General features: G+C 68.9%; 48 protein-coding genes, 1 tRNA gene and 2 pseudogenes (2 of these 51 cut by a window edge). 29 read left to right on the top strand and 22 right to left on the bottom strand.

What is annotated here, in order from left to right:
• Nucleotides 1-3,845 carry the 5' portion of a LamG-like jellyroll fold domain-containing protein gene (locus tag Pme01_RS10610; protein ID WP_168114534.1) on the bottom strand. The gene continues 271 nt to the left of window position 1, outside the view, so only the first 3,845 of its 4,116 coding nucleotides appear in the window; its start codon is at nt 3,843-3,845; its stop codon lies off the left edge, out of view.
• Between the two features lie 348 nt (nt 3,846-4,193).
• Here Pme01_RS10610 and Pme01_RS31450 point away from each other — a divergent pair, with 348 nt between their 5' ends.
• The 6 genes from Pme01_RS31450 to Pme01_RS10590 all read left to right on the top strand — a co-directional run bounded on the left by Pme01_RS31450 (nt 4,194) and on the right by Pme01_RS10590 (nt 14,293).
• Entirely contained in the window at nt 4,194-10,703 is a 6,510-nt protein-coding gene (locus Pme01_RS31450; protein ID WP_275408516.1) for an RHS repeat domain-containing protein, read from the top strand.
• Nucleotides 10,704-10,839: 136 nt separating this feature from the next.
• Nucleotides 10,840-12,009, top strand: coding sequence for a hypothetical protein (locus tag Pme01_RS10600; protein WP_168114532.1), 1,170 nt, complete (start codon nt 10,840-10,842; stop codon nt 12,007-12,009).
• A gap of 529 nt (nt 12,010-12,538) precedes the next feature.
• On the top strand, nt 12,539-13,009 hold the full coding sequence (locus Pme01_RS30870) for a hypothetical protein (RefSeq protein WP_239088134.1): 471 nt from the start codon (nt 12,539-12,541) through the stop codon (nt 13,007-13,009).
• A 103-nt stretch (nt 13,010-13,112) separates the two neighbouring features.
• Nucleotides 13,113-13,244, top strand: coding sequence for a hypothetical protein (locus Pme01_RS31445; protein ID WP_275408515.1), 132 nt, complete (start codon nt 13,113-13,115; stop codon nt 13,242-13,244).
• Between the two features lie 41 nt (nt 13,245-13,285).
• Nucleotides 13,286-13,594: an integrase core domain-containing protein gene (locus Pme01_RS30865; RefSeq protein WP_239088133.1), complete on the top strand. Its 309-nt coding sequence runs from the start codon at nt 13,286-13,288 to the stop codon at nt 13,592-13,594.
• Nucleotides 13,595-13,759: 165 nt separating this feature from the next.
• Nucleotides 13,760-14,293 carry a GNAT family N-acetyltransferase gene (locus tag Pme01_RS10590; protein WP_239088132.1) on the top strand — a complete coding sequence of 178 codons (534 nt, stop codon included), beginning with the start codon at nt 13,760-13,762 and terminating at the stop codon, nt 14,291-14,293.
• Between the two features lie 91 nt (nt 14,294-14,384).
• Here the strand turns inward: Pme01_RS10590 and Pme01_RS10585 are convergent, their stop codons facing one another.
• Nucleotides 14,385-15,617 carry an IS256 family transposase gene (locus Pme01_RS10585; RefSeq protein ID WP_239088146.1) on the bottom strand — a complete coding sequence of 411 codons (1,233 nt, stop codon included), beginning with the start codon at nt 15,615-15,617 and terminating at the stop codon, nt 14,385-14,387.
• 143 nt (nt 15,618-15,760) lie between these two features.
• Between Pme01_RS10585 and Pme01_RS10580 the strand changes: the two are divergent.
• A pseudogene (locus Pme01_RS10580) lies at nt 15,761-16,432 on the top strand (IS6 family transposase); the annotation flags it as partial.
• Between the two features lie 66 nt (nt 16,433-16,498).
• Here the strand turns inward: Pme01_RS10580 and Pme01_RS10575 are convergent.
• Nucleotides 16,499-16,837 (bottom strand): hypothetical protein, encoded by a 339-nt coding sequence (locus Pme01_RS10575; protein WP_168114529.1) that lies wholly within the window; start codon nt 16,835-16,837, stop codon nt 16,499-16,501.
• A 365-nt stretch (nt 16,838-17,202) separates the two neighbouring features.
• Between Pme01_RS10575 and Pme01_RS10570 the strand changes: the two genes are divergently transcribed.
• Both Pme01_RS10570 and Pme01_RS10565 read left to right on the top strand, forming a co-directional pair.
• Nucleotides 17,203-17,391, top strand: coding sequence for a hypothetical protein (locus Pme01_RS10570; protein ID WP_168114528.1), 189 nt, complete (start codon nt 17,203-17,205; stop codon nt 17,389-17,391).
• A gap of 20 nt (nt 17,392-17,411) precedes the next feature.
• On the top strand, nt 17,412-18,428 hold the full coding sequence (locus tag Pme01_RS10565) for a tyrosine-type recombinase/integrase (protein ID WP_239088131.1): 1,017 nt from the start codon (nt 17,412-17,414) through the stop codon (nt 18,426-18,428).
• A 160-nt stretch (nt 18,429-18,588) separates the two neighbouring features.
• Here the strand turns inward: Pme01_RS10565 and Pme01_RS10560 are convergent, their stop codons facing one another.
• The 4 genes from Pme01_RS10560 to Pme01_RS10545 all read right to left on the bottom strand — a co-directional run bounded on the left by Pme01_RS10560 (nt 18,589) and on the right by Pme01_RS10545 (nt 21,130).
• Nucleotides 18,589-19,617: a tyrosine-type recombinase/integrase gene (locus Pme01_RS10560; protein WP_168114526.1), complete on the bottom strand. Its 1,029-nt coding sequence runs from the start codon at nt 19,615-19,617 to the stop codon at nt 18,589-18,591.
• Nucleotides 19,614-20,090 carry a hypothetical protein gene (locus Pme01_RS30860; protein ID WP_239088130.1) on the bottom strand — a complete coding sequence of 159 codons (477 nt, stop codon included), beginning with the start codon at nt 20,088-20,090 and terminating at the stop codon, nt 19,614-19,616. Before Pme01_RS30860 ends, Pme01_RS10560 begins: the two co-directional genes overlap by 4 nt.
• Before the next feature lie 116 nt (nt 20,091-20,206).
• Nucleotides 20,207-20,294 (bottom strand) — tRNA-Leu (locus Pme01_RS10550).
• A gap of 206 nt (nt 20,295-20,500) precedes the next feature.
• Entirely contained in the window at nt 20,501-21,130 is a 630-nt protein-coding gene (locus tag Pme01_RS10545) for a hemerythrin domain-containing protein (RefSeq protein ID WP_168114525.1), read from the bottom strand.
• Nucleotides 21,131-21,329: 199 nt separating this feature from the next.
• On the opposite strand from Pme01_RS10545, the gene Pme01_RS10540 reads away from it, so the two are divergent.
• The 3 genes from Pme01_RS10540 to Pme01_RS10530 all read left to right on the top strand — a co-directional run bounded on the left by Pme01_RS10540 (nt 21,330) and on the right by Pme01_RS10530 (nt 24,368).
• The gene (locus tag Pme01_RS10540; protein ID WP_168114524.1) at nt 21,330-22,163 is read left to right on the top strand and encodes an SGNH/GDSL hydrolase family protein; all 834 of its coding nucleotides are present in this window, start codon (nt 21,330-21,332) and stop codon (nt 22,161-22,163) included.
• Nucleotides 22,164-22,269: 106 nt separating this feature from the next.
• A complete protein-coding gene (locus tag Pme01_RS10535) occupies nt 22,270-23,610 on the top strand; it encodes a M20/M25/M40 family metallo-hydrolase (RefSeq protein WP_168114523.1) in 1,341 nt (446 codons plus the stop codon).
• Nucleotides 23,611-23,705: 95 nt separating this feature from the next.
• On the top strand, nt 23,706-24,368 hold the full coding sequence (locus tag Pme01_RS10530) for a hypothetical protein (RefSeq protein WP_168114522.1): 663 nt from the start codon (nt 23,706-23,708) through the stop codon (nt 24,366-24,368).
• Between the two features lie 71 nt (nt 24,369-24,439).
• Here Pme01_RS10530 and Pme01_RS10525 read toward each other — a convergent pair whose 3' ends face one another.
• Both Pme01_RS10525 and Pme01_RS10520 read right to left on the bottom strand, forming a co-directional pair.
• A complete protein-coding gene (locus Pme01_RS10525; protein ID WP_168114521.1) occupies nt 24,440-24,631 on the bottom strand; it encodes a DUF5703 family protein in 192 nt (63 codons plus the stop codon).
• A gap of 47 nt (nt 24,632-24,678) precedes the next feature.
• Nucleotides 24,679-25,650 carry an aldo/keto reductase gene (locus Pme01_RS10520; protein WP_168114520.1) on the bottom strand — a complete coding sequence of 324 codons (972 nt, stop codon included), beginning with the start codon at nt 25,648-25,650 and terminating at the stop codon, nt 24,679-24,681.
• Nucleotides 25,651-25,746: 96 nt separating this feature from the next.
• On the opposite strand from Pme01_RS10520, the gene Pme01_RS10515 reads away from it, so the two are divergent.
• From Pme01_RS10515 to mshC, 6 genes are all read left to right on the top strand, one after another.
• On the top strand, nt 25,747-26,799 hold the full coding sequence (locus Pme01_RS10515) for an LLM class F420-dependent oxidoreductase (RefSeq protein WP_168114519.1): 1,053 nt from the start codon (nt 25,747-25,749) through the stop codon (nt 26,797-26,799).
• A 5-nt stretch (nt 26,800-26,804) separates the two neighbouring features.
• Complete coding sequence (locus tag Pme01_RS10510; protein WP_168114518.1) at nt 26,805-27,641, top strand: undecaprenyl-diphosphate phosphatase; 837 nt, start codon at nt 26,805-26,807, stop codon at nt 27,639-27,641.
• A 38-nt stretch (nt 27,642-27,679) separates the two neighbouring features.
• Entirely contained in the window at nt 27,680-28,381 is a 702-nt protein-coding gene (locus Pme01_RS10505; protein WP_168114517.1) for a histidine phosphatase family protein, read from the top strand.
• Nucleotides 28,382-28,439: 58 nt separating this feature from the next.
• Nucleotides 28,440-29,003 (top strand): DUF3090 domain-containing protein, encoded by a 564-nt coding sequence (locus Pme01_RS10500; RefSeq protein WP_168114516.1) that lies wholly within the window; start codon nt 28,440-28,442, stop codon nt 29,001-29,003.
• 95 nt (nt 29,004-29,098) lie between these two features.
• Entirely contained in the window at nt 29,099-29,866 is a 768-nt protein-coding gene (locus tag Pme01_RS10495; RefSeq protein ID WP_203935543.1) for an SCO1664 family protein, read from the top strand.
• A gap of 66 nt (nt 29,867-29,932) precedes the next feature.
• A complete protein-coding gene (gene mshC, locus Pme01_RS10490) occupies nt 29,933-31,180 on the top strand; it encodes a cysteine--1-D-myo-inosityl 2-amino-2-deoxy-alpha-D-glucopyranoside ligase (RefSeq protein WP_168114515.1) in 1,248 nt (415 codons plus the stop codon).
• Nucleotides 31,181-31,257: 77 nt separating this feature from the next.
• On the opposite strand, the gene Pme01_RS10485 is transcribed toward mshC, so the two are convergent.
• Nucleotides 31,258-32,052, bottom strand: a complete 795-nt coding sequence (locus Pme01_RS10485) for a GntR family transcriptional regulator (RefSeq protein WP_168114514.1) — start codon at nt 32,050-32,052, stop codon at nt 31,258-31,260.
• A gap of 167 nt (nt 32,053-32,219) precedes the next feature.
• Between Pme01_RS10485 and Pme01_RS10480 the strand changes: the two genes are divergently transcribed.
• Nucleotides 32,220-33,431 carry a pyridoxal phosphate-dependent aminotransferase gene (locus Pme01_RS10480; protein WP_168114513.1) on the top strand — a complete coding sequence of 404 codons (1,212 nt, stop codon included), beginning with the start codon at nt 32,220-32,222 and terminating at the stop codon, nt 33,429-33,431.
• Nucleotides 33,432-33,513: 82 nt separating this feature from the next.
• Here Pme01_RS10480 and Pme01_RS10475 read toward each other — a convergent pair whose 3' ends face one another.
• A complete protein-coding gene (locus Pme01_RS10475) occupies nt 33,514-34,389 on the bottom strand; it encodes a PAC2 family protein (protein WP_168114512.1) in 876 nt (291 codons plus the stop codon).
• Nucleotides 34,390-34,536: 147 nt separating this feature from the next.
• On the opposite strand from Pme01_RS10475, the gene metH reads away from it, so the two are divergent.
• Nucleotides 34,537-38,049, top strand: coding sequence for a methionine synthase (gene metH / locus Pme01_RS10470; protein WP_203935529.1), 3,513 nt, complete (start codon nt 34,537-34,539; stop codon nt 38,047-38,049).
• Between the two features lie 46 nt (nt 38,050-38,095).
• Here metH and Pme01_RS31970 read toward each other — a convergent pair.
• Nucleotides 38,096-38,285, bottom strand: a pseudogene (locus tag Pme01_RS31970) (site-specific integrase); the annotation flags it as partial.
• 61 nt (nt 38,286-38,346) lie between these two features.
• On the opposite strand from Pme01_RS31970, the gene Pme01_RS10465 reads away from it, so the two are divergent.
• The 3 genes from Pme01_RS10465 (at nt 38,347) to Pme01_RS10455 (ending at nt 39,887) form a co-directional block, all read left to right on the top strand.
• A complete protein-coding gene (locus tag Pme01_RS10465; RefSeq protein ID WP_168114511.1) occupies nt 38,347-38,757 on the top strand; it encodes a phospholipase D-like domain-containing protein in 411 nt (136 codons plus the stop codon).
• Between the two features lie 7 nt (nt 38,758-38,764).
• A complete protein-coding gene (locus Pme01_RS10460; protein ID WP_168114510.1) occupies nt 38,765-38,944 on the top strand; it encodes a hypothetical protein in 180 nt (59 codons plus the stop codon).
• Nucleotides 38,945-39,251: 307 nt separating this feature from the next.
• A complete protein-coding gene (locus Pme01_RS10455) occupies nt 39,252-39,887 on the top strand; it encodes a hypothetical protein (protein ID WP_168114509.1) in 636 nt (211 codons plus the stop codon).
• Between the two features lie 186 nt (nt 39,888-40,073).
• Here the strand turns inward: Pme01_RS10455 and Pme01_RS31440 are convergent, their stop codons facing one another.
• Together Pme01_RS31440 and Pme01_RS30855 are read right to left on the bottom strand one after the other, a co-directional pair.
• Entirely contained in the window at nt 40,074-40,205 is a 132-nt protein-coding gene (locus Pme01_RS31440; RefSeq protein ID WP_275408514.1) for a hypothetical protein, read from the bottom strand.
• Between the two features lie 314 nt (nt 40,206-40,519).
• Entirely contained in the window at nt 40,520-41,053 is a 534-nt protein-coding gene (locus Pme01_RS30855) for a DUF6082 family protein (protein ID WP_239088129.1), read from the bottom strand.
• A gap of 299 nt (nt 41,054-41,352) precedes the next feature.
• On the opposite strand from Pme01_RS30855, the gene Pme01_RS10445 reads away from it, so the two are divergent.
• The 5 genes from Pme01_RS10445 to Pme01_RS10425 all read left to right on the top strand — a co-directional run bounded on the left by Pme01_RS10445 (nt 41,353) and on the right by Pme01_RS10425 (nt 47,351).
• Nucleotides 41,353-41,937 (top strand): dihydrofolate reductase family protein, encoded by a 585-nt coding sequence (locus Pme01_RS10445; protein ID WP_203935528.1) that lies wholly within the window; start codon nt 41,353-41,355, stop codon nt 41,935-41,937.
• 1,129 nt (nt 41,938-43,066) lie between these two features.
• Nucleotides 43,067-43,477, top strand: a complete 411-nt coding sequence (locus tag Pme01_RS10440) for a VOC family protein (RefSeq protein ID WP_168114505.1) — start codon at nt 43,067-43,069, stop codon at nt 43,475-43,477.
• 353 nt (nt 43,478-43,830) lie between these two features.
• On the top strand, nt 43,831-46,221 hold the full coding sequence (locus Pme01_RS10435; RefSeq protein ID WP_168114504.1) for an ATP-binding cassette domain-containing protein: 2,391 nt from the start codon (nt 43,831-43,833) through the stop codon (nt 46,219-46,221).
• A gap of 200 nt (nt 46,222-46,421) precedes the next feature.
• Nucleotides 46,422-46,871, top strand: a complete 450-nt coding sequence (locus tag Pme01_RS10430; RefSeq protein WP_168114503.1) for a helix-turn-helix transcriptional regulator — start codon at nt 46,422-46,424, stop codon at nt 46,869-46,871.
• A 225-nt stretch (nt 46,872-47,096) separates the two neighbouring features.
• Nucleotides 47,097-47,351, top strand: coding sequence for a hypothetical protein (locus Pme01_RS10425; RefSeq protein ID WP_168114502.1), 255 nt, complete (start codon nt 47,097-47,099; stop codon nt 47,349-47,351).
• Nucleotides 47,352-47,456: 105 nt separating this feature from the next.
• On the opposite strand, the gene Pme01_RS10420 is transcribed toward Pme01_RS10425, so the two are convergent.
• Nucleotides 47,457-47,618, bottom strand: a complete 162-nt coding sequence (locus Pme01_RS10420) for a hypothetical protein (RefSeq protein WP_168114501.1) — start codon at nt 47,616-47,618, stop codon at nt 47,457-47,459.
• Between the two features lie 153 nt (nt 47,619-47,771).
• Between Pme01_RS10420 and Pme01_RS10415 the strand changes: the two genes are divergently transcribed.
• Nucleotides 47,772-48,422 carry an HAD family hydrolase gene (locus Pme01_RS10415; protein ID WP_168114636.1) on the top strand — a complete coding sequence of 217 codons (651 nt, stop codon included), beginning with the start codon at nt 47,772-47,774 and terminating at the stop codon, nt 48,420-48,422.
• A 131-nt stretch (nt 48,423-48,553) separates the two neighbouring features.
• Here Pme01_RS10415 and Pme01_RS10410 read toward each other — a convergent pair whose 3' ends face one another.
• From Pme01_RS10410 to Pme01_RS10380, 7 genes are all read right to left on the bottom strand, one after another.
• Nucleotides 48,554-51,100: an ABC transporter permease gene (locus tag Pme01_RS10410; protein ID WP_168114500.1), complete on the bottom strand. Its 2,547-nt coding sequence runs from the start codon at nt 51,098-51,100 to the stop codon at nt 48,554-48,556.
• 1 nt (nt 51,101) lies between these two features.
• Nucleotides 51,102-51,896 (bottom strand): ABC transporter ATP-binding protein, encoded by a 795-nt coding sequence (locus Pme01_RS10405; RefSeq protein WP_168114635.1) that lies wholly within the window; start codon nt 51,894-51,896, stop codon nt 51,102-51,104.
• 247 nt (nt 51,897-52,143) lie between these two features.
• Nucleotides 52,144-54,696, bottom strand: coding sequence for an ABC transporter permease (locus Pme01_RS10400; protein WP_168114499.1), 2,553 nt, complete (start codon nt 54,694-54,696; stop codon nt 52,144-52,146).
• Nucleotides 54,696-55,475, bottom strand: coding sequence for an ABC transporter ATP-binding protein (locus tag Pme01_RS10395; protein ID WP_203935527.1), 780 nt, complete (start codon nt 55,473-55,475; stop codon nt 54,696-54,698). The genes Pme01_RS10400 and Pme01_RS10395 overlap by 1 nt, the downstream gene beginning before the upstream one ends.
• Before the next feature lie 130 nt (nt 55,476-55,605).
• Nucleotides 55,606-56,280: a response regulator gene (locus Pme01_RS10390; RefSeq protein ID WP_168114497.1), complete on the bottom strand. Its 675-nt coding sequence runs from the start codon at nt 56,278-56,280 to the stop codon at nt 55,606-55,608.
• The gene (locus Pme01_RS10385; RefSeq protein ID WP_168114496.1) at nt 56,277-57,482 is read right to left on the bottom strand and encodes a sensor histidine kinase; all 1,206 of its coding nucleotides are present in this window, start codon (nt 57,480-57,482) and stop codon (nt 56,277-56,279) included. The genes Pme01_RS10390 and Pme01_RS10385 overlap by 4 nt, the downstream gene beginning before the upstream one ends.
• 83 nt (nt 57,483-57,565) lie before the next feature.
• Nucleotides 57,566-57,671, bottom strand: partial view of a RecB family exonuclease gene (locus tag Pme01_RS10380; RefSeq protein WP_168114495.1) — the final stretch only. 917 nt of this gene lie beyond the right edge of the window; the window shows 106 of its 1,023 coding nt (coding positions 918-1,023); the start codon falls outside the window, past its right edge; its stop codon occupies nt 57,566-57,568.

Below are 57,671 nucleotides of genomic sequence, written 5' to 3'. Positions count from 1 at the left end.
TCGTCGAACTGTTCCCAGGGGCCGCTGGTGGTGCGGTTGGCGATGAGTGGGTAGTCGCCGGCGCCGTCGGCGGTGACGTACTTGCTGTTGGCGTTGGCGAGCAGGCTGACCGTGGTGAGTACGTCGGGTTTGAGAGCGCTGTTCCAGGTTTGGACGTTGCTGATCTGGCCGGCGTAGTACTGCTGGTGGGTGTCGTTGTAGAGGTAGCTGCCGAGGACGATGTTGCCGGTGGCAGGCCAGGTGACGGTGGTGGTGTGTTTGCCGGTGGCCGCCAGGGTGTCGTTGACGTACAGGTACATGACGCCAGCGGGGGCGTCGTAGACAGCCTGCAGGTGGGTCCACACACCGAGTTGGATGCTTCCGGCCGAGGCGGCGATCCCGTTGTAGGCCCAGCTGGTGGTGTCGGAGGTGGCCAGGGCAAAGCGCCAGGTCTTGTCGGGGTTGTTACCCCAGAGGATGAAGCGGGCGGAGTGGGCGCCGTCTTCGGAGGCGATGACGCCGGCCTCGTTGATGGGTTTGACCCATGCCGAGACGGTAAACGAGTTGTTGGTGTCGATGATTGCTTTCCCGTTGGGGCCGGATCCGACGAGCATGCCGGTGGGGGCGGCGTCGATAGCGCCGGTGGAGTCGATGTTGAGCTGGGCGTCGGGGCTGTAGAGGTCGCCGGTGTGCCAGTTGGCGTTGCCGGAGTTGCTCGGGCGGGCGAGGTTGCTGCCGCCGGTGGTGTCGGTGGCGGTGGTGATGGGGCCGGAGGTGATGACCTTGTTGGTGGTGCTGTCGTAGGCGCCGGACAGCGGCCAGGTGTGGTCGGAGGTGATGAGTGTCTGCGGGGTATGGGCGGTGATGGTGGCGGTGGTGCCGGTCAGGCCGCTGACCAGGTGGGCGGTGGTGGCGCCGTTGGCGCCGACGGTCCACAGGTCGGGAGTGCCGTCACCGTTGATGTCGGCGGCCTGCAGGGCGAGGTTGGCACCCTGGTTCCAGGTGCTGGACAGGCTGTACTGGGTGTAGGTCAGGGCCCAGGTGTTGAGGTTGAAGGCGAGTTTGTTCCACAGGAACAGGGCCCCGGTGGTCTTGTTCCACAGGAACATGGCGGTGCTGCCGTCGGTGTGCTGGCAGGTGGTGATGGTCCAGGTGTTCCAGTCGGTGCCGCCGGTGGGTGTGGGGTAGGTCGTTGGGTCGAGGGCGACGGGGAACTGGTAGTTGTTGGTGCCGTTTTGGTTGGGGTAGTAGGCGAGGTAGTAGCCGTTGGTGGGGTCGCCGTTGACGGTGATGAGGTCGGGGTAGGCGAGGTTCTGGCCGGCGGCGTTGCCGGCGTTGGCGACCTGTAGCGGGTTGGCGTTGTTGATGTCGAGTAGGGCTCCGGCGCTGAGGGTGTGTTCGTTGCCGCTGAGCTGGGCCTGGATCACGGAGCCGTCGCCGTTGCCGTTGAGGACCATGCCACCGCCGGCGTTGGTGCCGGTGGGGTAGTAGACGAGGACGTCCTGCAGGCCGCTGCCGGTGAAGTGGCCGGTGATGGCCTGGGCGCCGGTGAAGTCTGCGGGGGAGTTGTCCCCGGCGACACCGTTGCCGTTGGCGCCGATGTTGACGCCGGTAGTGCCGACGCCAGGAGTGTTCTTGGCGCCGAGCCACAGGCCGGCGGGCAGGCCGTTCTGGGCGCCGACGGTGAGCAGGTCGGCGTGGCCGTCGCCGGTCATGTCCTGATCGGCGGCGGTCGCTGCCGGGTTGGAGTTGAAGATGACAGTGGCGGTGTCGCCAAGGTTCTTACCGACCGAACGGCTGGTGACGGCCAGCGTGTTGGTGAACCGGGTCGGGGTGATGGTGACATCGACGCTGCCGTCGGCCTTGGCGTTGACGGTTTGCGGTGGCGCGGCGTTGAGCTGGTAGATGTAGCTGTCGGGGAGGGTGCCGGTGGCCGGCGGCTTGATGGTGTAGAGGAACGCTGTGCCGATCGTGGTGCTGCCGGGCGGCGTAACGGTGGGTGCGCCGGTGCGGGTGGGGTCGAAGTTGAAGGTGCAGGTGGCCGACCACGCCTGAGGGGCGATGCCATCGTTGACGCCAGCCTGCCAGGAGAACGCGGTGATGACGGCTTTGCCGTTGGCGTCCTTGTCGGCGTTGGTCATCAGCGTCGCCTCAGGCACGTTGCGCACGGCGGTGGTGCCGGAGGAGGAGGTGAGCGGGCCGGCCGGGATCAGGTTGGCCTTGGTGGTGTCGGAGGTCTTCCACAGCTGGTAGGTGACGTCGAGGCTGCCGCCGTCGGGGTCGGAGACGGGGGTGTAGAGGGAGACCTGGCCGTCGCCGACAGGGGAGGGTGGATTGGCGCCGCATTCGGTGGCCGGGGAGGTGGTCATCCCGGTTGGCGTGTTGGGGGCGTGGTTGTAAGTGATGGACAGGGTGGGGCTGGTGGCCAGGAATTTCTTCCAGCCGTTGCTGTCGGACTCGTTGCCGGCGGCCAGGGCGAACGTCTGGGTGGATTTCCAGATGTTCACCGCGTTCCTGATGGTGCCGGTGACGTCGAAACCGATGCCGTGGGCGGGGCAGGACGTGCTGTAGCCGTAGGCGAGGTCGCCCCAGCTGATGACGCCGCCGAGGCTGTTGGCCCAGTAGTTCCAGGTGGCGTTGCCGGGGGTCAGGACGTCGGCGGGGGCGTACAGGTTGAGCCTGCTGGCGGTGCACGACCAGGAGTGGGTCTCGGTGATGTTGAAGACCGCCGAGTTGATGGTCGCCCCGTACAGGGTGTTCAGCGGGATCGGGAAGTTGACCAGCGTGCGGGCCGTGATGTTGTCGTCGGTTTCGTAGCCGACCTGCATGCGGCCGTCCGGGGCGGGGGTGAGGCCCCAGTATTTGGTGGCGGCGTAGCTGGGGTAGCCGTCTCTGCGTGCCACGCTGGCCCAGCCGTTGTTGGTCGCGCCGACCGGGGTCCAGGACGGGTCGATGTAGACCGGGTAGACGGTGTTGGGTGCGGTCAGGAAGGCCTGGTCGGGGGTGAGGTTGATCGCGCCGCTGGTGGTGGCGACGCCGATCGGGGCGGTGTGGGCGGTCCCGCCGGGACCGGCGGCACTGGACGTCGCTGCCTGCTGGGTGGTGGTGGGTGATGTGGTCGTGGCGGAGTCCCACATCCTCGGCGTCGGGGCGGTGAAGATTGCGCGGCCGTGGTCGTCGGCGGTGATGTTGCCGGCCGTGTCGGCGGACACGCTGACGCCGGTGGCCTTGGTGGCCAGCGACAGGGTCTTGAGCGCCGGGTTGGTGGCGGCGGTGGCGTCGTGCACGGCGAGGACTTCGGAGAACCCGCCCTGGGTGTCGGCGGTGACCTGCAGATCCACCCCGGGCAGTACCTGGGCGTAGGTGGCGGTCGCGCCGGCCAGTGTCGGGGTGGGCAAGGTCATCGGCAGCGAGATGGCCAGGGACTTGCCCCTGTTTTGCATCGTGGCCAGCGGGCCGGCGCCGCCGCCGGACAGCGTCAGCGCACTGGTCGTGACCGCAGGCGTGATGGAGCCATCACTGTTGCGGTTGAGCGTCGCGTCCAAAGTGGCCCATGCTCCGCTGGCGGTCCGCTTGCGCGTCGGCAACACCGATCGGGTCAGTGTCAGGGTGCCGTTGGGGTTGGCCGTGAGCGTGTCGGTGGGGGTGGTCGCCCCGTCCACCGCGACCGCCTTGCCAGTCGATCTCGCCTGCGCGAGGGCCTGCCCGGCGGTCAGCGTCACCGCTGCACTCGGCGGCGTGGGTGTTGGCGAGGCTGGTGTGGCGGGGGTGGCGTAGGCGGGGGCGGCGACGGCCAGCACAACCGCGGCTGCGGTCGCCGCGCTGACCGTGCGGAGTGCCGGTCGGCGGCGGGGAACGGAACGCATGTAACGGCCTCTTTCGCGTCAGGGGCGTGACACACCCGTCGTGGTGATCAGATAACCAGCCGTGAGCGGATGTCACGAGACCGCCGGTCGACAAAGGCTGTCCGGTTCGCCCCTGAGTCATGGGATTAATTAATTTACATAGCTAAATTTGTTATCGCTCTGTGATCAAGTGGCTACGCGGATCATGGGAGAGTCGCGACTGCGGGATCACGCCCGGTCGGCCTGCCCGCCCATCGATCCGTGCAGCGCGCGAATGCGGGGTCCCGAATGGCATATCGGGTAGGTCAGCGTCGGACAGGGTGGACGCCGATCACGGCGGCCATTGCGGCGGTATCGGTGGTCGGGGCGATGCTGGGCCCGGTCCCCGCCGCCGCCGCGCCGCGCAAGCCCGCGCCGCCACCCCCGGTGTCAAAGGGACGAGCGGTCACCGGTGTCACGCCGCTGCCGTTGCACTTCGCCAAGCCCGGCAACGATCCCGCCAAGCGGAAGTTCACCCCGACCGCGACGACGTGGCCGGCCGCCGGGGCGGCGTCCATCACGGTCACCGCGCCGGCGGCCGGGGTGAAGGAGGGGGCGAAAGCCCGCGGCGCGAAGACCCCGGCATGGGTGCAGGCCGTCGCCGACGCTACAGGTCGTTACACCGGACCGGCCAAGGTCGACGTGCGGGTGCTCGACCACGCCGCGGCGACCGCGGCCGGCATCGACGGGGTACTGCTGACCGTCAAACCCTCCGGTCCGGGGGCCGGCGACGTGCGGGTCGGTATCGACTACGCCGCGTTCGCGCAGGCCTACGGCGGCAACTACGGTCAGCGGCTGCGCCTGGTGGCGCTGCCGGCGTGTGTACTGACCGCCCCGAAAACCGTCGACTGCCGCCGGGTAACACCGCTCGACAGCGTCAACGACCGTGCCGCCAAGAGCGTGTCGGCGAAGGTTCCGGTGGGCGGCTCGTCGGCGACCGCGGCGTCGAGTTCGACGCCGATGGTTATGGCCGCCACCACCAGCACCGACCCGGGTGCCGAGGGCGGTGCGGCCGGTACGTACGCCGCGACCACCCTGGCTCCCTCCGGATCGTGGACGGGTGGGGGAAGTACCGGGTCGTTCACCTACACCTACCCGATCACGACGCCACCGGCCGCCTCGCCGCTGATACCGAAGGTCGGCTTGGGATACGACTCGGGCGATGTGGACGGGAAGACCGCCTCCACCCAGGTCCAAGCATCGTGGGTTGGGGATGGCTGGACAACCCCGCACTCGTTCATCGAGCAGTCGTTCATGTCGTGTGCGGACAATCCGGAAGGCATCGCCTCCCCGGTGTCGACGTCGGACCTGTGCTACAACGGCCCGGTCCTGACCATGTCGCTCAATGGCTCGTCGACGTCGCTGGTGTGGGACGCGGGTAAGCAGGTTTGGAAGGCCGACAACGACACCGGCATGGTCATCACCCACGTGACCAACTCGGGTAACGGCACCGGCACCGACAACACCGACTACTGGAAGGTCACCGCCCGCGACGGCATGGTGTTCTCGTTCGGCCGCAACCAGCTGCCGGGCTGGGCGTCGGGTAAGCCGACCACCAATTCGGTGGACTCGGTGCCGGTGTACTCGGCCCACCAGGGCGATCCGTGCTACAGCTCGGCCGGGTTCGCCCCGTCGGTGTGCACCATGGCCTACCGGTGGAATCTCGACTACGTCACCGACGTCCACGGCAACGCGATGTCCTACTACTACCAGCAGGACACCAACTTCTACGGGCAGAACAAGGGCGCCAAGAACACCCAGTACATCCGTGACAGTCGCCTCGACCACATCGACTACGGCTTCACCGACGGCAACGCCTACGGCACCGTCCCGGACAAGGTCGTGTTCACCACGGGCGACCGGTGCCTGTCTGGCACCTGCCAGCCGCTCAACGCCACGAACAAGGCCAACTGGCCCGACGTCCCCTTCGATCTGGTCTGCGCCTCCGGTGCCACCTGCACCGCCTACGGACCGTCGTTCTTCTCGACCGTGCGGCTGACCTCGATCGTGATGCAGCAGTACTCGACCGCCAGTTCCAGCTACGTCACCGTCGACTCGTACGCCCTGACGCAGACCATGCCAGAGACTGGCGACGGCACCTCGCCGACGCTGTGGCTGGCCTCGATCACCCACACCGGCTCGGCCACCACTGGCGGCGGGTCGACCACGCCGATCACGCTGCCGCCGGTGTCGTTCACCAGCGTCAAGCTGCAGAACCGGGTCGACACCGTCACCGACGGCCTGCCCGCGTTCTACCGCCACCGCATCGCCACCATCACCACCGAGTCCGGCTCGGTGATCAGCGCCACCTACCAGTTGATCGATTCCTGCGCCGGGCCGGTCACCCTGACCCCGGCGTCGAATACCTCCTCGTGCTACCCGGTCTATTGGACCCCGGCCGGCTACACCAAGCCGTTCCTGGACTGGTTCAACAAGTACGTCGTCACCAAGGTCACCCAGACCGACCCGACCGGCGGAGCCGCGGCCACGGCGACCAGCTACAGCTACCTGGGCGGGGCTGCCTGGCACTTCGACGACAACGAGGTGGTGCAGGCCAAGTACCGCACCTACGGCCAGTTCCGCGGCTACGGCCGGGTGCAGACCCGCGGCGGCGACGGGGTCAACGACAAGCAGACATTGTCGGAGACCACCTATTACCGCGGAATGTCGAATAACAACAACTCGACCGCGGTCACGGTGACGGACTCAGCCGGTGGTAATCACGACGACACCAACCAACTGGCCGGAAAGCCCCTGGAAACCACCGCCTACCTCGGTGACGGCGGCCCGATCGACCACTCGATCATCACCTCGTACTGGGTATCGGCGGCCACCGCGACCCGCAACCGCTCGGGTCTGCCGGCACTGACGGCGAATTGGGTGGCGCCCATCGAGACCTACACCCGACAGGCAGTCACCAGCGGCGGGTCGACCACGTGGCGCTACACCGAGACCGATAACAGCTACGACGCCGACACCGCCAGCGCCACGTTCGGCCTGCTACGGCGCAGCTACTCCCACACGGTTCCGGCCGATCCGACCTACGACCGGTGCGCCACCACTGGCTACGCGGCGGCCAACACTGCCGCCAACCTGGTCGGCCTGGTCGCCGAGACGGAGACCGACTCGGTGGCCTGCGGCGGGTTCACCCAGGGCTCTCCGGCCTCGGTACCCGCCGCGCTCAACACCCTCACCGCCCCGACGACTGTCGACCGGCCGGCGCAGGTCGTGTCGGCCATGCGCACCTTCTACGAAGACCCCACGTTCTCCACCGCGTTCCCGCAGAGTGCGGCGCCGTCCAAGGGCGACGCCACGATGGTCCAGTCGGCGTCGACCTACACCTCCGGGGCGTTCGTCTACCAGACCACCAAGCAGACCAGCTACGACTCCTACGGCCGCGTCACCGCGACGTGGGACGGCAACGGCAACAAGACCAGCAGGTCCTACACGACGGACGCGGTCGGGCTGATCATCGGCTCGACCGTGACCAACCCGCTGGGTCAGGCCACCTCAACCACTGTCGACGCGCAGCGGGGCGTGCCGCTGACCACCACCGATACCAACGGTGTGGTTACCACCCAGCAGTACGACCCCCTAGGGCGGATCACGTCGGTGTGGTTAGCTTCCCGGGCTACCACCACGCCGGCCAACTACACCTACGCCTACCAGGTGTCCAACACCGGCATCACCGCCGTCACCACCCGGAAGCTCAACGACTCCTCCGGCTACCAGACGTCGACGCTCATATATGACGCGCTCCTACGTGAGCGTCAAGCGCAGACGATGACGCCCCAGGCCGGGCGGATGGTCACCGACACGTTCTACGACACCCGCGGTTGGGTGGCCACCAAGTACAGCGGCTGGTGGGACTCGTCGACCACCCCAAACACCACCCTGGTGTCGGCGGCCAACCTCAAGGCCCAGGTGCCCAACGCCGACGTCTACACCTACAACGGCCTCGGTCGCGTGGTACAGGACGCCAAGACCAAAAACGGCCAGATCGTCTCCACCACCACCACCGTCTATGGCGGCGACCGCACCACCGTCACCCCGCCGACCGGCGGCGTCACCAAGACTACCGTCGTCGACCCGCTCGGGCGCACCACCGAGCTCGACGAGTACACCAGCGCGCCCACCGTGGCAGCCCCGGCGGACACGTTCAGCGGCGTTTGGTCGGTGACCGGCGGTACCACCGTCGCCAGCCGGTACGGCTACGACGGCCAGGGTAACCAGAGCACCCTCACCGACGGGAAAAACAACACCTGGACGTCGACGTTCAACCTGCTCGGACGCGTTACGGCCAAAACCGACCCGGACGTCGGCGCCTCCAGCATGAACTACGACGGCAATGGCAACCTCACCGAGACCACCGACGCGCGCGGCAAGACCGTTTCCTACACCTACGACGCGCTCAACCGCAAAACCGGCAAGTACGCCGCCCCCGTATCGGGGCAGACGGCCGCCAACCGGCTTGCCTCGTGGGTGTACGACAACACCAACAACGCCGTCACCGGCATGAAATACCCCTTGGGGCACCTGACCACAGCGACCGCGTACTGGGGCGGCGCTGCCTACACCACCCAGTACAGCAACTTCAACGTCTTCGGTGAGTCGCTGGGGGAGAAGGTCACCATCCCGTCGGCCACCGAAAGCCTCGCCCTGGCCGGCACCTACACCTACCAGCACGCCTACAGCACCACCACCGGCCTCCTACTCAAAGATGTCTACCCCGCAGCCGGCGGCCTACCAGCCGAAACGGTCAATCATGGCTACGCCGGCGTGCTCGACCTGCCCGACACCCTCGGCGGTGCCACCGGCTACGCCCAGGGCGTCACCTACGACGCCTACGGCCGGGTCAACCAGGAAACCATCGGCGCCTCACCGAACCTGGCCTACCTGACCAACACCTACGACGACCACACCAGCCGGCTCACCCGCCAACTGGTCACGCGGGCGGTGGCCACGCCGACCAACGTTGACGACCAGACCTACAGCTACGACCTAGCCGGCAACGTCACCAAACAGGTCTCCACCCGCCTGGGCGCGGCCAGCCCGACCGAGACCCAGTGCTACAGCTACGACGGCCTGGCCCGGCTGACCCAGGCCTGGACCGCCACCGACAACTGCGCCGCCACCCCCACCCCCACCGACCACTCGACCGTCGGTGACAGCCTCGGTGCCGCCAGCGCCTACTGGACCACCTGGAGCTTCGACGCGCTCGGCAACCGCAAGGACCAGACCCAGCACAACCTCACCGGCGGTACGGACACCACCACCAGCTACACCTACAACGGCAACAACACCAACCAGCCCCACACGCTAACCGCTACGAACAGCACCGGCGCCAGCACCGCCTCGACGTCGTACGGCTACGACGTCGCCGGCAACATGACCGCCCGCACCACCCCCAGCCAGGGTAGCCAGACCCTGACCTGGAACGAGGCCAGCAAGCTGACCGCGGTCACCGGCGGCACCGCCGGCAACAGCTCGTTCAAGTACGACCCCGACGGCAACCTGCTCGCCCAGAACGACCCGGGCAAGACGATCCTCTACCTGCCCGGTCAGCAACTCAGTCTCGACACCGCCAGCGGCACCGTCACCGGCACCCGCTACTACGCGCTGCCGGGCGGCGGCACCGTCATCCGCACCGGCTCCGGCAGCAACTACAGGTTCGCGCTCGCCGACCAGCACGGCACTCCCACCGTCTACCTCGACTCCACCGCCCAAACCCCCACCTGGCGGCAGTACACCCCCTACGGCGACACCCGCGGTGCCACCACCACCTGGCCGGACAACCACGGCTTCCTCGACAAACCCGTCGACACCGCGACCGGCCTGACCGTGGTCGGTGCCCGCAACTACGATCCCACCACCGGCCGCTTCATCAGCCCGGACCCAGTTCTGGACTCCAGCAACCCACAAAGCTGGAACGGCTACGCCTACGCCAACAACTCACCCGTCACCACCAGCGATCCCAGCGGGTTGATGTACCCCACCGACGGCGGGTCGTCAGGGACGAGCTTCATGGACTACTACATCAACTCGCTGACTGGGAACGGGTCCAGTGGTGCATGCGCCTGCCCGTCCGGGACGGTAGGAGACGTTCTGAATCAGGGAGTATCCGCCGCATCCGGCGGTGCGAAATCCTCGTCACCGAGCGACGCGACCATGCGGAATTGGGTGCGTGAGCTAAGAGGAAAGGCGACGCTCCATGGTGCGGCTGCAGTATACGACCAAAATGGGAAAAGGGTATTCTATGACGACACATTCTTCAGCGGCTTCAAGCTTCCCGATGAGTCCGGCACAAGGGAAACACACGTTGAAGCTCGGGTTCGCCGGCTACTAGGGATGAATGGGTACCTTCGCGAGGGATACACGATCGTCATCGTTGTTGATGATGATCTTCCTCCATGTGGGAGCAACTGCGATACCAAACTTGCGAAGATAGCCAGGGAAAATGGTGTGCGTGTCATCTATCGTACGCCGAACGGAAAGGATTCAGTAGGTAATCCTACTAATCGTTCCTACGGCGCGGAAAACTCCCACGCGGATCTCGAAGGTGGCGGACTTAGGCCCGAAGAAGTATTTCCGACGCGCCCTACCTTATTTGACATGTTGCCGAAAGCGGCTCCGGAGGTCCCGCGGCCCAGCGGCATCGGCGAGGTCGGCGGGGAAAGGGCCGGTCCAGGAGGGGTGGGCCGCGCTGCCGGCGCGGTTGGTGAGGTTCTGGGGCCGATCGGTTTCATCGCTGACATCATCCACTTCGCGAAATACGGGCCGTGCGGTTTTCCTGGCATGGAGGCTTCCTGTCAGCCGCATAACCCGCTATTGGACGCATAGTCATTGGGGGCGTTGGGGTTTCTGCTCGATGTCGGTGGGATGGTGGCGTCGATCCTGGTTTCAGCGGAGCGGATGCTAGGATGCCGGATCGTGTCAGGTGAAGGCGATTCGTCCAGCAGGTCAGTTAGGGGGACTGGTGAAAGAGCCCGGTAGCGGCCTGTCCGACGAGTCGCGAGCCGCGCTGCGGGCGCTGTACTCGGATAATGGGGAAATCCGTCTCTCGGCTTTCCATCGCCTGCGCGATCATCTATCTGATGAAGGTATGCGCACCGAGGAGAGCGTCAAAGCGGTTCCGTTCATCATCGAGGTGGTTGCCGATCGGAAGGCGCCAGCGCGGCCCATGGCCTGTTTCCTGCTGGCCTCCATCGCGATCGGCGACGAATTCAGCTGGCTGTACGCTTCACAGCCGCTGGATCGGCTGCGGCGTGAGGTGGCCCGTAAAGCGGCCATGACCGATGACGAGCTCGAAAAGGAACTCGCGGAGTGGGTCGCCGCCGGCGCGACCGAGCGCGTCCGGATGGAACGCCAGATCAGTGCGGAGTGGACAACCGCCCTGGAGCGACGCGATTTCCAGCGGTGGGAGTTGGCGGCCTACGACGCCGTTCGTGCTGGACTTGCGGTATATCTCGACGCCTTGGCGTCTCAAGATCCGGTAGTGGCCATGAGCGCGGCGTATCTGCTTGGGTGGTTCCCGGAGGACGCGGCGGTGATCGTGCCGCACCTGGTGCACCTGCTGGACCGGGAGCGTGACGTGACGACGGTGGCGGTCGCCTCGATCGCAGCCGGGCTTCTCGGCGACGGCGGGCACGTCGGGCTGATGGTGGCGCTGACCCAGCGGTTGGGCGGCCCGCACTTTCCGGAACGGTGGGCCGCGGCCATCGCGCTGGCTCACCTGTCCGGCGAGCCTGGCCCGGTCGTGGTGCGGGAACTGTACGACTGCGTCCGCCACGCTGACCGGTGGCCGGACGAGGTGCCCTACCTCGAGGGCAATATGGCGAATCTGGCGGTGCTGAGCCTCCTCCGCCTGTCCGACGCCGCCGCGCCGGAGCGTCTCGACGTGCTGATGGACCGGCTGATGACGCTGCAGCCCGGGCCTTCGGCGCTCCTGGTGGGCAGGTCGATCCTCGACGTCGTGTTCCCGCACGGGCGTCTTCCGGAGGGCACTACCTTCGCAGCGCTGTCCCCGCAGCAACGTAAGGTTGTCGTCGCGCTCACCGCGGGCCGTGCCTCCAGCGGAACCTTCTGGTTGGCGTTCCTGTCGCAGCATTACGGCCTTCCCGCAGACGTCGGGCTGCCGCAAAGCTGAGCCAACTGGCGCCGATGCGGATCACGGCGTGGCCGCAGCCTTCTTCGGCGGCGCCGTTGCATCGAGCCTTTTCCAACTTCATCGGCGGGCGTCTTCGAGGTTGCCCCTGCCGAAAACCCCATCCGCACTGGTGAGGGCCGGCATGCGGGTGTCGGAGATGTTGGTCCGGTTGCTGGGCCTGGGCGTAGCTCGTGATCGATGCGGCATGATGGGCTGCCGTGCTGCTGCGACTGGCGTACCTGGGCGTGACGAACGCGTTCGCCATGCTGCGCCTGCTGCCGATGAGCAATCGAGACAAGGATATGGAAATCCTTGCCCTACGCCTGTAGGTGCCGAAAATGCCGTTCGGGCAGCTCAAGCGGCGTGTCGGTATTCGTGGAGGATGCCGCCGAGTCGATCGCGTCGGCGGATGTCGAGGTGGTCGAGTGTGCCCGGTGCGGTGAAAGGTTCGGGGAGCGGGTGTACCGTGCCAGAACTGCTCGCACACGGTGTGAGCTGGTGTTTGTGACGGTCGCGCAGGATCGGATGCATGGTTGTTCGCCTGCTGTACCTGACCGCGGTTCGGATGTTCGGCTGGTTGCCGCAGGTGAGGCGCGGCGAGTCCGCGATGATCGCCGAGCTGTTGGTGCTGCGCCACGAAGTCGCCGTGCTGCGGCGCCAGGTCGGCAGGCCGCGCCTGTCATGGCCGGACCGAGCCGTGCTCTCCGCCTTGGTCCGCGCTCTTCCGCGCGAGCTATGGAAGCACCGGATCGTCACGCCGGCCACGCTGTTGTCCTGGCACCGTCGCCTGGTCAGCCGGCACTGGACCTACCCGAACCGGCCGGGACGGCCACGGATCAGCGCTGAGCTACGTGGCCTTGTCCTCCGACTGGCCCGCGAGAATCCCGGTTGGGGGCATCGCCGCATCCAAGGCGAACTCGTCGGCCTCGGCCACCGCGTCGGCGCCGGCACCATCCGCCGGATCCTCGCCACCGCCAGGATCGGCCCGGCGCGACGTTGACACCAACTGGCGGACCTTCCTGCGAACGCAGGCGTCCGGGCTGCTGGCGACGGACTTCTTCCACATCGACACCATCACGCTGCGGCGGCTGTACGTGTTGGTCGTGATGGAGATCGCCACCCGACGGGTACACATCATGGGCGTCACCGCCCATCCGACGGCCGAGTGGACCACCCAGCAAGCCCGCAACCTGGTCATCGATCTTGGTGATCGAATCACCAGCTTTCGGTTCTGATCCGGGACCGGGACTCGAAGTTCACCGCACCGTTCGACGCGGTGTTTACCGCCGAAGGCGTCGACGTGGTCAGGACTCCGCCCCGCACACCCCGCGCGAACTGTGATGCAGAGCGGTTCGTTCGAAGCGTCTGCGCCGAGTGCACCGACCGGATGCTGATCTACCACGAGCGCCATGCCCGTGCCGTGATCGGCGCCTACGAGCGCCATTTCAACGACCACCGTCCACACCAGAGCCTCGACCAGCACCCACCAAACCACGACCCAGACGTGGTGGTCGCGATCGACGCACCGGTACGGCGAAGACGAGTCCTCGGCGGCATGGTCAACCAGTACTCACGAGCCGCCTGACCGATCGCCCGAGCCGCAGGTCAGAGGCCATGCGGCGAGCATTGGCACCGTGCACGCCCAGCACCGCTGGCGCGCGGTCAACGCACCCCACCTCGTCGCCCTCGTGCGCGCCGGCGCCCGCTTCGAACGCGGCCTCCTGGTCGAACGCCCCGAGGCGGTCGCGGCGTGAGCACCATCGCGGCCCAGGCCGTCACCACACGGCGGCTGGACCTGCTGCCGCTTCTCGTCGAGCACGCCGCGGCGATGGCCACCGTGCTGTCCGATCCAGCTCTGCACACGTTCACCGGCCGCACTCCGGACACCCCGCAAGCGCTGCGCTCGCGCTACCAGCGCCTGACCTCAGGCTCTCCCGATCCGGCCGTCTCCTGGCTGAACTGGATGATCCGCCTCCGTGACGAGGCCTGCCTGACCGGCACAGTCCAGGCGACGATCAGTCCCTCCGGTCACGGCCCCATCGCCGAGATCGCCTGGGTAGTCGGGACTGCATGGCAGGGACGAGGCATCGCCACCGAAGCAGCTCAAGGACTCGTCGACTGGCTCAGCCAGCAGCCGATGCAAACCGTCATCGCCCACATCCACCCCGCAATCCGCTGCCGTCGCCGTCGCTGCCGGGCTCACACCCACCGACGAATTGCACGAAGGCGAGATCCGATGGCGCCGGAGCCTCCGGCGATAACTTCGCCTATCCACAGGTCTTGACTATTGCTCCCGACGTCATGACCCCGCCGTCGATCAGGCCATGAGTACGGGCGGGAACTGTCCGATCTTCGGTGTAACTAATCCAGCGCTCTCAATTGGTGGTGCTCGGAACGATACGGCCCTCGAAGGTGATCGCGAAGGCGTTGAGGGCGGGCTTCCAGCGGATCGCCCATCGGGCCCGGCCGCGTCCGGTCGGGTCGAGGGCGCGGGTGGCCAGGTAGAGACACTTCAGGGCAGCCTGTTCGGTCGGGAAGTGCCCGCGGGCGCGCACCGCGCGGCGGTAGCGGGCGTTGAGCGACTCGATCGCGTTCGTGCTGCAGATGATGCGGCGGATCTCGACGTCGTAGTCCAGGAACGGCACGAACTCCGTCCAGGTCGCCCGCCACAGCTTGACGATCGCCGGATACTGGCCGCCCCAGGTGTCGGCGAACTCGTCGAACCGGGCCGCGGCGGCGGCCTCGGTCGCGGCGGTGTAGACCGGCCGCAGGTCCTTCGACAGGGCGTCCCAGTCGCGGCGGGAGGCGTAGCGGAAGGTGTTGCGGATCAGGTGGATGATGCACGCCTGCACCGTCGCCAGCGGCCAGGCGGTGGTGATTGACTCGGGTAGACCTTTGAGGCCGTCGCAGACGGCGATGCACACGTCCTGCACGCCCCGGTTTTTGATCTCGGTCAGCACCGACAGCCAGAACTTGGCGCCCTCGCCGCCGTCGCCGGCCCACAGCCCGAGGATGTCGCGTTCGCCGTTGACGGTCACCCCGATGGCCACATAGACGGGCCGGTTGGTCACCTGCCCGTCGCGGACCTTGACCATGATGGCGTCGATGAACAGCACCGGATACACCTTGTCGAGGGGCCGGTTTTGCCACTCGGTCATCTCTTCGAGCACCTTGTCGGTGATCCTCGAGATGGTGTCCTTGCTGACCTTCGCGCCGTAGACCTCGTCGAAGTGGGCGGCGATCTCGCCGGTGGTCAACCCGCGCGCGGTCAGCGACAGCACGATCTGGTCGACGCCATTCAGCCGGCGCTGACGCTTGCGCACGATGACCGGCTCGAAGCTGCCGTCCCGGTCGCGGGGCACATCGAGCTCGACCGGACCGACCTCGGTGAGCACCGTCTTGATCCGGGTGCCGTTGCGGGAGTTGCCGCCGGTGCGCCCGGCCGGGTCGTGCTTGTCATAGCCCAGGTGCTCGGTCATCTCCGCCTCCAGGGCGGTCTCCAGCACCGTCTTGGTCAGCCCGGTCAACAGTCCACGCGGGCCGACCAGGTCGATCCCTTCCGCGCGGGCCTTGTCCACCAGCTCGGCAGCCAACTGCTGCGCATCCATCGGCTTCGGCACGGAATCAATGATGTCGCTCACTGCCTGTCCTTCCCGCCGAGCCCTCGAAGCTCGGCGTGTCAGGCCAGATCAGTTACACCTTTTATCGGACAGTCCCCGTTCCCCCCCCCTGGCCGCCACCGAAGCCGGCGTTCACCGGGTTCCGGTTCCCGGCCGAGGTGATCATCGTCGCGGTCCGCTGGTACCTGCGTTACAGCCTCTCCTACCGAGACGTCGAGGAACTGCTCGTCGAACGCGGCATCGAGGCCGACCACGTCACCGTGTACCGGTGGGTGCAGCGGTTCACCCCACTGCTGGCCGACGCCGCCCGATTCAGCCGCCACTCACCGGGTGACCGGTGGCACGCCGACGAGACCTACGTCAAAGTCAACGGAGTCTGGCGCTACGTCTACCGCGCCATAGACCAGTACGGGCAGGTCAGCGACGTGCTGGTGTCGGCGCGCCGGGACGCTGACGCGGCGCGGAGGTTCTTCCGCCGGGCGCTGTCGATGTTGAAGGGGCCGCCCTGTGAGGTCGTCACCGACGCTGCCGCGGTCTACCCCGCCGTCCTCGACGAACTGATGCCGCAGGCGTGGCACCACGTCGAGCAGTACGCCAACAATGCGATAGAGGGTGACCACGGTCGACTCAAGCATCAGCTGAGAGCGATGCGCGGGCTACGCACGGACAAGACAGCGCGAGTGATCATCGCCGGGCACGCCTTCATGCAGAACCTCCGCCGTGGCCACTACGAACTCGCCGTCAACGCCCCGCCGAGAACGCGGGTCGCCGCCGCGTTCACCGAACTCGCCTACGCGATCTGACCCCAGACCGAGGCGGGTTCAACGCGTCCATCGATCCCACAACGCAACGGCGCCCGTCAACCTCCGTCAACTGTTGGCTGACACCGTGGTCCCGTGATGCTTGGCACGATCGAATTTTGCATTTCGATCGGTCTCGAGCGACCAGTACGAGCGGTGTCGGGGGTGCGTGGTGGACGTGATCAACGTGCTGCAGGGGGTTGCGCCCGAATCGTTGGGGTGCCGGCGGGACGGGAACCGATTGCTGCGGCCGGAAACTGTCCCATGACCATCCGTTACGACGGCCTGCTGGCCGGCGCGCAGCTCGGCCGCGATCTCCACAACGCGGCCGATGTCGCGGATACAGCTGGCGATCCAATCCCGCAGCGCACCCGCCCGGTTCTGGTTGTACACGCCGTTGGCCGCCATGGCTGTCTAGCGCAGACAGTGTTCGAGCCGGTCCGACGTGTGCGGACTCGGCGGCGATGGTGTCCCCGGTAACAGACCGTGCCACCGCCGCGCCAGTCGCGGTGGGTGGCTTCGGAGACAGGCTGTGGTCGGCCCTGGGTCTCGGAACGCACGCGGCGCAGCCGTCCCCTCCTGGACTGCCTCTTGCGCCATTGGCGCCGTCCCCGTCACGCAGTTCGACGTTCTACGTCGTGACTACCATTGACCGGCGCGGGCGCGTTGCGGCCCGGTCGCCGCTGCGGACCTTGGGTTGGCGCGCAGGGTTACGTGTCGCTGTCACCGTCGTGTCCAGCGTCGTCGTTGTCGTTGCACGCGCGGACGGCGCGGTGGCGATCACTGCGCAGGGCCACCTGCGGTTGCCCGTCGCCGTGCGGCGGGTGTGCCGGCTGCACGATGGTGACCGGCTGCTGGTGGCAGCGTGCCCGGACCCTGGCATCCTGGTGGCCTACCCCATGGCAGAGCTGGACGCGATGGTGTTGGCGTACCACGCCACGCGCAGAGGCGAGGCGTGCTGATGGAAACACGCTCCGCTGCAGTGTCCGGTGCCGACATCGAGGCGGCGCGTCTGCTGCTCGACCGTTTGGGGGTGTCGCCGGAACAGGTCATGCGCGGTGCGGGACCCCGCCGCCCCATGCCCACCTTCGACGAGTACATCGGTCGCGTGTCGCACGTGGTTACCGATGCAACCCGTAGCGTGTACGAAACCTACTGGGCGAAGGTGCGACAAGTGTGGGGCGCTCGGCGCCTGGACGAGCCGACGCCGCTGGAAATCCACGAGCTCGCCGAGTGGGCGAAGCGGCAGAGTGTCACCCGACGGAATTCTCGCGGTGGCCGTGCGTCCGCCGAACATGTGATCGCCGCGCTGCGGTGCCTCTATCGGTACGCCGTCATGGATGGCCTGATAGCCGAGGCCGACAGCCCTGCTGCCCGGGTGGCCAAGCCGCGTCGTCTGCCGAGCACGCGCCGCGCGATCTCCGCCACCCACCTGGCTCAGATCAATGCGGTGGCCGCCAGTACCGGCAACGACCCGGAGCTGGACAGGCTGCTGCTTAGGCTGCACACGGAGACCGCTTGTCGCCGAGCGGGCGCGCTCGGCCTGCGCCTCTGTGATATCGACAGCGAGCAGTGCCTGGTCCGGCTGCGGGAGAAGGGTGAGACGGTGCGCTGGCAGCCGATCTCGCCGACCCTGACGCGCTATTTGCTGCTCCATAACGAGGAGCGCGGCACCGGCGACCCAAGTGGCCAGCTGTTGCGCTACGGAAACGGCAAACCGATCACGGCACGCCGGTACGACTACCTCTGGCAGCGGCTGGGCAAGCACCTGCCGTGGGTGGCCATCCAGCAGATCAGCACCCACTGGCTGCGGCACACCACCCTGACCTGGGTGGAACGCAACTTCGGCTACGCGGTCGCCCGGGCCTACGCCGGACACAGCGGAAAGAACGACGCAGGTACGACATCCACCTACGTCCGTGCGGACCTCTACGAGGTCGCGGCCGCTTTGGCGGCGCTGACGGGCGAACCGCACCCCCTTGCTGTCGACTCCCGGTGACGCGCGCTGTGGCTGTGCGCCAGCGCTGGCACACAGCCACAGCGGCCCAGTCGGGAAACGGTTGCAACCCCGGCAGCACCCGAACCGTCATCGGGGTCGTCGAACCCGCACGCATGGATTCCTGGATGCATCGGTAGTCGCACGGACTCGGCGACCGTCGTTACTCGAGGGGATGGGGCTCCCCGGTGAGGGCGGCGAGCGCGGATGCGACCTCCTGGATGCTCGCGCGGATGTAGGTCGTGGTGGTGCCCGCGTCGCTGCCGCTGTCGGTGTGCCCGGCGTAGGCCCGGGCCACCGCGTAGCCGAAGTTGCGTTCCACCCAGGTCAGCGTCGTGTGCCGCAGCCAGTGGGTGCTGATCTGCTGGGTGGCCACCCACGGCAGATAGCCGCCGATGCGCTGCCACAGGTGGTCGTAGCGCCGGTAGGTGATCGGGTCACCGTTGCGGTAACGCAGCAACGACCCTGTCGGGGGAGCGTGCCGGTCGGTGGCGTGCTGCTGCAGGTGGGCCATCAAGGTGGGTGAGACCGGTTGCCAGCGCACCGTGTCGCCCTTCTCCCGCAACAGGATCAGGCACTGGTCGGGGTCGAGGTCGGCCGGTCGCAGGGCCAGGGCGCCGCCGCGGCGGCAGGCGGTCTCGGTGTGCAGCCTAAGCAGCAGGCTGTCCAGCGCGGGGTCGTTGCCGGTGGTGGCCGCGACCTGATTGATCTCGGAGAGGCGGGGGTCGGGCACCGCGCGGCGGGTGCTGGGTAGCCGTCGCGGCTTGGCGACCTTGCGGGCGGGGTTGTCGGCCTCGTCGATCAGGCCGTCGGCGACCGCGTGGTGGTAGAGGCAGCGCAGCGCGGCGATGAGGTGTTCGACCGCGCTACGACCGCCGCGGGCGTTGCGGCGGGCGACCACATGGGTGCGCACGTGCTCAGCGAGCCGCTGGATGTCCGAGGCGGTGACCTGGTCGAGGTGCCGCTGCCCCCAGTGGTCGGCGATGCGGTTCCAGTAGCTGCTGTACACCCGGCGGGTGCCGGCGCCGACCGCGGCGGACACGATGGGGATGTAGGCGGCAAACGTCGGTGCCGGCGGGCGGGGCGCTGCCGCGCCCAGCAGGTCGTTGGGGGACACGCCCAGTTTGGCCAGCAGCAGCCGGGCGGCGTCGAGTTCGGCCGGCCCGGGGCCCGACGTGGGCTGTGCGGTCATCCGGCATCACCACCCAGCACGCGGGCGTGAAACTGGGTGATCATCGAGTCCAGGATGGCCGGCGGGTACACCACGAGCAGGCCGTCGGCGGGGTCGGCCGCCAGTAGCACCCGGTCGCCGGTCGCCAGGCCGCACCAGCGGCGGACGGTGGCCGGCAGTTGCAGGTGTCCCTGAGTGGTCAGGCCGAACACGCCCTGCCGGTCGGCGGTGACGAGTACCAGCCCGCCGCGTTCGCGCACGTTCAGGCGGGTGCCCGCTGCCCAGCCCAGCGCCCGGATGACCGTGAGGTCGGAGGCCCGGCCATGGCAGTCGAGCGTGGCCAACCCGTACACGGTGGCCCGGGTCCGGATCCGGGTGTCGGCGAGGCGAGGCAGCGGCAACGACGGACGAACGTTCCCCGGCGTGGAGGGGTGGTGGGAGCCGGCCGCGGGAGCGATCGGCGGGATCACGGGGGAGACGGCGACGTTAGTCACGTCGATCACCCCGGGCGCGCCGGTGCGGTCGTGTGGAAGGGGTCGAGAATGCGCCGTTGGTGTGTCCGAAGGCGTTCGACCACGCGTACGTCAGATGTCGCAAATATGCTACGAGCTGGTGTCCGAGGGGGGACTTGAACCCCCACGCCCGATAAAGGGCACTAGCACCTCAAGCTAGCGCGTCTGCCATTCCGCCACTCGGACCTGCCATGCGCCGCGTCGGCGACAGGGCGCAGAAGCCCCGCCGACCGCTCAGCGGCACGGACAATGACTGTACACCCCAGCCGTCGATCATGCGAAACGGATCGCCGGTGGGCTCGTGATCTTGTGGGGGCGCGGCCCCGGTGAGCCGGGGGCCGATCGAATCGAGCCGCCCGGCTCCGACGACCAACAGCGGGGAACCACGATATCTACAGGTCCTCGGGCCAGGTGGTACGCCCCGCGATGATGTCCCGGACCTTGTCCACCACGCCGACCGCCGGGTCGAGCACCTTGTTGACCGGGGGAGTGACGGGGGTCGCCGGGTGCGGCCGGGTCGGCGCCGCCTCGTGGGCGATCTCGACCCGGTTGCCCAGCCGGATCAGCTCGTTCTCGCTGCACCGGGCGCGCAGCCGGGGAAAGATCTCCTCCGAGGCCCGCATCGCGTGGCGGCGGTGCTGTCGGCTGACGGTGGCGACCAGGGTGGCGTACGCCGGGTCGTCCGGCGCTGAACCGTGCAACTGCTTGAGGGTGAGCAGCATCTCGGCGTCCTCGGCCAGTTCCTGCGCGGCGAGGTGCTCGCCGTCGCGGAGCACCGACCGCGCGGTCGGGTACAGGTACTGCTCCTCCACCGACAGGTGCCGGGACAGCATCGCCACCAGTACCTCGGCGATGGCCGACGCCGCCGAGGCGTCGGCCAGGGACTCGCGGAGCCGGTCGCACAGGGCCGAGATCTGGTGATGGTCGTCGACCAGGATGTCGACCATGTTGCGACCGCCCGGGATCACGTCGTTGTCGTCCACCGCGGGGGCCGGCGGTAGCGGAGGCAGGGGCGCTGACACGGGCGATCTCCTCGGTGGGTAGTGATGGTGCCCGATCGGTACCCTGCCCCCTCGGGCCGCAAACCGTCGGCGTTTCGATAACGCAGAGTGCTTACGCATTCACTAATCGCTAAATCAGCTATGTCGATGGATCAACGTTTCCGTGCGATAAAGAAAGTTACCTAGCGGTAACCCCCATCGTACGAAGCGAGGTCCATCAATGAGACTCGTGCGTACCGGCCTGGTCGCCCTCACGACGGGTATGGCCACCGCCCTCCTCCTGCCCACCGTGCCAGCCGCCGCCGCCCCCGGCCCCCCGCCCAGCTCGATGGCGAGCATGGGCGACTCGATCACCCGTGGGTTCAACGCCTGCGGCTGGTACGTCGACTGCACCTCCCGGTCGTTCAGTACCGGCGACGACAGTGGCGTCAACAGCCACTACCTCCGCATCCGCGCCAAGAACAGCGCGATCAACGGCCGTAACTACAACGATGCCCGCAGCGGTGCCAAGGCGGCCGACATGCCCGGACAGGCCGACACCGCGGTCTCCCAGGGCGTCCAGTACGTCACGGTCCTCATCGGTGCGAACGACGCGTGCACCAGCTCGGAGTCCACGATGACCCCGGTCGGCGCGTTCCGCGCCTCGATCGACTCCGCCCTGGGCAAGCTCAGGACCGGCCTGCCGAACGCGCGGGTGGCGGTGATCAGCATCCCCGACATCAAGCGCCTGTGGTCGGCCGGCAGGGGCAACGCCGGCGCCCTCAGCGCCTGGTCGCTGTTCGGCATCTGCCAGTCGATGCTGGCCAACCCGACGTCCACCGCCGCCGCCGACAACGCCCGCCGCGACCGGGTACGCCAGCGCGTCGTCGACTTCAACGCGCAGCTCGCGCAGGCCTGCGCCGCCTACGGGCCGAACTGCGACTTCGACGACAACGCGGTCTTCAACTACCCGTTCGCGCTGTCACAGGTGTCCACCTGGGACTACTTCCACCCCAACGCCAGCGGTCAGGCCGTCCTGGCCCAGATCTCCTACGCCGCCGGCTTCAATTGGTAACGACACACTGACACTCGTGACAACACGCTGAAACTGGCGACAACGCGCCGACCCGCCGCCGCCGGTCGCGTCCGAGGTGCCGACCCCGACTGGTAAGAAGAGGGGTATGACCTCACAAGACGCTCCGGCGGCGACCGGCCGCCCTGTCAGCGCCGTTGACGAGGTGGTGGAGATCTGCCGCGACCTGCTGCGCATCGACACCACCAACACCGGCGACACCACCACGAGCGCTGGGGAGCGCGCCGCCGCCGAGTACGTGGCGGCCAAGCTGGCCGAGGTGGGCCTGGAGCCGGAGATCCGGGAGAGCGCCCCGGGGCGGACCAGTGTGGTCGCCCGCTACGAGGGCGCCGACCGCGACCGCGGGGCGTTGCTCGTACACGGCCACCTCGACGTCGTACCGGCCGACGCCAGCGAGTGGTCGGTCGACCCGTTCGGCGGCGAGATCAAGGACGGGTACCTGTGGGGCCGCGGCGCCATCGACATGAAGGACTTCGACGCCATGGCCCTCGCGGTCGTCCGGCAGTGGCGGCGGGAGGGCCGGGTCCCCCCGCGCGACCTGGTGCTGGCGTTCCTGGCCGACGAGGAGGCCGGCGGTCGGTACGGCGCGCACTTCATGGTCGACAACCACCCGGAGCTGTTCGAGGGCTGTACCGAGGCGATCGGCGAGGTCGGCGGCTTCTCCTACACCGTCGACGAGAACCTCCGGCTGTACCTGGTGGAGACGGCCGAGAAGGGCATCGAGTGGCTGCGGCTGATCGCCCGAGGCCGCCCCGGCCACGGCTCGATGGTCAACGACGACAACGCGATCACCGCCCTGAGCGAGGCCGTGGCGCGGCTGGGCCGGCACAAGTTCCCGATCGCGATGACCGACACGGTACGGGCGTTCCTGGCACAGGTATCCGAGGCGCTCGGCATCGAGGTCGACCTCGACGACCCCGAGCTGGCCATCGCCAAGCTGGGTCCGATCGCCACGATCATCGGCGCGACCGTGCGCAACACCGCGAACCCGACCAGGCTGGAGGCCGGGTACAAGGAGAACGTCATCCCCAGCCGGGCGGTAGCGACCGTCGACTGCCGTACCCTGCCCGGCCACGCCGAGGTCTTCGAGAAGCAGTTGCGCGACGTGATCGGCCCGGACATCGACATCGAGTACATCGAGCGCCAGCCGCCCCTGGAGACGGCATTCGACGGCCCGCTCGTCGAGGCGATGAGCGCCGCGCTGCTGGCCGAGGATCCGGCGGCCAGGGCCGTCCCGTACATGCTCTCCGGCGGCACCGACGCGAAGGCGTTCCAGAAGCTGGGCATCCGCTGCTTCGGCTTCGCGCCGCTGCGGCTGCCCGCCGACCTCAACTTCGGCGCGCTGTTCCACGGCATCGACGAGCGGGTACCGGTGGAGGGACTAAAGTTCGGCGTGCGCGTCCTCGACCGGTTCCTCGCCGCCAGCTGAGCCGCCGGTTCCGAGCTGATCCACCTGATCCGACCTACTCGCAAGATCCGAGCTGACGCCCCGAAATCCATCACGCCTGAAGGGGAGCGAAAACCATGACCGACCGGCACGCGGAGCTGGACACCGCACTGGAGCGGGTGATCTCCGCCGCCCGGGCCCATCTGACCGCCGTCAAGGCGGCCGATGGGCGCACCGACGACGATCAGGTGTGGCGCGCCTACGTCGAACTCAACAACGCCTCGTTCGAGTACGACGAGCTGCTGCTCGACGCGTTCGGCGAGGTGACGCCGTGGGATGTCGACGCGATCGACCCGGACGAGGCCGACCGGCAGCTCGCCATGCTGACCGAGGGGGCCGACGACCCGCACCCGCGGGTGGTGTCGGTGCGGCAGCGGCGCGACTACCGGGTACCCAGCGTCAGCGCCCTGCTGCGGATCGCGGAGTCCGCGCGGCAGGCGGCACCCCAGGCCGACGGCGAGTCGGTCGCGCCGGTCGAGTCGGTGGGGGAGGCGCTGCTGGAGCTCATGCAGGCCGGCGACGGCTCGCTAGGAGCCTTGGACATCCCGGAGCTGGAGTCGCTCAACGGGGTGGTGGTGGTCGCCGAGGTCACCGCCGGCCTGGATCCCGAGGAGTTCGACGACACGGACGGCACCGGGCCGTTCCAGCTCGACGCGGATGACCGGGTCGTCGACCGGCTCGACGAGCACACGTACGTCGACCTCGAGGACGAGTCCGGCGACGGCGGTCGCCGGGAGTAGGCGCGTGTGCGTGGCGCCCGGACCCAGCCGGGACCGGGCGCCACCACGCCACGGCCGACCGAACGGCTCGGTCAGTACGACAGGCCGGGCTGGGAGTTCCCGGTCACCCGGCGGCGGAGCATGACCTGCCTGGTGCCGTCGGCGTACAGCCGTACCCGGGCCAGCTCCCAGCCGCCGTACTCGGCCTGGATCGTCAACTGCGCCGTTGCGGTCAACCGGTCGACATTTGCTGGCAACCGCAGCGGCGCGTATTCGTAGTCCATGGTTTCCGATCCTGCCCCCGACCCGGCCGCTTTGACCAGCGCTGAGGTCAGGTTTGGCGCTCCGGGTAGCCACAGGTGACCGCGGACACGTCGTCGAGCGCGGCGCGGATCTCCGGCGGCAGCTCGACCTCCTCCGCCTGCAGCGCGCCGAGCAGCTGCCCGACGGTACGGGCGCCGAGGATCGGGGCGACCACGCCGGGCCGGTCCCGTACCCAGGCGAGGGCCACTTCCAGCGGCGAGGCGCCCAGGCCGTCGGCGGCGGTGACCACCGCCTCGACGATGCCGGCGCAGCGCACGTCGAGGTACGGCGCGACGAACCGTTCGAAGTGCGGGGACGCCGCCCGGGAGTCGGCGGGCACGCCGGTGCGGTACTTGCCGGTCAGCACCCCGCGCCCCAGCGGCGACCACGGCAGCACCCCGAGGCCGAGTGCTTCGCAGGCCGGCAGCAGCTCCCGCTCCACGCCCCGCTCCAGCAGCGAGTACTCCACCTGCGCGCTGACCAGTGGCGCCCGGCCCGGCCAGGCCTGCTGCCAGGTGGCGGCGCGGGCGGTTTGCCAGCCGGAGAAGTTGGAGATCCCGGCGTACCTGGCCCGGCCGGTGGACACCGCCGTGTCCAGCGCGGCGAGCGTCTCCTCGAGGGGCGTGTCCGGGTCGTACCCGTGGACCTGCCACAGGTCGAGATAGTCCGTGCCGAGCCGGCCGAGGGTGGTGTCCAGCGCCCGCAGCAGGTGGGCCCGCGAGCCGTCACGGCGGCGCGTCAGGCCCGGCCGCAGCCCGGCCTTGGACGCGATGACCAACTCCTCGCGGGGGATGAGCGTGTCGAGCAGGCTACCGATGACCGCTTCGGCCTCGCCGTCGCCGTACACGTCGGCGGTGTCCAGCAGGTTGCCGTCGGCGTCCCGGAACGTCTTGAGCTGGGCAGCGGCGTCGTCGACGTCGGTGTCCCGACCCCACGTCATCGTGCCGAGGGCCAGTCGGGAGACCGCCAGCCCGCTACGGCCGAGCGGTCGCTGCTGCATGGTGGGAAACGATACGGCGCGGGCGCGCACGGGTGCGCTCCGACGCCCCGTTACCCTGACGATGCTTCCGCAGCCCGCTTTCGATGGGGAGACCCTATGCGCCTGGCACTCAATCTTGGCTATCAGACCGCCTGGTCCAGCGCGGCCGACCACCTGGTTCTCACCCAGGAGGCAGACCGCTTGGGGTACTCGACGGTCTGGGTCGCCGAGGCGTACGGCTCAGACGCGCCGACGATGCTCGCCTGGTTCGCCGGCCAGACCAGCCGGATCGAGCTGGGCAGCGCGATCCTGCAGATCCCGGCCCGTACCCCCGCCATGACCGCGATGACGGCCGCGACCCTCGACACGATCTCGGGCGGCCGGTTCCGGCTGGGCCTGGGCGTGTCCGGCCCGCAGGTCTCCGAGGGCTGGCACGGGGTGCGCTTCGGCAGGCCCCTGGAGCGCACCCGCGAGTACGTCGACATCGTCAAGCAGGCGTTGAGCCGCAAGAACGTCGAGTACTCCGGCAAGCACTACACGCTGCCGTTGCCCGACGGCCCCGGCAAGGCGCTGCGGCTGACGCTGCACCCGGTGCGCGACCAGATCCCGATCTACCTCGCCGCGGTCGGCCCGAAGAACCTGGAGCTGGCCGGCGAGATCGCCGACGGGTGGCTGGCGATCTTCTACGCCCCGGAGTTCGCCGCCGAGCAGCACGCCCACATCGCCGCCGGCCGGGCGAAGGTCGGCAAGGACCTGACCGGCTTCGACGTCGTGGCCAACGTGCCGGTCGTCATCGGCGACGACGTGGACATGTGCGCCGAGCTGGTGCGCGCCTACGCCGCCCTCTACATCGGCGGCATGGGCAGCCGGGAGAAGAACTTCTACAACCAGCTCGCCACCCGGATGGGGTACGGCGACGCCGCCCGCGAGGTGCAGGACCTGTACCTGGCCAAGCGCCACCGGGACGCGGCGGCCGCGGTACCGATGGAGTTCATCGACCGCACCTCGCTGCTCGGGCCGGTCGACCGCATCGCCGAGCGGATGCGCGCGTACGCCGAAGCCGGCGTGACCACGCTGTCGACGGTACTGTTCGTCGGCGACGCCGAGTCCGGCATCCAGACGCTGCGCCAGCTCAGCGAGGCGTACGCCAAGTCCGGGGTGGGGGAGTAAGGACCGTGGACATCTGGCAGGCGGTTCTCCTCGGCATCGTCGAGGGGCTCACCGAGTTCCTCCCGGTCTCCTCGACCGGCCACCTGACCATCACCGAGAAGCTGCTGGGGCTGCGGATCGACGATCCGGGCGTCACGGCGTACACGGCGGTCATCCAGATCGGCGCGATCGCCGCCGCGATCATCTACTTCCGGCGGGACATCGTCCGCTTCGTCATGGGCTTCGTCCGCGGAGTCGCCAGCGCCGAGGGCCGGCAGTCGGCCGACTGGCGGATGGCGCTGAACGTGATCGTCGGCTCGATCCCGATCGGCGTGGCCGGCCTGGTCGCCAAGCCGCTGATCGAGGGGCCGCTGCGCAGCATGTGGGTGGTGGCCAACATGCTGATCGCCTGGTGTCTGGTCATGGTCTTCGCCGAGTACCGGGCCACCCAGAAGCGTGCCGAGGGCGACGTCACGTTGAAGGACGCGGTGATCATCGGGGCGGCGCAGAGCATCGCGCTGGTCCCGGGCGTGTCCCGGTCGGGGGCGACGATCAGCGCCGGCCTGCTGCTGGGCATCGACCGGGTGACCGCGACCCGGCTGTCGTTCTTCCTCGGCATCCCGGCACTGACCGCGGCCGGTCTGCTCGAGGCGGTCAGCCAGGCCGACCACATCTCGGCCACCATCGGCTGGACCGCCACCGGCGTCGGCATCGCCGTCAGTTTCCTGGTCGGGTACGCGTCGATCGCCTGGCTGCTGAAGTTCGTCGCCAACCACTCCCTGGTGTCGTTCGTCTGGTACCGGGTGCTCGCCGGCCTCGCCGTCATCGGCCTGCTGGCGGCCGGCGTGATCAGCGCGAGCTGAGCTCCCACGAACGGCGTACGGGCACGTAGGCTCCGGTCGTGACCACCGTCATCCTCGTCCGGCACGGCCGGACCACCGCCAACGCCGACGGCTCCCTCGCGGGCCATCAGCCGGTGGGGCTCGACGACACCGGACAGTTGCAGGCCAAGGCCGCCGGGGAGCGCCTGGCCGGGGTACCGATCGCCGCGGTGGTGACCAGCCCACTGGCGCGCTGCCGCGAGACCCTGGCCCTGGCGCTCCCCGACGTCGAGCCGCAGGTCGACCCGCGCCTGGTGGAGTGCGGGTACGGCGACTGGGAGGGCCAGCAGTTGGCCAAGCTCTCCAAGGACCCGCTGTGGAAGGTGGTGCAGCAGCACCCCTCCGCCGCCACCTTCCCAGGCGGGGAGCGCCTGGCCGCCATGTCCGCCCGGGCCGTGGAGGCGGTACGCGAGTGGGACGCCCGCATCGGCGCCCAGCACGGGCCGGACGCGCTGTGGCTGGCCTGCAGTCACGGCGATGTGATCAAGGCCATCGTCGCCGACGCGCTCGGGGTGCACCTGGACCTCTTTCAGCGCATCATGGTCGAGCCCGCCTCGTTGACTGTGATCAACTACACTCCGCTGCGGCCGTTCGTGGTACGTCTCAACGACACCGGTGCGCCGCTGAGCGCGCTGGTGCCCCGGGGTCGCAAGCGGCGACGGCGCTCCACGCGCGACTCGGACGCGGCTGTCGGCGGCGGTGCCGGTACCCCCGGGACGTAGCCTGAGGTGAGTACGTACCAGCGCGACACGCGGCGTGCGGGCGGATAGGGTCTTGGATATGAGCCACCAGGTGTACGCGTTCGAACCGCCGGAGCGGTTCGTGGCCGGGACCGTCGGTGCGCCGGGAGAGCGGACATTCTTCCTGCAGGCCCGCGGGGGCGGCAGGCTGGTCACCGTTGCGCTGGAGAAGGTGCAGGTGGCCCTGCTGGCCGAGAAACTCGACGAGCTGCTCGTAGAGGCCCACCGGCGCTTCGGCGTGGAGCTGCCGTCCGTAGAGCCGTCGCCCACCGACAACGAGCCCCTCGAGACCCCGCTCGACGAGGAGTTCCGGGTCGGCACGCTGGGTCTGGCCTTCGACGTCGACACCGCGACCGTCGTGATCGAGGCGATCGCAGTGGGCGAGGGTGAGGCCGACGAGGAGGACGAGGAGGACGACGACGACGAGGAGCTGACCGCCGACCGGGACCGGCTCCGGGTCCGGCTCACTCCGCAGGCCGCCCGCGCGTTCATCGACCGGGCCCGCAGGGTGGTCGCCTCCGGGCGCCCGCCGTGCCCGCTGTGCGGCCAGCCCCTCGACGCCCGCGGCCACCTCTGCCCCCGGCACAACGGCTACCGGCGGTAGTTGGCGTGACGGCAGAACCCACCGGCCCGGCCGACCCGTCGGCCGGCCAGACCCCGGCCGTCCCTGCCCCGCTCTCCGACGCCGACGCGCTCACCCTGCTTCGACAGGGTGACCTGGAGCTCGAGGGCCGTCTGGTCGACGCGTCGAACGCCACCCTCCGGGCGGTCATCACCGCCGACGGCGTGACCGCCCGCTGCGTGTACAAGCCGGTACACGGCGAGCGGCCGCTGTGGGACTTCCCCGACGGCACCCTCGCCGACCGGGAGGTCGCGGCGTACCGGCTGTCGACGCAGGCCGGCTTCGACGTCGTACCGCCGACGGTGCTGCGCGACGGCCCGCTCGGGCCGGGCATGTGCCAACTCTGGATCGACGAGGAGCGCCAGGACGAGCCGCTGCTCGGGTTCGTACCCAACCGCGACGTGCCGGCCGGCTGGCGCCGGGTGGCCGCCGCCCGGGACGAGCGGGGCCGCCCGTACGCGCTGGCGCACGCCGACGACCCGCGGCTGGCCCGCATGGCGATCTTCGACGCGGTGGTCAACAACGCCGATCGCAAGGGCGGCCACGTGATCGTGACCGTCGACGGCCGGGTGTACGGCGTCGACCACGGCGTGACCTTCCACACCGAGGACAAGCTGCGCACGGTGCTGTGGGGGTGGGTCGGTGAGCCACTGGCGCCCGACACCGTCGAACTGCTGGAGAAGTTGCGGGTGGAGCTCGACGGCCGGCTCGGCGCCAGCCTGGGCGAGCACCTGACCGAGATGGAGGTCGGCACGCTCGCGATGCGGGTGGACCGACTGCTCGCCACCCGTTGCTTTCCGCAGCCGAACGAGGACTGGCCGGCTATTCCCTGGCCGCCCATCTGACAATGTGATCGAAACGTCCGGCCTCGTGATCGTGGCGGCAACCGGACGGCACTACCCTTGAGCGCCATGGAGTCTTGGTCGGCACCCGACGTCCCGCCGCTGCCCGGCACCGGCGACACGCTTGCCCTGTTCGACTCGGCCCGGCGCGAGGTCGCGCCGACGGTGACCGCGGACGAGGGTCGGCCGGCCACGATGTACGTGTGCGGCATCACGCCGTACGACGCCACCCACCTCGGCCACGCCGCCACCATGATCACGTTCGACCTGGCCAACCGGGTCTGGCGGGACGGCGGCCTGCCCGTGCGGTACGTGCAGAACGTCACCGACATCGACGACCCGCTGCTGGAGCGCGCCGCCCGCGACCGGGAGGACTGGGTGGTCCTGGCGATGCGGGAGACCGCCCTGTTCCGTGAGGACATGGAGGCGCTGCGCATCCTGCCGCCGGAGCGGTACGTGGGGGCGGTCGAGTCGATCCCGCTGATCGCGACCAAGGTCGTCGAGCTGCTCGACCGGGGGGCCGCGTACCGGCTCGACGACGGCACCGGCGACGTGTACTTCGACATCAGCGCCGCGCCCCGGTTCGGGTACGAGTCGAACCTGTCCCGGCCGGAGATGGTGCGCCTGGCCGCCGAGCGGGGGGGCGACCCGGAGCGTCCGGGCAAGCGCGACCCGCTCGACCCGCTGCTGTGGCGGGGCAGCCGGGACGGCGAGCCGTCCTGGCCCGGTGGCGAGCTGGGCCCCGGCCGCCCCGGCTGGCACATCGAGTGCGCGGTCATCGCCCTGGACATCCTCGGCGACACCCTCGACGTCCAGGGCGGCGGCAACGACCTGCTCTTCCCGCACCACGAGTGCTCGGCGGCGCACGCCGAGGTGCTCACCGGCGCGGCCCCGTTCGCGCGGCACTACGTCCACGCCGGGATGATCGGCCTGGACGGCGAGAAGATGTCCAAGAGCCGCGGCAACCTCGTCTTCGTCTCCCGGCTGCGGGGCGACCACGTCGACCCGATGGCGGTACGCATCGGCCTGCTCGTCGACCACTACCGCGCCGACCGGCAGTGGACCGACGACGTGCTCAAGGCCGCCGAGCAGCGGCTGTCCCGCTGGCGTGAGGCGGTCGCGGCGGACGGCGGACCGTCCGGTGCGGCCGTCCTGGCCGGGGTACGCGAGCGGCTCGCCGACGACCTGGACGCGCCGGGCGCGCTCGCCGTCGTGGACGCCTGGGCCGACGCGGTGCTGGCTGGTGAGCGCACCGACCCGGGCGCGCCGGCGCTGGTGCGCACGGCCGTTGACGCCCTCCTCGGCGTCGCGCTCTGATCCGCACGACGTCGACGACGTCGCGGCCCCGGCACCGTCCTACGGCCACGACGTCGCCGACGTTGTGACGATCGTGCTCAGGCCAGCGCCAGGCCCGGCTCGTCGTCGGGCAGGCCGGGGCGCTCGCCCGGTACCCGGTACTCCTCGGTCAGCGTCGTCATCGGCCCCGGCCAGGTCGCCTGCGCGACCTCGATCGGGCGGTGATCGCTGTCGTAGGCCACGTGCAGCAGGACGAGTACCGGCGTGTCGGGCCGGATCTGGAGCAGCTCCGCCTCCTCCCGGGTCGGCAGCCGGGCGCTGAGATGGTCGGTCGCCGTGGTGTACCGGCGGCCGGTGATCTCCTCGACCTCCTGGTACAGCGGCCGGCCGAACGTCTCGTGGCGCTCCAGGGCGTTGCCCGCGGCGTCGGCGGGGCGCAGCCAGGACACGCCGACCTCGACCGGGGCGTCGCCGGTACGGACCAGGTGCCGGCGGGCGAGCAGCTCGCCGCCGGGGGAGAGGCCGAACGCCTCGGCGACCTCGGCGGGTGGGGCCGCGGGTCCGACGGAGATCAGATGCTGGCGGTACCGGGCCGCGAGGTCCGCGTGGTACCCGCGCTGGCCGCCGTAGCGGCCCCGGGACAGCCGGTTGAGCCGGCGCTTGGTACCGCGCACGTAGGTGCCGGAGCCGGGCTTGGTGATCAGCAGCCCCTCGACCCGCAGCTGGTCGATCGTGCGCTGCACGGTCTGCTTGGCGACGCCGTACATCTCCGCGATCGCGGGGATCGAGGGCAGCCGTTCGCCGGGCGCCCACTCGCCGCGATGGATGCGGGCGCGTAGCTGAGCGGCGATCTGGCGGTGCGGGAACTCCGCGGCACCGGGATTGATGCTCATTCGCACAACCTAGCATCCTAGGACGGCTTACGGGGAGTGGCGCGCTCCATAAACCCCACCAGGTCACCTACCAGAGCCGCCCCTACATGGCGTAATACCGCCCACACAACCGCTCACGAGGCGAGATACCCGCGCGTAGCGCGACGGTGACTCTCTAAGGTGTCGGCATGCAGGTGACTCAGTCGGCCAAGCTCGCAAACGTCTGTTACGAGATCCGGGGTCCGGTCCTGCGGCAGGCAAAGCGGATGGAGGCCGAGGGTCAGCGGATCCTCAAGCTCAACATCGGCAACCCCGCGCCGTTCGGCTTCGAGGCGCCGGAGGAGGTCCTGCAGGACGTCATCCTCAACCTGCCCAACGCGCACGGCTACGGCGACTCCAAGGGGCTGCTGTCGGCCCGGCGCGCGGTGGTGCAGTACTACCAGCAGAAGGGTGTCGGCGGCGTCGACATCGAGGACGTGTACCTCGGCAACGGGGTGTCCGAGCTGATCGTGATGGCGATGCAGGGCCTGCTCGACAACGGGGACGAGGTCCTGATCCCGGCGCCGGACTACCCACTGTGGACCGCGGCGGTCAGCCTGTCCGGCGGGCGGCCGGTGCACTACGTCTGCGACGAGCAGGCGGGCTGGTTGCCGGACCCGGCCGACGTCGAGGCCAAGATCACTGACCGTACCCGAGCCATGATCATCATCAACCCGAACAACCCGACCGGCGCGGTGTACTCGACCGAGGTGCTCGAGAGCCTGGTCGAGATCGCCCGCCGGCACAACCTGGTCATCTTCTCGGACGAGATCTACGACAAGATCCTGTACGACGACGCGGTACACACCTCGACGGCGAAGCTGGCGCCGGACCTGGTCTGCGTGACGTTCAACGGGCTGTCCAAGGCGTACCGGGTGGCCGGTTTCCGTACCGGCTGGATGGTCATCTCCGGCGCCAAGCAGCATGCCGAGAGTTACATCGAGGGCCTGGACGTGCTCGCCAACATGCGGCTGTGCCCGAACATGCCCAGCCAGTACGCCGTGCAGACGGCGCTCGGGGGCTACCAGAGCATCAACGACCTGGTGCTGCCCGGCGGGCGGCTGGTCGAACAGCGCGACGTGGCGTGGAAGCTGCTCAACGAGATCCCCGGCGTGAGCTGCGTGAAGCCGACCGGCGCGCTGTACGCGTTCCCGCGGCTGGACCCGAAGGTGTACCCGATCGCCGACGACGAGAAGTTCGTTATGGACCTGCTCGTGAGCGAGCGGGTACTCGTGGTGCAGGGGACCGGCTTCAACTGGGCCAGCACCGACCACTTCCGGATCGTGACGCTGCCCCGGGTGGTCGACCTCGAGGACGCCATCGGACGAATCGCCCGCTTCCTGAGCACGTACCGCCCGTAGCGGGGCTGCCGCCATGGACAAGGGGCCGCCGCCCGGGCCGGGCGGCGGCCCCTTGTGACAAGGCAAGCCGGGCGGTGGCCTGTTACCAGGCGGGGCCGGTGGCCGACGGGCCGGCCTGGCCGCCGCGACGGCGCAGGTACTTCTCGAACTCCTGGGCGATCTCGTCGCCGCTCAGCGGCTGGAGCCCGGCGTCGCCGGAGCGCTCCTCCAGTTCACGCACGTACTCGGCCAGTTCGGCGTCCTGCTCGGCGGCGGCCCGCAGCCGCTCCTCCCACTCGGCCGCCTCCTCGCCCAGGTCGGCCACCGGCACCGGCAGGTCCAGCACGTCCTCGACACGGTGCAGCAGCGACAGCGTCGCCTTCGGGCACGGAGGGTTGTTGGCGTAATGCGGAACGTGCACCCAGAACGAGATCGCCTGAATGTCGGCCCGGGTGCAGGCGTCCTGGAGGATGCCGACGATGCCGGTGGGCCCCTCGTACCGGTTGGGGGTCAGGTTGTACTTCTCGATCGTGGCCCGGTCGGACGCGCTGCCGGTGACCGGCAGCGGGCGGGTGTAGGGCACGTCGGCCAGCAGGGCGCCGAGCAGCACGACCTGGGTCACCTCGAGGCTGTGACAAATCTCCAGCAGTGAATCGCTGAACGTCCGCCAGCGCATGCTGGGCTCGATGCCCCGGATCAGCACGACGTCGCGGTCGGCGCCCGGTGGGGTGGCTACGGAGAAGCGCGTGGTCGGCCACTCGATGCGGCGGGTTTCACCCTCGGCCATCGACACGATCGGCCGGTTGACCTGGAAGTCGTAAAACTCCTCGGGATCCATCTCCGTCACCGGGCGGGCGTCCCACATCTGCTCGAGATGCTCCACCGCGGCGGTGGATGCGTCGGCAGCGTCGTTCCATCCCTCGAACGCGGCGATGGCGACAGGGGAACGCAGAACTGGGAGTCCGTCGAACTCGGTCACGCAGCCAAGCGTACGTGTCCGTGTGGCAAACGGCGCCTTGGCCGCGCCGCCGGCCGTGTCGGAAGGGGCCCGGCACGGGGTGTTAGGGGGACCGCATTACGGGAGTCGAGTGGGAGTTGTCCCTCTTTTCCGGCTAGCCTCTAGGTCGTGTCGATCTCACTGCTCAGCGCGTTGTCGGAACGGGTACTGGTGGCCGACGGAGCGATGGGCACCATGCTCCAGGCGGCGGACCTCTCGCTCGACGACTTCGACGGGCATGAGGGCTGTAACGAGGTCCTCAATGTAACCCGTCCGGATGTCGTCCGCAGCGTGCACGAGGCCTACCTCGCCGCCGGGGCGGACTGCGTCGAAACAAACACTTTCGGTGCGAATCTGGCCAATCTGGGCGAGTACGGGATCGAAGATCGCATCTGGGAGTACTCCGAGGCCGGGGCGCGACTGGCCCGGGAGGCGGCCGACGCGTGGTCGACGCCGGCGCGGCCACGGTTCGTGCTCGGCTCGGTCGGTCCGGGTACCAAGCTGCCGACGCTGGGGCACGCGCCGTACGCGCGGCTGCGCGACGCGTACCAGGAGAACGCGGCCGGCCTGATCGCCGGTGGCGTCGACGCGATCCTGGTGGAGACCTCCCAGGACCTGCTGCAGGCCAAGGCGGCGATCATCGGCGCCAAGCGGGCGATGGCGGCGGCCGGTACGACCGTGCCGGTGATCTGCCACGTCACCGTGGAGACCACCGGCACGATGCTGCTGGGCAGCGAGATCGGGGCGGCGCTCACGGCCCTGGAGCCGCTCGGGATCGACCTGATCGGGCTCAACTGCGCGACCGGCCCGGCCGAGATGAGCGAGCACCTGCGGTACCTGTCGCGGACCGCCCGGGTGCCGCTGTCGGTGATGCCCAACGCCGGGCTGCCGGAGCTGACCTCCGACGGGGCGGTCTACCCGCTGGCCCCGCAGGAGCTGGCCGAAGCCCTCGACCGGTTCGTCACCGAGTACGGGGTGTCGCTGGTGGGTGGCTGCTGCGGTACCACCCCGGCACACGTGGAGGCGGTGGTGGCGCGGCTGGGCGGCCGGCGCCCGGCGGCCCGCGAGCCGCAGCCCGAGGCCGGCGTGGCCAGCCTGTACCACCACGTACCGTTCGCCCAGGACGCCAGCGTGCTGATGGTGGGCGAGCGCACCAACGCCAACGGGTCGAAGGCGTTCCGGGAGGCGATGCTGGCCGCCGACTGGCAGTCCTGCGTCGAGATCGCCCGCGGCCAGGCCAGGGACGGCTCACACCTGCTGGACCTGTGCGTGGACTACGTCGGCCGGGACGGCGCGGTCGACATGCGCGAGGTCGCCGGGCGGTTCGCCACCGCCTCGACCCTGCCGATCATGCTGGACTCGACCGAGCCGGCCGTGATCGAGGCCGGCCTGGAGATGCTCGGCGGCCGCTGCGTGATCAACTCGGTCAACTTCGAGGACGGCGACGGCCCCGAGTCGCGGTACGCCAGGGTCATGCCGATCGTCCGTGAGCACGGCGCCGCGGTGGTCGCCCTCACCATCGACGAGGAGGGGCAGGCGCGTACCGCCGAGTGGAAGGTGCGGGTCGCCTCCCGGCTCATCGACGACCTCACCGGCCGGTGGGGGCTGAACCTGCCCGACATCTTCGTCGACTGCCTGACGTTCCCGATCGCCACCGGCCAGGAGGAGACCCGTCGCGACGGCATCGAGACCCTCGACGCGATCCGGGAGATCACCCGCCGGTACCCCGGAGTCAACTTCACCCTGGGCATCTCGAACGTGTCGTTCGGGCTCAACCCGGCCGCCCGCCAGGTGCTCAACTCGGTGTTCCTGCACGAGTGCGTACGGGCGGGGCTGACCAGCGCGATCGTGCACGCCTCCAAGATCCTGCCGATCGCCCGGATCCCCGAGGAGCACCGCGAGGTCGCCCTCGACCTGGTGTACGACCGGCGCCGCGAGGGCTACGACCCGGTACAGAAGTTCATCGAGTTGTTCGAGGGCGTGGACGTCACCAGCGCCCGCGCCTCCCGTGCCCAGGAACTGGCCGGCCTGCCGCTCGACGAGCGCCTCAAGCGGCGCATCATCGACGGCGAGCGCAACGGGCTGGAGGCCGACCTCGACGCCGCGCTCGAAGACCGCCCGGCGCTGTCGATCATCAACGACATCCTGCTCGAAGGCATGAAGGTCGTGGGGGAGCTGTTCGGCTCCGGCCAGATGCAGCTGCCGTTCGTCCTGCAGTCGGCCGAGGTCATGAAGGCCGCCGTCGCGTACCTCGAACCGCACATGGAGAAGGCCGACGACGGCGGCAAGGGCCGCATCGTGCTCGCCACCGTCAAGGGCGACGTGCACGACATCGGCAAGAACCTGGTCGACATCATCCTGTCCAACAACGGGTACGAGGTGGTCAACCTCGGCATCAAGCAGCCGATCAGCGCCATCCTCGAGGCCGCCGAGACCCATCGCGCCGACGCGATCGGCATGTCCGGCCTGCTCGTCAAGTCCACGGTGATCATGAAAGAGAACCTGGAGGAGATGAACACCCGCGGCGTCGCGGAGCGGTGGCCGGTCCTGCTCGGCGGGGCCGCGCTGACCCGCGCGTACGTCGAGGACGACCTGCGCGCCCTGTACACCGGCGACGTCCACTACGCCCGGGACGCGTTCGAGGGACTGTCCCTGATGGACCGGGTCATGACCGCCAAGCGCGGCGGCACGGCCGTCGTCGACGCCGACCGCGAGGCCGCACTCGCCGCCCGCCGCGCCCGGCGCGAGAAGACCGCGCTGGTACGCGAGGACCTGCCCTCGCTGTCGGATTCGTCGGTCCGCTCCGACGTCGGCGCCGACGCGCCCGTACCCGCGGCGCCGTTCCTCGGCACCCGGGTGGTGCGCGGCATCCCGCTCGCCGACTACGCCGCGCTGCTCGACGAGCGCGCCACCTTCATGGGCCAGTGGGGACTGCGCGGTGCCCGCGGCGGCACCGGACCGTCCTACGAGGAGCTCGTCGAGACCGAGGGCCGGCCCCGGCTGCGGTACTGGCTGGACCGGCTCGCCGCCGACAAGGTCCTCGAAGCGGCCGTGGTGTACGGGTACTTCCCCGGCTACTCGGAGGGCAACGACCTCGTCGTACTCGACGAGAACGCGCAGCGTGAGGTCGCCCGGTTCACGTTCCCCCGGCAGCGCCGGGACCGTCGCCTGTGCCTGGCCGACTTCTTCCGCGGCCGCGACTCCGGCCAGCTCGATGTGGTCGGCTTCCAGCTGGTCACCGTCGGCGAGCCGATCAGCGAGTACACCTCGAAGCTGTTCGCTGAGCACTCGTACCGCGACTACCTCGAGGTGCACGGCTTGTCCGTGCAGCTGACCGAGGCGCTCGCGGAGTACTGGCACAGGCGGATGCGCGAGGAGCTGGTCCTGCCCGACGGGCGGCGCGTCGCCGACGACGACCCGGCCGACCTCGATGGGCTGCTGCGTACCGACTACCGCGGCTGCCGGTACGCGTTCGGGTACCCGGCCTGCCCGGACCTGGAGGACCGCGCCAAGATCGTGGAGCTGCTGCGGCCGGACCGGATCGGTGTGAGCCTCAGCGAGGAGTTCCAACTCGTACCGGAGCAGGCCACGGACGCGATCATCGTGCACCACCCCGAGGCCAACTACTTCAACGCCAAGTGAGCGTTTGACCCGTCCTGACCTGCGGAAATACGTCTCGGTGTAGCCTCTAGGCCGTCTCCAGGCCGTCCAGCGGCTCCGGCCCGTCGGCGAGGGCCCGGTCTCGCCTGTCGGGTGCGGTTCTAGCTGCTGGGTAGCAGATGGGTGTAGGTCCGCAGGGTGAAGCCGGGGTCGGCGTGGCAGAGGTAGGCGGCGAGGGCCTTGCTGCCCTCACCGGCGTCCAGCAGCACGGAGGCGTAGGCCTCATCCTCGGCATCGCTGGGGGGTGGCGAAATTCCTCAATGAAGACGAGGAATTCCTGTGGCCGGAGTCCAGCGCAGGTCGGCCGACGCGGCGAGCGCAAACGCCGAAATCGTTGCGGCGTACCCGTACCCAAGCGACATGCCGCACTCGGGATGGTGGGAGCTGATCGAGCGTGCCGAGCGCCAGATCGACCTCCTCGGCTACACGCTGTACTTCCTGCCGATGGATCACCCACGGCTAGTGGAGACGATTCAAGAGAAATGCGCCAATGGTTGCAAGGTACGGGTCGTGATCGCGGACCCGGAATCGAAGCACGTCGCAGACCGTGACGACGAAGAGGACCTGGCCCTGAACGCTGGTCGTTCGGATTCACACATCGCTGAAGTGCTTCGCGCCATTGATGGGATGCGAGAACTTCGAGATGCGCCAGCAAGACGTGCCGCTGTACAACTCGGTCTTCCGCTTTGATGACGAAATGCTGGTCACGCCGCACCTGTACGCCACGCCGGGGGAGTCAGCAGCGATGCTGCACCTTCGCCGGCTCGGCCCGAACGGGATGTTCGTCCGCTTCGCCACCCACTTCGACGGCGTCTGGGCGACGACCACGCCGGTGAGGGATGATCGACCGAAGAAGAGCACGCGGGCGAGGAGCTAGACGGGAAGCGTAATGGGGCGGGTCGACTACTACCGGGATCCCGATGCACCGCAGGCGAACTCTCTGGTTCCCGCAGCGTCGGCGGTCGTGATCGACCAGGCCGGACGGCTGATCCTTCAGCGCCGGGCAGACAACGACCTGTGGGCGCGATGTGCGACGGGTCGTCTAGAACTTGGGGCAGGTCGGCGGAGCCTGAACGCACGGATCTGGCGATGAGCGGATGTCGATCGGATCATCGATGGTGGCCCGATTGGCAGAGCTGTTATAGATTGCTCTCGTGCGCCAGTGAGTGCTAGGAGTGATCCGTTTGGACATCAACTGGCTTGAGGTAGTGGCCGGCTTCATCCTTGGTGTAACGCCAGTTCTCATACGCCAACTCTACTTCTACTACCGGTTCAGCAGATCGCCAGGAAAACGTCGGTATTTGGGTCGCTGGCATTCCTACTGGCGAAGCACCACTGGAATCGGCATAATTGGTCACGAGCAGATCGAAATTCGATATTCGTTCGTCAGAAATACGCTCCTAGTGAGAATCACCTCCGAGAGCTTGGACGGTCGTGGTCGAGTAATGGAGTACGCCGGTACCATCTCGGAGCGCCAAGGCGTAGTTCGCTACTGGTATCTACGAGATCGAGTAACCCAAGTTCAGGAGACATGGGTCATGATCGACCCCTATTATGATCCCATAGATATGACAGAAGGGGTCCAAGTGACGGTCGACCTGCGAGGGCTCCCTGTCGCCACCGGACAACTGATTAGTCGAACAGAACTGGAGCTAGAAGAACTTGAGCGGCGCATACCCAGAGCGATAATCGGTACTGACCCGGTGGAGTCCTTCCTGCTCTTTCATGCCCAGGACGGCAGCGAGCCCTTCGTAGCCGAGGTGGAGTCCGATATGTCGCGATCAGAGTCTGACCTGGACGAGGAGTCTGCGACTCCGTAACTGAGGCGGTAGCAGTCCGACTTTTACCGCGCGATCCTCACCTGAAGTGGTTTGCGACAGCTAGGCACGGATATCGACACCTGAGGCGAACATTAGCTCGATGCGTTCAACCTGACACCCGCCCGCGCTAAACGGAAACGCGCCTGCTGTCAGTTGAGACCGCGCTCTCACTCGTATCCCCGGTTACTACACCAATTCGCTGAACGCATCCAGGTTTTCGGGCCACGTATGGTGACAGGGCAGCTTCGAGAACTCGCCGACCTGGACCCCCAACACGGCGCGATAGCGGTGTTCCATCACGCTCAACTCCACCAGCACTCGGCGGAGTGTTACGCATCAAGTGAAGCCGACCTGTAACGCATCAAGCGGAGTACGACACAGCCGCAGCCAGAGTCCCGGTGAGAAGTTTCTGTACGTCTTCAAGGCGCCAGGTCAGCACCGTCGGCCGCCGCGCGCCTAAGGACTACGTCCACGGCGCGCCGACGGCTGGCATGGCGACACCCGCCGGACACGCCGAATCCCAGGGTTCACCGCCGGTCGGCAGACGCTGAACTCTGGTTCGATGTCCATCTGAATCCGGTCGATCCGTCGTCGGGCTGGACAGTGCATGAGCGACCGGGAAGCAGGCCTTTCTATGTTTTCTGTTCAGCGTGTTCAGCCGAAGCGCTTCTCGCTCGTGTGATCGCTGCTTCATAAGTGCTGTCAACGAGTTCCAAGAAACGCCGTTGTCGCCGATTCCGAGCCTCTCGCTCATAGAGCCCCCGCGCGGCGGCCCACCACTCAACAGCTACGTTCTGCGCAAAGAGAATGGACACCTGGGTGCGGATTGCCGTTTCAGGCAACTCGCCGATCAGATAACCGAATCGAAGATGCATCATAGTCCAGTTCAGATGTAGCCGCTTGCGGATAGCCTGTTGGTCAAGCGATGCATCGACAAGCGCGTCGGCGAGGTCCGGGTAGTCGAGTACCATTCGCACTAGGTCAGCATGCGTTGATCGGTACGTTTGAAGCGAGCTTATTCTCAGTTGGCGAGACTGAATTACAAGACCTATCGCTACGCCTACTACGGCGACGGAAGAGATAGCGGTCGAGATAATTGCTATCACTAACGCAACGTCATCCACGATAATCTCCTTCAGTACCGGCACGATGCCCAGAGGTTTCATGGTATGGACGGCGGCAAGGCCGCTGCGCGGTACACACGACGACTTAGCCAGGGCGTTGCGGGTTCCCGGTTCCTCTCCCTGCTGGCGGCCGTCCCCCGGTGCTCGACTCTCCACGGCGCCCGCCCGGCGTCAAGGGGTCAGACGACGACCACTAGAAGTCAAGCGTAGGTAACTGGCCCCACCGCCAGGTTGGTCGAGCTGTGTCCTCGTTCCCCTGCGCCATTACTTGCTACGGTCCGCACGGCGCTTGCAAGTCGCAATCACTCAGGAGGTTCGCGGTGCCGGACACCACTTGCCACATGTCGATCTCGCTGGACGGCTTCGTCGCCGGGCCGGACCAGAGCCGCGAGGACCCCCTGGGCAAGCGGGGGCGGGAGCTGCACGGCTGGCACATCGGCGACCCGCGAGCCAACGATGCCGACAAGGTCGCGAACGAGTGGCTCATGCGCCCGCGGGGTGCGTATGTGATGGGTCGGAACATGTTCGGCCCGATCCGCGGGGACTGGGATGAGGAATGGACCGGGTGGTGGGGCCCCGAACCGCCGTATCACGCGCCGGTGTTCGTGTTGACCCATCACGGACATGACCCGATCGAGATGGACGGCGGGACGATCTTCCACTTCGTCACCGAGGGCTTCGACGCGGCCTACTTCGCAGCGTGCCAGGCCGCCGGGGATAACGGCGTGGACATCGCCGGTGGGGCCTCGACCGTCCGACAGGCACTGATCGCCGGCGTGATCGACGAGCTCACCCTCGACATCGCACCGGTCCTGCTCGGTTCGGGCGAGCGCATCTTCGACGGTGTTGAATCCTTCGGCTTCGAACCCGCCGAGGTGCTTCACTCACCGCTGGCCACCCACATCCGCTATCGCCGTGTCAGCTGACTCGCTGGTGCTGCCGGCGACCAGGTAACGCATCGAGCGGAGTACGACACCACCGGGGGACGCAATGTCGGGCTCCCCTTGATGCGTTACCGATCGCGGTCCGACGAGGCGTGACAGCTCCGGCTAGGCGATCGAGGTCGGTCGACAGGTTACGCGTTGAGTTGGCGTAGCGGGAGAACGTCTGGTGCTCCGATTACCGGTCGCGGTGCCCGCTTGGCGCTCGTAGGCTGCCGTCCAGTGAATGCGCTGGAGGGGCTGTGAGCAGGAGGCGGTACGTCGCCAGAGGGGTACCGGGCGGGTACCGGATCTGGGACAACAAAGCGCGCCGATGGTGGGGCGATCTCTATGAGCTGTGCCCGGACGACCTGCTCGCCGAGCTGAACGGCGAAGCCAACTACGAGAGGATTACCGCCCTTCTCAGACGCTACCGGGCCTTGAGGCGGTAGACGATTTCCGTCGCGGCGGTTCGAGTTTGTGGACCTTGAATCGGGCGATGGGCTTGATTGTGGTGCGAGCGGCTTCGGCGACCACGTCGGCCACCGAGACGTTACGCCCGAGGTGATCTTCTTCGTCGGTCACAGCGGCGACTGAGGCCAGCAGCTACATGGCTATAGCGAGATCTACCGGGTGACGAAGTGAGTGACAACCGGAGTGCACTACGACGGACGTCCACGAACAGCGACGACTGTTTCCGCAGCTGACAACGGTTGGTATGGCAGGTCACGTGCCCGCCAAGGTTCCTTGACACGGCAGAGGTCAACCACCGTGAGGCCGTCGACGAACGGGTCACGGCAGGACCATGATCAGGCCGTCGCCAGGCCGTGAGACGACAACCAAGGACCACAAGGACAACCATCAATCACCGCCGTTGCCGCTGCTCAGGGGGCTGCTTGGTGCCCCTCGCCCGGTGTGGTGCAGAGGGCTGATCAGTTCAACGCCAAGTGAAGGGTTAACCGGTCCTGACCTGCTGCGGCGTGCTTCACCGAGCTGGTCGGTGTGTCGCCCAGCGTCTATCGGGGTCGGGCGGCGCGCGCGACGGTGGGATGCCGCCGTGTGTGGCGAAGCAGGTGACCAGACAGGTCAGGAATCGAGAAGCGCGGGTAGCCGAGCCGCACGTAGCGTGACTGCCATGGACATCACCATTCACACGAGCGTTCTCCCGCACGACGACCCGGAGGCCTGCCTGGCCTTCTACCGAGACGTCCTCGGCTTCGAGGTCCGCAACGACGTCGGAAAGGGCAAGATGCGCTGGATCACGGTCGGGCCCGCCGGCCAGCCCGGCACGTCCATCCTCCTGGCGCCGCCGGCCGCCGATCCCGGTGTCACCGACGAGGAGCGCCGCACCATCGTGGAGATGATGGCCAAGGGCACCTACGGCTGGATCATGCTGGCTACCCCTGACCTCGACGGCACCTTCGAGAAGTTGCAGGCCAGCGACGCCGAGGTCGTCCAGGAGCCGATCGAGCAGCCGTACGGGGTTCGCGACTGCGCCGTCCGCGATCCCGCCGGCAACCTCATCCGCATCCAGCAGCTGCGCTGAGCCGTCCGGCTATCGCAGCCTGCACAGACGGCTGGGCCACCCCCGCGACATGTCATGATCGAGGGCGAAGCCGAAGTCCTCGAGATCGACGCTCCGCCGCAGCAGCGGGGTGACCGGTTCGCCGCGCACACCGGCTGCGCTCGCCACGCCGTACCGCTGGTTCCGCATCTCCCCGCGCCGCATCCAGGCTCGGCGCGAGGTGAACGAGATGCCTGACCGTGAGCTGATGCGACGTCCTGGTCTGACTGCGCCGACGAGGGAGAATCAGACATACTGCTCGAAGCCGGTCAGATCGAGCCACGCGACGCCGATGGAGACCGCGAAGGCGGCCCCGCCCGACAGATGGAGACACGATGAGCACGGCCACGAGGACGGACACGCAGTCGTCTGCGCTGCACGTTGCCGACAGTCACGACCTGATCCGCGTGTACGGCGCGCGTGTGAACAACCTCAGGGACGTCAGCATCGAGATCCCGAAGCGCCGGCTGACGGTGTTCACCGGTGTCTCCGGCTCGGGCAAGAGCTCGCTGGTGTTCAGCACGATCGCCGCGGAGTCGCAACGGATGATCAACGAGACCTACAGCGCCTTCGTGCAGGGCTTCATGCCGACGCTGGCGCGGCCCGAGGTCGACGTCCTCGAAGGGCTGACGACCGCGATCATCGTCGACCAGCAGCGGATGGGTGCCGACCCGCGCTCCACGGTCGGCACCGCCACCGACGCCAACGCGATGCTGCGCATCCTCTTCAGCCGCCTCGGGAACCCGCACATCGGCTCGCCCCAGGCGTTCTCCTTCAACGTAGCTTCGATCAGCGGAGCGGGCGCGGTCACGATCGAGCGCGGCGGGAAGACCGTGAAGGAGCGGCGCAGCTTCAACATCACTGGCGGCATGTGTCCGCGCTGCGAAGGCCGGGGCTCGGTCACCGACTTCGACCTGTCTCAGTTGTACGACGACAGCAAGTCGCTCAACGAGGGTGCGCTCACGATCCCCGGCTACAGCGTCGACGGCTGGTTCGGCCGCATCTTCGGCGGCTCCGGCTTCCTCGACCCGGACAAGCCGATCCGTAAGTACACCAAACGCGAGCTCCACGACCTGCTCTACAAAGAACCGACCAAGATCAAGGTCGACAACATCAACCTGACGTACGAGGGTCTGATCCCGAAGATCCAGAAGTCGATGCTGTCCAAGGACGTCGACGCGATGCAGCCCCACATCCGCGCCTTCGTGGAGCGGGTGGTGACCTTCACCGCCTGCCCCGACTGCAGCGGCACCCGGCTCAGCGAGGCGGCCCGGTCCTCCAAGATCAAGGGGATCAACATCGCCGAGGCGTGCGCGATGCAGATCAGCGACCTGGCCGAATGGGTCCGCGGCCTCGACGAGCCGTCCGTGGCGCCGCTGCTCGCCAAGCTGGCGCACACCCTCGACTCGTTCGTGAAGATCGGGCTGGGCTACCTCTCGCTCGACCGGCCGTCGGGCACGCTGTCGGGCGGCGAGGCGCAGCGCACCAAGATGATCCGCCACCTCGGGTCGTCGCTCACCGACGTCACCTACGTCTTCGACGAGCCGACGATCGGGCTGCACCCCCACGACATCCAGCGGATGAACGACCTGCTGCGGCAGCTGCGGGACAAGGGCAACACCGTGCTGGTCGTCGAGCACAAGCCGGAGATGATCGCGATCGCCGATCACGTCGTCGATCTCGGCCCCGGTGCCGGTACGGCGGGTGGCACCGTCTGCTTCGAGGGCACCGTCGAGGGGCTGCGCGCCAGCGGCACCGTCACCGGCCGCCATTTCGACGACCGGGCCGCCCTCAAGGAGACGGTGCGTACGCCCACCGGCACGCTCGAGATCCGCGGCGCGACGGCGAACAACCTGCGCGACGTCGACGTCGACATCCCGCTCGGGGTGCTGGTCGTCGTCACCGGCGTCGCCGGCTCCGGCAAGAGCTCTCTCGTGCACGGGTCGATCCCCGCCGGCGCGGGCGTGGTGTCGATCGACCAGGGCGCGATCCGTGGCTCGCGACGGAGCAACCCGGCGACGTACACCGGACTGCTCGACCCGATCCGCAAGGCGTTCGCGAAGGCCAACGACGTGAAGGCGGCGCTGTTCAGCGCCAACTCCGAGGGCGCCTGCCCCGTGTGCAACGGCGCCGGCGTCATCTACACCGACCTGGCGATGATGGCCGGCGTCGCCACCACGTGCGAGGAGTGCGAGGGGAAGCGGTTCGAGGCCTCGGTGCTGGAATACCACCTCGGTGGCCGCGACATCAGCGAGGTACTCGCGATGTCGGTGACCGAGGCGAAGGAGTTCTTCGGCGCCGGCGACGCGCGCACGCCGGCAGCAGCCGCCATCCTCGACCGGCTCGCCGACGTCGGGCTCGGCTACCTCAGCCTCGGCCAGCCGCTCACCACGCTGTCCGGCGGCGAGCGGCAGCGGCTCAAGCTGGCCACCCGGATGGCCGAGAAGGGTGGCGTCTACGTCCTCGACGAGCCGACCACCGGCCTCCACCTCGCCGACGTCGAGCAGCTGCTCGGCCTGCTCGACCGGCTCGTCGACTCCGGCAAGTCGGTCATCGTGATCGAGCACCACCAGGCGGTCATGGCGCACGCCGACTGGATCGTCGACCTCGGCCCCGGCGCCGGCCACGACGGCGGTCGGATCGTCTTCGAGGGCACACCCGCCGACCTCGTCGCCGCCCGCTCCACCCTCACCGGCGAGCACCTCGCTGCCTACGTAGGCACGTGACCGGGCCCTCGCCGACACCGTGGGACGAGTTCCCTCATCTGTTTCGACTTGTCCCGATCAACCGGCAGGAATGGGAGTTGATCAGCCGGGAGCGGGTCCCGGGTGGGGGCTGTTCCCCGAATCGCGTCTCTTCACCGGTGACGCGCAGGAGGGTGCGGCGACGTCATGACGCGACTCCGGCGCGACGTACGATCTTGTGTGTGACCAGCAGACCCGCCTCGGCGCAGCGCCTGCGCGACCTCGCGCGGCTGCGCCGTGTTCGCGACCGGATCGACCGGGAGTACGCGCAGCCGCTGGACGTCGAGGCGCTCGCCCGCGGCGCGCACATGTCGGCCGGACACCTCAGCCGCGAATTCCGGCTCGCCTACGGCGAGTCGCCGTACGCCTATCTGATGACCCGGCGCATCGAGCGCGCGATGGCGCTGCTGCGTCGTGGCGACCTCAGCGTCACCGAGGTCTGTTTCGCGGTCGGCTGTGCGTCGCTGGGCACCTTCAGCACTCGCTTCACCGAGCTGGTCGGTGTGTCGCCCAGTGTCTATCGGGGTCGGGCGGCGCGCGCGACGGTGGGGGTGCCGCCGTGTGTGGCGAAGCAGGTGACCAGACCGGTCAGGAATCGAGAAGCGCGGGTAGCCGAGCCGCACGTAGCGTGACGGCTATGGACATCACCATTCACACGAGCAACGCATGTCCATCATGATGACCGGGGCGTGGGTGCGGGAGCAGGTCACGCCGGCAGATCTGCCGCGTCGAACAAGCCCCTGAAAATGGCTGATTCATTGATGAAATGCGCCACCCCGGTTAGGTGAATTCTCAAATGGCGATGGCGTCCGAAAGGCTGGTGACGCGGCGGGGCGCTGGTCATTCACCATGTCCCGGTGGATGTGCCTCTGTCGATGGACCAGTCGCTGCACGTCACCGTCGGCGGACTCTATGCCGGCCTGGTCATCGGCTTCGGAGTCGGCTGGCTGTACGCGGTGTTCCAGCGCGCGTGGCGTGACCTGGCGAAGGAGAAGAAGGCGACCGCCGCGGCGGGTCGGATAGCGTGGTCCCGCTCCGCCGAGCTGGTAGTGCTGGGATTCCTGCTGGCGGTAGCGGCGGCCCTGATGCTCGGCAACATCGGCGGCCGGTAGCGCGCCGCGGCCGCTACCCGGACGATGGCACCGGCGGCGAGCCGCGCCGACCGCCGCGGAGGTCGACCCGCTCAGCCGCCGAGCGCCGCGACGGAATGAGCCCGGCTACTCCTCGTCGGACATCTCCCGGGCCCAACGACGGATGCGGGCGCGTTCCCCCTCCGCGTCGGCAATGCCGTGCTTGACCGCCAGGCGGATCACCCAGTACAGCACGAAGACACCCAAGATCCAGCTCAGCAGGGTGAGGAACAACTGCGTGCCGCTCATGGCGTCACCGTAGGCCAGGATCGTCGATCCATCCGCCCGGCGTCGCAAATCGGGCAGGCCCCGCCCCCCCTTGACCCGCTGTGGCGCCGCTCACCACCGTAAGTTTGATACCTCCGGCGAGATCATGAGGTGACTGTGGCGCGACTTGACGCGGTGCTGTTCGACATGGACGGCACCCTGGTCGACAGTGAGAAGGTGTGGGACGTCGGCCTGAAGGAGCTGGCGCGACGGTACGGGGGAGAGCTCTCCACCCCGGCCCGCACCCGGATGATCGGCACCAGCATGGCCGAGTCGATGGACATCCTCCACATCGACATCGCACAGCCGTGGCGGGACCCGGAGGAGAGCGTCCGGTGGCTGGAGAACCGGGTCGGTGAGCTGTTCGCCGCGGGGCTGCTCTGGCGGCCGGGCGCCCGCGAGCTGCTCGCCGAGGTACGGGCGGCCGGGCTGGCGACCGCGCTGGTCACCGCGACCCGCCGCAACCTCGTCGAGGTGGCGCTGGGCACCATCGGTGCGCACAACTTCGACGTCGTGGTCTGCGGCGACGAGGTGGGCCGCACCAAGCCGGACCCCGAGCCGTACCTGACGGCCGCCGCCAAGCTGGGTGCCGACCCGCGCCGGTGTGTGGCGGTCGAGGATTCGCCGACCGGCGTGGCGAGCGCGCACGCCGCCGGCTGTGTGGTCGTGGCGGTGCCGTGCGAGGTGGCGCTGACTCCGCCGGACGGTGTCGTCGAGATCGACAGCCTCGAGCGGATGGACGTGGCGACGATGCGAAAGCTCGTCGCGGGGCGCGCCGCCGCCTGACTGCGGTCGCGCGGGCCACCGTCAGGCGGCGGTCGCACGCCGTTTCAGCAACCGGTCGAGAGCACGACGGCGGCGCGCGAGGTGTCCCTCCGCGCGCCGCCGTCCCCCCGTACCCCGGTTGAGCAGAGCCCTCACTCGTGGGCGATCGCCCCGAGTACGTTGATCCGCGCGGCCCGTACCGCCGGCAGCACCGCGGCGACGACACCGACCACGCCGGCCAGGACCAGGTACACGCCCATCTGCGACCACGGCAGTGCCAGGCTGGTGATGCCTTCGGAGCGCAGCGCCCGTACCACCGCGGCACCCAGCCCGCAGCCGACCGCTAGGCCGAGCAGCGCCCCGAACACCGAGATCACGACCGACTCGACCGTCACCATGCGCATCACCTGGCCCCGGCGCAGCCCGATCGCCCGCAGTAGCCCCAGTTCGCGGGTACGCTCCAGGACCGACAGGGCGAGGGTGTTGACGATGCCCAGCACGGCGATGAGGATCGCCAGCGCCAGCAGGACCTGGATCATCATCAGGACCGCGTCGAACTGCTTGGTCTGTTGCTGGATGTAGCCGCTGCGGTCGGTGACGTTGACCTCGGGGCTGTCGGCCAGCAGCCTGTCGATCTGGGCGCGGACCGCCGCGACGTCGGCGCCCGGCACGACCCGCACGTACGCCCACGACGGCTGCGGTACCCGCAGGTCGCCGACGACCGACGGGGACAGCATGATGCTGTTGAACACGTCGTTCTTGGCCAGCACGGCGGCGACCGTCATGGTGTGCGGGGCGCCCCGCGACAACTGCACCGTGACCGTCGAACCGGCGTGCAGGTTGAGGATCTTGGCGTGGGCCTCGTCGATGGCGAGCTGGTCGGGGCCAAGCGGCCCGATGCTGCCCTCCTTGGCGTTCAGCGGGAACATGCGGGCCATCGCCGGCAGGTCCGTGACGACGTCGACGCCCCAGCCCTGGCCGTTGAGGGTCGCCCGGTCGTAGTATTCGCCGGCGACGTCGCGCACGCCGGGGATGCCGCGCATCTTGTCCAGTACCGCCGGGTCGAACGTCGGTGGCATCTCGGCCATCTGCTCGCCGGACACGATCAGGTCCGCCTTGACCAGGGTGTCGCCCTGCTTGTGCAGCGTCGCGGTCACCGAGCTGAGGATGACGTTGACACCGGTGATCAGCGCCAGGCCGACCATGAGGGCGGCCGCGGTGATCGCGGTGCGCCGGGGGTTGCGGCCGGAGTTGAGCCGGCCCAGCTTGCCCGGCACCGACCAGGAGAACAGCCGGCCCAGCACGGACACCACCGGGCGCGCGAGCACCGGGGTCAGCAGAGCCACCCCGATGAAGCTCACCAGCACCCCAGCCATGATCAGCCACATTGTGCTGTCGCCGGCCTTGCCTGACAGCCCGTACCCTCCGACGGTGGCCCCTGCGGCCGACATCAGGCCGCCGGCGACGGTGATCTTCGTCAGCGGCCGGTCCGGGGTGGCCGCCTCCTGCAGCGCGGCGACCGGCGGGATCCGCGAGGCGCGCAGCGCCGGCAGCAGCGCGGCGACGAGCGTCACGACCAGGCCCACGCCGAACGCGCCGATGACGGCGGCCGCCGGCACCCCGATGCTCGCCAGCGGCAGGTCGGTACCGCCGACGTGGCCGAACACGTACGCGAGGCCGGCGCCGACGCCGATGCCCGCCGCGAGGCCGACGACGGACGCGACCAGGCCGATGGCGGCCGCCTCGACCAGGACGGCCCCGATCATCTGGCGACGGCTGGCGCCGACCGCGCGCATCAGCGCCAGCTCCCTGGTGCGCTGCGCGACGATGATCGAGAAGGTGTTGAGGATCAGGAAGACGCCGACGAACAGCGCCACCCCGGCGAAGCCGAGCAGGATGTTGTTGAAGAAGCTCAAGCCCTGGCGGAAGCTGTCCACCGTGGCGGCCTGGAGCTCCTTGCCGGTCTTGACCTCGTACCCGCCGCCGACCTCGGCGCGCACCGCGTCGCGTACCTTCTCCGGGCTCTGCCCGGGCGCGGCGGTGACGTCGATGCTGGAGTACGTGCCCTTGGCGCCGAGCATCAGCTCCTGCGCGACCGGCTCGGTGAAGGCGACGAACATCGAGCCGCCGATGGAGTCCCGGTCACCGCTGTATCCGAAGATGCCCACCAGGGTGAAGGTCTTCTTCGGCTGCAGCGTGAGCACGCCGACCCGGTCGCCGACCTTGATACCGGCGGCCTTCGCGAGTGCGGCGTTGACGGCGATCTCGTCGGCGGCCTGCGGGCCACGCCCCTCGCGCAGCTGTACCAGGTCGGACGTCCCGGTCCAGTTCGTACCGAGCCGGGGGGCGCCCATCGTCGTGACGACCTTGCCGTTGCCGCCGATGACCCGGGCGCCGTCGGCCTGCGCGACCCCGGTCGCGGTGGCGACGCCGGGCACCGACCGTACCTTCGCCACCAGGTCGGCGGGCAGGTTGGTGGGGCGTTCACCGCTGTCGACGCCGGCGACCGCCGGCTTCGCCGTCACAGCCACGTCCGTGCCGGCGTAGACGCCGGCGAACAGGCTGTCGAACGAGCGCCCCAGCGTGTCGGTGAGCACGAACGCCCCCGACACGAACATCACCCCGAGGACCACCGCCAGCCCCGACAGGACCAGCCGCAGCTTGCGGGACAGGACGCTTTTGAGCGTGGCGCGGAGCATGTCAGGCCACCGCCGCCATGGTGTCGAGGTTCTTCATCGTGTCGAGGACCGCCTCGGCGGTGGGCTCGCGGAGTTCGTCGACGATTTGGCCGTCGGCGAGGAAGATGACGCGGTCGGCGTAGGAGGCGGCGTTGGCGTCGTGGGTGACCATGACGATGGTCTGTCCGAACTGGCGCACGGAGTTGCGTAGGAAGCCCAGGACCTCGGCGCCGGAGCGGGAGTCGAGGTTGCCGGTGGGTTCGTCGGCGAAGATGACGTCGGGTCGGGAGACCAGGGCGCGGGCGCAGGCGACGCGTTGTTGTTGGCCGCCTGACAGTTGGGTGGGTCGGTGGCGCAGTCGGTCGCGTAGGCCGACGGTGTCGATGACGGTGTCGTACCACTGGCGGTCGGGTTTGCGGCCGGCGATCGACAGGGGTAGCAGGATGTTCTCCTCGGCCGTCAGTGTGGGTAGCAGGTTGAACTGTTGGAAGATGAAGCCGACCTTGTCGCGGCGCAGGTCGGTCAGGCCGCGGTCGCCGAGGCCGGTGATGAGGGTGTCGCCGACGTAGACCTCGCCGCGGGTGACCGAGTCCAGGCCGGCCAGGCAGTGCATCAGGGTGGACTTGCCCGACCCGGACGGTCCCATGATGGCGGTGTAGCGGCCGCGTTCGAGGCCCACGCTCACCCCGCGCAGCGCGGCCACCTCGGCCTCGCCGCTGCCGTACACCTTCCACACGTCCACCGCTCGGGCCGCCGCACCGCTCGTATCCGCCGCGCCGCTCTGCCGCGTGGCGCCCGGTCTGTGTGCCCCACCCATCGTGAGTGTCACCGCTCCTCCATGGCCTTCGTCGTGTCGTTGTCGAAGACCATCGTCGGTGCTCCCAACTCCGGTTACGTCCGCCCGACGGGGGAGGCGGACACCGGTTTCCGGGTCGGGGTCCGCCCGCACGGGTCATCCGGGAAATTCCCGGACCCGGGGACCGCTGCGGCCGGCGCGGGAGCCGTCTACCAGTGGCGGAACGGGTCAGGGGAGCCCCGAGACGAGGCTCCCCTGACGTCTGCCCTCACTCGTACGCGATCGCCTTCAGCACGTCGAGCCGGGCGGCCCGGATCGCCGGGATGATCGCGGCAACCACGCCGACGAAGGCGCCGGCCACGACGTACCCGACCATCAGCCCCCACGGCAGGGACAGCTCGGTGATGCCCTTGTCCTTGAGGGCACGTACCACCGCCGCCCCCAGCCCGGCGCCGACCGCGATGCCGAGCAGCGAGCCGAACAGCGAGATCACGACCGACTCGACCGTCACCATGCGCATCACCTGGCCCCGGCGCAGCCCGATCGCCCGCAGCATGCCCAGCTCGCGGGTGCGTTCCAGCACCGACAGCACCAGCGTGTTGACGATGCCGAGGACCGCGATGAGCATCGCGACGCCGAGTAGGACCTGCACGATCGTCAGGACGATGTCGAATATCTGGGTCTGGTTGCCCAGCCACTCCTCGCGGGTCGCCACGTTGACCTCGGGGCTGTCGGCGAGGATCCGGTCGACCTCGCCCTTGGCCGCCGTCGTGACGGCGCCGGGCCGCAGCTTGACGTACGCCTGGACGGCGGTCGACGTCCGGAAGCCGGCGGTCGCGTCGGGCCAGGACAGCAGGATGCCGCCCGCGCCCGGGCCGGAGGGGTAGGTACCGACAACCCGCAGCTGGCGCGGCTCGCCGCGGGGCAGCTGGATCGTGACCTGGTCGCCGATGGTCCACCCGCGACCCTTCGCCGTCGCCTCGTCGACGACCATCTCCCCGGCACCCAGCCTGTCGACCCGTCCGATCTTGGGCTTGAGCTTGAGGATCCGGGCCGCCGCGGCCTGATCGTCGAAGGCCGCCACGAACTGCGATTTGCCGCCGATCATCGCGGCGCCGTACGCCTGGCCGGCCACCGCATCCACCGTGGACAGCGCCCGTACCCGGGCCAGCGCGACCGGGTCGATCGCTGGCGGGATCGCCGACGTCTGCTGGCCGGAGATGATCAGGTCGGCCTGGACCTGCTGGTCGACGATCTTGCTGACGCTGCTGCTGACCGACGTGAAGATCGTGCTGATGCCGGTGACCAGCGCGATGCTGATCATCATCGCCGCCGCGGTGATCGCCGTGCGGCGCGGGTTGCGCGCCGAGTTGCGCCGGCCCAGCTTGCCCGCCACCGACCAGGCGAACAGCCGCCCGAGTACCGACACCACGGGTCGGCCCAGCAGCGGGGTCAGCAGCGCGACCGCGATGAACGTGACGAAGACGCCGCCGACCACCCACCAGATCGTGTTGTCGTGCGCCTTGCCCGACAGGCCGAAGGCGAGCGCGCCGCCCCCGCCCGCCGCCAGTACACCGCCCGCGGCCGTCAGCTTGGTCAGCGGCCGGTCGGCGGTACCCGCCTGGCGCATCGCCGCCACCGGCGGCACCCGGGACGCCTGGAACGCGGGCAGCAGGGCGGCCAGGATCGTCACTCCGACCCCGACGACGAATGACACGATCCACGCCGCCGGCGGTACCCCGACGCCGGCGACGTCGTCGATACCGGTGAGCTTCGCCAGCGCGAACGCGCCGCCCGAGCCGATACCGACGCCGAGGCCGAGACCGACCAGCCAGGACACGACGCCGATGAGCGAGGCCTCCAGCAGTACCGAGCCGATCATCTGACGCCGGCTCGCGCCCATCGCGCGCAGCAGCGCCAGTTCCTGGGTGCGCTGCGCGACGATGATCGAGAAGGTGTTGAGGATGAGGAACACCCCGACCAGCAGGGCCACGGCGGCGAAGCCGAGCAGGATGTACGTGACGAACGACAGCGCCTTCTTGATCTGGTCGGACTGCTTCTTGGCCAGGTCGGCACCGGTGTCGACCTGGTAGGACGGGCCCACCTCGGCGCGCAGGGCGTCGCGTACCTTCGTCAGGTCCCGCTTGTCGGCGACCTTGACGTCGATGACGTTGTAGACGCCGGTCGCGCCGAGCATGAGTTGCTGCGCCACCGGCTCGGTGAAGGCGACGGTCTGCTCGCCGCCGATGGAGTCGCGGCCTCCGGCGTACCCGAAGATGCCCACCACCGTGAACGTCTTCTTCGGCTCGAGGGTGAGCACGCCGACCTGCTCGCCGACCTTGAAGTTTCCGATCTTGGCCAGGCCGGCGTTGAGGGCCACCTCACCGCTCGCCTGCGGACCCCGGCCTTCGCGCAGCGAGATCAGTTGGTCCTCGCCGGTCCAGTTGATCCCGAAGCGGGGAGCGCCGCCGGCGCCCCCTACGACCTTGCCGTTGCGCCCGACCACCCGGGCGCCTTCGGCGGCCACGGTGCCGGTGGCCTTCGCCACCCCGGGAACCGCGGCCACCTTGCCGACCACCGTGGACTGGATGTTGGCCGGTACGGCGCCGCCGTCCCCGCCGCCGTCCACCTTCGGCTTGGCCTGCACCTGGATGTCGGTGTAGTCGTACGCGTTGGTGAACAGCGAGTCGAAGGTGCGGCCGAGCGTGTCCGACAGTATGAACGCCCCCGACACGAACATCACCGCGAGCACCACCGCCAAGCCGCTGAGCAGCAGCCGCAGCTTGCGGGAGAGCAGGCTCTTGAAGGTCGCGCGCAGCATCACAGGACCCCGGTGGCGCGGTCGGCGACGGCGGCCGCGGTCACGTCGAGCCGTTTGAGCCGGTCGAGGACCGCCTCGGCGGTGGGCTCGTGGAGTTCGTCGACGATTTGTCCGTCGGCGAGGAAGATGACGCGGTCGGCGTAGGAGGCGGCGTTGGCGTCGTGGGTGACCATGACGATGGTCTGTCCGAACTGGCGCACGGAGTTGCGTAGGAAGCCCAGGACCTCGGCGCCGGAGCGGGAGTCGAGGTTGCCGGTGGGTTCGTCGGCGAAGACGACGTCGGGTCGGGAGACCAGGGCGCGGGCGCAGGCGACGCGCTGTTGTTGGCCGCCTGACAGTTGGGTGGGTCGGTGGCGCAGTCGGTCGCGCAGGCCGACGGTGTCGATGACGGTGTCGTACCACTGGCGGTCGGGCTTGCGGCCGGCGATCGACAGGGGCAGCAGGATGTTCTCCTCGGCCGTCAACGTGGGTAGCAGGTTGAACTGTTGGAAGATGAAGCCGACCTTGTCGCGGCGCAGGTCGGTCAGGCCGCGGTCGCCGAGGCCGGTGATGAGGGTGTCGCCGACGTAGACCTCGCCGCGGGTGACCGAGTCCAGGCCGGCCAGGCAGTGCATCAGGGTGGACTTGCCCGACCCGGACGGTCCCATGATGGCGGTGTAGCGGCCGCGTTCGAGGCCCACGCTCACCCCGCGCAGCGCGGCCACCTCGGCCTCGCCGCTGCCGTACACCTTCCACACGTCCACCGCTCGGGCCGCAGCCGTCGCCAGAGTCGCGGTCACATTTTCCCCCTTGAGAGATCCCCGTTTCGTTCCCCACCGACGGTAAAGGGTGGGAGCGAGTCGTGAGTCATTCCCGGGGCTAGAAGTCAAGTCCGTCTCACGGATGAGGACGGCTCCGCCGCGCGGGCGGTCACGCGCGGGGTCGGACGAGGCCGCTCTCGTACGCGAGGACGACGGCCTGGACCCGGTCGCGCAGCCCCAGCTTGGTCAGCACGTGGCCGACGTGGGTCTTCACCGTCGCCTCGCTGACCTGGAGCTCGCGCGCTATCTCCGCGTTGGACAGTCCCCGCGCGACCTGGACCAGCACCTCCCGCTCCCGCTCGGTGAGCAGCCCGAGGTTGGGCGGCGGGGCGGCATCGGGATCGGGCAGCGCCTCGGCGAAGCGGTCGAGCAGTCGCCTGAGGATGCGCGGCGCGACGACGGCCTCGCCGGCGGCCACGGTACGGATGGCGGTGACGAGATCCTCGGCCGGCACGTCCTTGGCCAGGAACCCGCTGGCGCCCGCGCGCAGCGCGCCCACCACGTACTCGTCCAGGTCGAACGTGGTCAGGATCAGCACCCGTACCGGCAGCCGCGCCGCGACGATCGTCCGGGTGGCCGCGACGCCGTCCATGCGGGGCATGCGGATGTCCATGAGCACCACGTCGGGCAGCAGTCGGCGCGCCAGGTCGACCGCTTCGACGCCGTCGCCGGCCTCGCCGACCACGTCGAGGTCGGGTTCGCCGCCGAGCACCATCCGGAACCCGGTCCGCAGCAGCGGCTGGTCGTCGACGAGCAGCACACGTACGGGCCTCGCTTCGGTCACTGTGCCGCTCCGTCCAGCGCATCCACGGGAATCCTCGCCGACACCCGGAAGCCACCGCCCGGGCGGGGCCCGGTGCGCAGAGTACCGCCGTAGAGCGTGACCCGCTCCCGCATCCCGAGCAGGCCGTGGCCGACCCGTTCACCGCCCGGCCGGGGGCCGCGCCCGGTGTCACAGATCTCCAGGGTCAGCCAGTACGTGCCGACGTCCAGCCGTACCTCCGCGGTGGCGGAGCCGGCGTGCTTGAGCGCGTTGGTCAGCGCCTCCTGCACGATCCGGTAGATCGTGAGCGCGACGCCGGGGTCCAGCGTCCGGGCGTCGCCGGTCATCGTCAGCGTGACCGGCAGCCCCGCCTCGCTGACCTGCTCCACCAGCCCGGCCAGGTGCGCCATGCCGGGCTGCGGGGCCAGTTCGCCGGCCGGCTCCTGGTCGGTGCGCAGCACGTCGAGCAGCCGCCGCATCTCGCGCAGCGCCGTCCGCCCGGTCTCCTCGATCGTCGCGAGCGCCTCGTCGGCGGCCGCCGGGTCGCGGTGCAGGGCGCGACGGGACCCGGTCGCCAGTACCCCCATGACGCTGACGTGGTGGGCGACCATGTCGTGCAGTTCGCGGGCGATGCGCCGCCGCTCGTCGGCGACCGCCTGCGCGGTGAGGGCCTGCTGGTTGCGTTCGGCGTCGCGGGCCCGTTCGGTCAGGGCGGCGACGTACGCGCGGCGATGGTGGACGGTCCGGCCCGCGGTGACGCAGAGCAGGACGGCCATCGTGGCGAACACGATGAAGTAGGGCGGCGCCAACTGCATCGGCGGTAGCCGGGTGTCCAGCAGGAACAGGCCGAAGACCAGGGGCGGTGTCCACAGCAACCCGGCCGCGAGCACCGCTCGCCGCAGTGGCAGCCACGCGGCGGCGGTGTAGGTGAGCACGACGATGCCCACCGCCTCGACCTGCAGCAGGCGGGGGACCAGCAGTGACACCAGCGTGTGCGCCGTCAGCAGGCCGACGGCGAGCATGGTGGCCCGCCGCCGCAGCGTGATCGTCGCCATCGCGAGCGCGCTCCACAGTAGCCCGGCCGGCAGCGGGGCCGGCCAGGAGTTACCCGGGCGCAACAACCACAGCGCCGCGACGCCGGCGTACAGCAGCGCGGCGAGCAGGGCGTCGGCGAGCAACGGATGTCGGCGCAGGTACGTGCGGGGCGCCTGCCGGGCGGTCATGGCGTCAAACGCTAGCCGGCTTCCGGTCCGCTGGGATCGTCGCCGGCGCCGAGGGCTCCTCCTCCGCTGGGAGGACGGGCGGCTCACTCCGCACCCGGAGCGTCCTCCCCGGTGGGCAACGGCGCGCCGGGCGCGGCCACCGCCACCGGGTACGGCGGTGGGTTGCCGCCGAACGCGGGGCAGTGGGCC

Origin of the sequence: Planosporangium mesophilum (assembly GCF_016863255.1) — a bacterium.
Taxonomy (GTDB): Bacteria; Actinomycetota; Actinomycetes; order Mycobacteriales; family Micromonosporaceae; genus Planosporangium; species Planosporangium mesophilum.
This window is presented reverse-complemented; position numbering and strand designations above follow the sequence as displayed.

What these genes read in the sequence shown, in the direction of transcription:
- Pme01_RS31450 (WP_275408516.1), top strand. Translation starts at nt 4,194, where the DNA reads ATGCTGGGCCCGGTCCCCGCCGCCGCCGCGCCGCGCAAGCCCGCGCCG.
- Pme01_RS30870 (WP_239088134.1), top strand. Translation starts at nt 12,539, where the DNA reads ATGGTTGTTCGCCTGCTGTACCTGACCGCGGTTCGGATGTTCGGCTGG.
- Pme01_RS10585 (WP_239088146.1), bottom strand. Translation starts at nt 15,617, where the DNA reads ATGGATGCGCAGCAGTTGGCTGCCGAGCTGGTGGACAAGGCCCGCGCG.
- Pme01_RS10575 (WP_168114529.1), bottom strand. Translation starts at nt 16,837, where the DNA reads ATGGCGGCCAACGGCGTGTACAACCAGAACCGGGCGGGTGCGCTGCGG.
- Pme01_RS10560 (WP_168114526.1), bottom strand. Translation starts at nt 19,617, where the DNA reads ATGACCGCACAGCCCACGTCGGGCCCCGGGCCGGCCGAACTCGACGCC.
- Pme01_RS10540 (WP_168114524.1), top strand. Translation starts at nt 21,330, where the DNA reads ATGAGACTCGTGCGTACCGGCCTGGTCGCCCTCACGACGGGTATGGCC.
- Pme01_RS10535 (WP_168114523.1), top strand. Translation starts at nt 22,270, where the DNA reads ATGACCTCACAAGACGCTCCGGCGGCGACCGGCCGCCCTGTCAGCGCC.
- Pme01_RS10530 (WP_168114522.1), top strand. Translation starts at nt 23,706, where the DNA reads ATGACCGACCGGCACGCGGAGCTGGACACCGCACTGGAGCGGGTGATC.
- Pme01_RS10525 (WP_168114521.1), bottom strand. Translation starts at nt 24,631, where the DNA reads ATGGACTACGAATACGCGCCGCTGCGGTTGCCAGCAAATGTCGACCGG.
- Pme01_RS10520 (WP_168114520.1), bottom strand. Translation starts at nt 25,650, where the DNA reads ATGCAGCAGCGACCGCTCGGCCGTAGCGGGCTGGCGGTCTCCCGACTG.
- Pme01_RS10515 (WP_168114519.1), top strand. Translation starts at nt 25,747, where the DNA reads ATGCGCCTGGCACTCAATCTTGGCTATCAGACCGCCTGGTCCAGCGCG.
- Pme01_RS10500 (WP_168114516.1), top strand. Translation starts at nt 28,440, where the DNA reads ATGAGCCACCAGGTGTACGCGTTCGAACCGCCGGAGCGGTTCGTGGCC.
- mshC (WP_168114515.1), top strand. Translation starts at nt 29,933, where the DNA reads ATGGAGTCTTGGTCGGCACCCGACGTCCCGCCGCTGCCCGGCACCGGC.
- Pme01_RS10485 (WP_168114514.1), bottom strand. Translation starts at nt 32,052, where the DNA reads ATGAGCATCAATCCCGGTGCCGCGGAGTTCCCGCACCGCCAGATCGCC.
- Pme01_RS10480 (WP_168114513.1), top strand. Translation starts at nt 32,220, where the DNA reads ATGCAGGTGACTCAGTCGGCCAAGCTCGCAAACGTCTGTTACGAGATC.
- Pme01_RS10460 (WP_168114510.1), top strand. Translation starts at nt 38,765, where the DNA reads ATGCTGGTCACGCCGCACCTGTACGCCACGCCGGGGGAGTCAGCAGCG.
- Pme01_RS30855 (WP_239088129.1), bottom strand. Translation starts at nt 41,053, where the DNA reads ATGAAACCTCTGGGCATCGTGCCGGTACTGAAGGAGATTATCGTGGAT.
- Pme01_RS10445 (WP_203935528.1), top strand. Translation starts at nt 41,353, where the DNA reads ATGTCGATCTCGCTGGACGGCTTCGTCGCCGGGCCGGACCAGAGCCGC.
- Pme01_RS10440 (WP_168114505.1), top strand. Translation starts at nt 43,067, where the DNA reads ATGGACATCACCATTCACACGAGCGTTCTCCCGCACGACGACCCGGAG.
- Pme01_RS10435 (WP_168114504.1), top strand. Translation starts at nt 43,831, where the DNA reads ATGAGCACGGCCACGAGGACGGACACGCAGTCGTCTGCGCTGCACGTT.
- Pme01_RS10420 (WP_168114501.1), bottom strand. Translation starts at nt 47,618, where the DNA reads ATGAGCGGCACGCAGTTGTTCCTCACCCTGCTGAGCTGGATCTTGGGT.
- Pme01_RS10410 (WP_168114500.1), bottom strand. Translation starts at nt 51,100, where the DNA reads ATGCTCCGCGCCACGCTCAAAAGCGTCCTGTCCCGCAAGCTGCGGCTG.
- Pme01_RS10405 (WP_168114635.1), bottom strand. Translation starts at nt 51,896, where the DNA reads ATGGGTGGGGCACACAGACCGGGCGCCACGCGGCAGAGCGGCGCGGCG.
- Pme01_RS10400 (WP_168114499.1), bottom strand. Translation starts at nt 54,696, where the DNA reads ATGCTGCGCGCGACCTTCAAGAGCCTGCTCTCCCGCAAGCTGCGGCTG.
- Pme01_RS10385 (WP_168114496.1), bottom strand. Translation starts at nt 57,482, where the DNA reads ATGACCGCCCGGCAGGCGCCCCGCACGTACCTGCGCCGACATCCGTTG.